Source organism: Ottowia thiooxydans (assembly GCF_040548795.1).
Classification (GTDB): Bacteria; Pseudomonadota; Gammaproteobacteria; order Burkholderiales; family Burkholderiaceae_C; genus Ottowia; species Ottowia thiooxydans_A.
The window spans coordinates 115,343-167,862 of sequence record NZ_JBEPSH010000011.1; the positions used below are offsets into that span (position 1 = coordinate 115,343).

The following is a 52,520-nucleotide window of genomic DNA, read 5'->3' on the forward strand; positions in this document are numbered from 1 at the left end:
GGCTCCGGCCTGGCCATTGCGAGTCGTGAACACCGCCTGGACACCCGCAGGCGCAGGCCAATCAGGCACGATCCAATCAGAATTTTTCGGCATCAAGCCTCGAAGTCCGGACATGCCGAAGGCTGTGCTTTCTGAAAAGCTTCCAGCTTCATGCAGGTCTGGAAAACCGCCATGGTCCGATCCAGGCCGCTGAGATCACAATCAAAACGCTGGGCATTGAAAATCTGAGGGATCAGGCAACAATCGGCCAGAGAAGGCGTTTCCCCGTGGCTGTAGGTGGAACTCGGCGCAGCGGCCAGATGCGCTTCAAACGCGTTCAGTCCGGTGCGAACCCAATGCTTGTACCAATTGTTCTTGGCGTCGTCGCTCACACCAAGGTCTTTGACGAGGTACTTGAGCACCCGCAAATTGTTGAGAGGGTGAACTTCGCAGGCGATGATCTGCGACAGAGCCCTCACACGGGCCCGGCCCAGCGAATCGGCTGGCAACAGCGGGGGCTCCGGGTGTGTCTCATCCAGGTATTCGATGATGGCCATGGACTGGGTCAAGCGCCTGCCGTGGTCCGTTTCCAGCACGGGCAACAGTTGCTCGGACGTCAGGGCGGCGAATTCTGGTGTTTTCTGCTCGCTCTTATTCAGGTGAACGGGTATGTAGTCATACGCCAAACTCTTCAAATTAAGCGCGATGCGCACGCGAAACGAGGCAGAAGAGCGAAAGTAGCTGTAGAGTTTCATGGTCCAAAGGATACAACGCCTGAAGGCATTTCATACCACCAAAAGGGAGAACTCCTTGATTCTTGAAATTGCAGATATCCGCATCAACCCAGGCCGACAGGCTGAATTCGAGCCCGAGCTTCAACGGGCCATTGCTACCGTGATCTCAAAGGCCAAAGGTTTCAAGGGTGCCACGGTCCGGCGCAGCATCGAATCGCCAGAGCGCTACGTGCTGCAAGTGCAGTGGGAAACCCTGGAAGACCACACCAAGGGCTTTCGTGAATCTCCTCTTTTCGGAGAATGGCGCGCCATCATCGGGCCGTTTTTCGCGGCGGCTCCGAACGTAGAGCACTTCCAGGAGTTTTGAATATCCCTCGGGCCTTGTGAACCTTGGCCCGGACAATGCAATCTGCGGCGTGGTCATTGACAATGCCTGCCGCTTGCATGAAGGCATACATCGTGGTCGGCCCGACAAACTTCCAGCCGAGCTTCTTCAGATCCTTGGAGAGCTGAATCGACTGTGCCGAAGTGGATATGGCCTGCGGCAGCATGGCCTCCGGCTCCGTGGACTCATAGCTCCAGAAGAACGCCGCCAGAGAACCTTCGCGGCCTATCATCTCCCGGGCACACCGGGCGTTCTGAATAACCGCTTCGATCTTGCCGCGGTGGCGAACAATACCAGCGTCTGCGAGCAGTCTTTGCACGTCGTCCTGGGTAAACGTGGCGACGCGATCAACCTCAAAGTTTTCAAAAGCCGCCCGGAAATTCTCGCGCTTGATCAAGATGGTTCGCCAGCTGAGCCCGGATTGAAATCCTTCCAGGCTTAGCTTTTCAAACAGGGTGCGATCGTCTTTGACCGGAAAACCCCACTCCTTGTCGTGATAGGGGAGAAATTCGGATGCCCCAGAACACCAATGACAACGCAACTGGCCATCCGGCCCGGCAATTGAAGTACTCATGCCGCCGTTGTAGCACGGGCAAAAAAAAGCCGCCAGGTCGGCGGCTTTTCTCAAGCTTGCAAAAATAGTCTCATGAGCCAGACTCTTGACCAGAGGGTGAAATCCTGAAAGTCAAGGAGCCAATGAGGTGATCAGTGGATAGACGTGGCCTCAACACCTGACTCAATACCTGGCCGGCGTGCCAATAGGCGTGCCCATGGGGGCGCCCATCGGCTGCTGCTGCACAGGAGCAGCGGCCACCGCGCGCTCCGCAAGGAAGATTTCCACGCGGCGGTTTTGTGCTCGGCCCGCATCCGTGCCATTGTTGGCAATCGGTTCATGGGAACCTCGCCCTTCCGTCCTTACGCGGCGTGAGTCGACTCCGCGAGCAGAGAGATAGTCACGCACGCTATTGGCGCGCTCAACAGACAGCGGGTTGTTGATGGCATCGCTGCCAGTGGAGTCCGTGTGACCAACGATGACGACCTCAGTGTTGGGCTGCGTACCGAGTCCATTGGCGAACTGATCAAGGATGGGACGAAGCGCCGGCTGGATGTCAGCACGCCCCACCGTGAACGAAATATCGTTAGGAATATTCAGCTTGAGCTGGTTGTCCTGAGTTTGAGTCACCTGAACGCCTGTACCAGCGGTAGCGCGCTGCATCTCGGCCTTTTTGTTTTCCATGTAGCGCGACCAGGCATATCCGCCAAGGGCACCCACGCCTGCGCCAATAGCCGCGCCGCCGCCATCACCGATCAGGCCGCCGGCTACAGCGCCGATACCCGCACCTATGCCGGTATTGCGCTGCGTTTCGGTCATATTCGCGCAACCAGTCGCGAACACTGCTGCCGCAGTGACCGAAAGTACCAAGGCACGACTGGAAAAAATAGTGCGTTTCATATCGTTCATCCTTTACTTTAGCTGCGGAACTAGATGATCCGCTCAGCAGTACGTTCAAGACACAGCCACAGACGACGTCTTTTTGCTGCAAGCCTTCAGCGTTCCACGCTCATTGGAACCCAAACCACGGATTCAAGGTGTAGGACGAATTCCAGATTCGATGCTTCAATGCATTCAAATGGGGGCCCGCCACAATAGACACACTCTTGATAGCTTGGAGTTCAGGCTGGCTGGCGGCCCTGGTCTCTCCAGCCGGGTTAAGCCGCAGCTACACTGCGGTTCTCATGCAGCGCAAACAGATCAAGCATTGCCGCGAATGCGGAACCGCCGTGGGCTATCGCGTTCCCGACGATGGCGACACGCGAGAGCGTGCCATTTGTCCCAATTGCGGCACCATACATTACGTCAACCCATTGCTCGTGGTGGGTACTGTCCCCTATCTCGGGGACAGGGTTTTGCTGTGCAAGCGCAACATTGAACCCAGGCTGGGCAAGTGGACATTGCCCGCGGGGTTCATGGAAATGGACGAATCGGTGGCCCAGGGAGCTGCGCGCGAGACAGCGGAAGAAGCGGGTGCCCAGATTGAGATGGGACCATTTTTCAGCACCATGAGCATCCCACGCGTCGGCCAGGTCCACGTCTTCTATCTGGCCCGGCTGCTGAGTGATCAATTTTCGCCGGGGTTTGAAACGATGGAGGCCCGACTGTTTCATGAGTCCGAAGTGCCGTGGGACGAAATCTCTTTCACTACGGTCAAGGAGACGCTCAAGTGCTTCTTCGATGACCTTCGGCGCGGGGCGTGGGGTGTCCACGACATCGACATCCATTGGCAGCCACCGCAATAAGTGAAATCTGGCCGTCACCCTCCTCTCGCACTGTTGCGCCCGGGCGAGCCTTTTCCGCCACTGGAGCAGGCTTGGCCGGAGGACTCCTCTGCTCCAGGCCTGTTGGCCATGGGAGGGGCGCTGGATGTCCGCACGCTGCTCGCGGCCTACGCTTGCACGATCTTTCCCTGGTTCAGCGAAGGCGAGCCCATCCTCTGGTGGAGTCCCGATCCACGCATGGTGCTCGATGTTTCCGCATTTCGTCTGCACCGTTCGATGCGCAAGACCCTTCAGCGATTTCGCATGAACACGAATTGCGAAATCCGCATTGACTCAGCCTTCGGTCATGTCATAACGGCCTGCGCAGGTATTGAGCGTTCAGATCAGGCGGGCACCTGGATCGTTCCTGATATGGTGCAGGCCTACAAGGCCCTTCATGCCGCAGGCCACGCACACAGCGTCGAAACCTGGGTTGAAGGCCGTTTGGTGGCAGGGCTGTATTGCGTCTCCATTGGGCGCGCCGTTTTTGGTGAGTCCATGTTCACCACTGTCAGCGACGGCTCGAAGATTGCCCTGGCGGCACTGGTGGCCTTTTGCCGGGAGCATCAGATTGATTTCATAGACTGCCAGCAAGCCACCCGTCACCTCGCATCTCTGGGAGCCAACCCAGTGCCGCGCAAGCAGTTTTCGGACCGCGTCAAGGCGCAATTGAATCAACCGGCGCCGCGCTGGCAGTTCGACCCCGTATACTGGAATACGTTGATGCCTCCCTCCCCTGCTGACCGGTGACGCACCTCAAGGACCTTCCATTTCAGACGCTGCAGTTCTATGCCACGGCTCCGTATCCGTGTAGCTACCTGCCAGCCCGCCAGGCACGCTCTCAAGTTGCCACACCAAGCCACCTGATCCACAGTGATGCCTATTCAGGTCTGGTGCTCAAGGGCTTTCGCCGCAGTGGAATGTTCACCTATCGCCCGTATTGCGACGGCTGCAATGCATGTATGCCGGTACGCATCAAAGTCGCGGACTTCCTACCGGACCGCAGCCAGCGCCGCGCGCACAACCAGCATGCAGGTTTGCAGGTGCGAATACTGAAGCTGTGTTTTGTGCCCGAGCACTATCAGCTCTATTTGCGCTACCAGACAGGCCGCCATACCGGAGGCGGCATGGATCACGACAGTGTCGACCAATACACTCAGTTTCTCCTGCAGAGCCAGGTGAACTCCAGACTGGTGGAGTTTCGTGAACCGGCCATCGATGGGAGCGACTCGCCTGGCGCCTTGCGGATGGTCTCCATCATCGACCTGCTCAATGACGGGATCTCAGCCGTTTACACTTTCTACGAACCTCTGCCCAAGACCAGCTACGGAACGTACGGTGTTCTATGGCAAATTGAGCAGGCTGCGGCACTAGGCTTACCCTACGTCTATCTCGGTTATTGGATCAAAGGCAGCCCAAAAATGGAATATAAGGCACGCTTCGGCCCTTCCGAGCGGCTGGAGGGCGACCATTGGATTGCCCATCAGAGCGCCCCCGCCGAGCCTGCTGACGATCAAAACGCCTGAACAGGCGCAAACCATTCTCCATGCCCGCCTTGACTGTCAAAACTCACCCGCTCGGCGTTGCCTACGTCGGCCGCTCAAATGCTCGCCGTAGCCCGGACTGCGTCGGCGCTTTGCGCTTTGAACTGGCGGCTTCATTTTCCTGAGGCTATCCGCGCCTAAAAAAACCAACCAACCATGCGCAAGTCCAATCCAGATGCCCACGTTACTCCCACCATTCAGGTGATTGAGCGCATGTTCGCGCTGATCGATGTTCTGGCATCACGCGAAGACGCCATGTCGCTCAAGGAAATAAGCGAGCAGACCGGGCTGCATCCATCCACTACCCACCGCATCCTCAATGATCTGGCCTCAGGGCGTTTCGTGGATCGCCCGGAAGCAGGCAGCTACCGCCTTGGCATGCGGCTGCTGGAACTGGGCAACCTCGTCAAAGGCAGACTGAACGTACGAGATGCCGCTCTGGAGCCCATGCGCGAGTTGCACAAACTTATCCAGCAACCAGTCAACCTGAGCGTTCGCCAAGGCGATGAAATCGTCTATATCGAGCGCACCTACAGCGAAAGATCAGGCATGCAAGTGGTGCGCGCGATAGGCGGTCGCGCTCCGCTGCATCTGACGTCCGTGGGCAAATTGTTCCTGGCCGCCGACGATCTCGCTCGCGTAAGAGCCTATGCCACCCGAACAGGCCTGCCAGGACACACTCGCAACAGTATCACCCAGTTGCCTCTACTGGAGCGTGAACTCGTGAAAACCCGCCAGCTCGGCATGGCTGTGGACAATGAGGAACTGGAAACCGGTGTGCGCTGCATGGCGGCCGGCATCTATGACGATCAGGGGAAACTGGTGGCCGGCTTGTCCATTTCGGCACCAGCTGACCGGCTGGAGGACAACTGGCACCCCAAGCTCAAATTGACCGCCAACCAGATTTCAGCAGCGTTGGGCAATCACGAAGCGGCGCGGTAACCCGGACTAGGGTTGGGCTTTCTCTCGGGGGAATGGCCCACTCCCCCAAAAAGTTCAGGTCAGGATCAGGTCAGCCGGCAACCGCGGCCAGATGCTGATGCTCCATCCAGCGGCGAACGCGCTCTGCGTCAGCGATTCTGCTGAACTTGCCAGCTGAATCAAGAAAGACCATGATGATCTTGCGACCGGCCACACTGGCTTGCATGACCAGGCACTGCCCGGCCTCAGAGATATAACCTGTTTTTTGCAGGCCAATCTGCCATTCCGGGTTGTGCACGAGTCGGTTGGTATTGTTGTATTGGAGAACCCGGCTTCCCACGGCCACCTCGTAGCCTGGCGAAGTGGAAAGCTGCCGCAGCAGTGGATCCTGAGAAGCGGTTGCCACCAAGGTGGCCAGATCAACCGCGCTGGAACGATTCCCGCTGGAGAGGCCGGTAGGCTCTACATAACGCGTATCTTTCATGCCGAGCATGATCGCGCGGGCGTTCATGAGAGCGACAAAGCGATTCAGCCCACCGGGGAAACTGCGCCCCAGCGCATGAGCAGCCCGATTTTCACTGGACATGAGCGCCAGGTGCATCAGTTCGCCACGTGTCAACACACTGCCGACAGCCAAGCGTGAGCGGCTGCCTTTTTCCGTGTCCACATCTTCGGCGGTGATGGTAATCATCTCGTCGAGAGGCAGATGAGCATCAGAGACGATGAGGCCGGTCATCAACTTGGTGAGCGATGCGATCGGGAGAACAGCATGATCGTTCTTGCTGAAAAGAACTTCGCGCGTGTCTTGATCAACCACCAGAGCGACGCTGGATTTCAGATCCAGAGGATCACCGACGGCGTGCAAGCCGGCCATCTGGCCGAACGACAACCTTGGAGGCACCACAGGACGCTCAGCGGCCCGTGACCGCATCGACAGCCTGGTTTCACGTGCAGCAAGCGCTTTGCCTCCATGGGCACCCTTGCCACCCAGTTTGGCAGTTACGCGCTCACTCCGGTTTTTTCCGGTTTTCTTTGAAGATTTGGTGTCAGTGGCGCGAGCCTGCGTTACCGTGGCTTTGCCTTTCGCGGCTTTTTGTACGACCGGCTTGGCCTTGGACGGTGCTGCAGCGGTTCGCTTGGTAGATTGACGCTCAGCAGCTTTCTTGGACGAGGCCTCCACCGGTGCGGACGGCGCCAACCAAATCAAACTCGTGGCGGTCGTAACCATGAGGACCCTCTTGGAAATTGATCCTAGATTGCGAAACGCAACAGTCCACATGATTTTTTCTCACCCTTAAACAACGATTGCACGCAGTGTATTCAAATGAGAAAAATCATGCAATATCAGAGAGTTATTTTATTTTGTTAACCCAATTTAATAATACTGTATAAAAACCTAGCCTTGAGCGGCCACTCGTTCAGCTTTGCTGTGTAACTTGTTGAGAGCACTCAGATAAGCCTTGGCTGAAGCTACGATGATGTCCGGATCTGCCCCCACGCCGTTCACGACTCGTCCGGAGTTCTGCAAACGCACTGTGACCTCTCCCTGGCTTTCGGTTGAACCGCTGATGGCATTAACGGAATAAAGCACCATTTCGGCTCCGCTCTGCACATGGCTCTCAATGGCTTTCAGTGAGGCATCTACCGGACCATTACCGTCTGAAGTGCCTTTCACTTCCTTGCCGCCCACAGAAAATACTACTTCTGCCTGTGGTCGTTCACCAGTTTCACTGTGCTGAGACAAGGAAATAAAACCATATTGCTCCTTTTCAGCCGTAACGCTTTCATCACTGACCAGCGCCAGAATGTCTTCGTCGAAGATTTCGCTCTTGCGGTCAGCCAAGTCCTTGAACTTGGCAAAAGCCGCCATGATCTCTCCTTCAGACTCCAGCATCACGCCGAGTTCCTGCAAACGCTGCTTGAACGCATTGCGCCCGCTCAGTTTGCCCAGCACGATCTTGTTCGCGCTCCAACCCACATCTTCGGCACGCATGATTTCGTATGTATCACGCGCTTTCAGGACACCATCCTGATGGATGCCGCTGGCGTGTGCAAAGGCGTTGGCTCCCACCACGGCCTTGTTGGGCTGAACCACAAACCCTGTTGTCTGGCTCACCATGCGGCTGGCAGCCACGATGTGCGACGCGTCGATGTCGACGTCGAGTCCAAAATAGTCCCTGCGGGTCTTCACGGCCATCACCACTTCTTCGAGCGAACAGTTGCCTGCCCGCTCACCCAGGCCGTTGATCGTGCACTCAATCTGGCGGGCTCCACCGATCTTCACTCCCGCCAGGGAGTTCGCCACCGCCATGCCGAGGTCGTTATGGCAGTGCACGCTCCAGATTGCCTTGTCACTATTGGGCACCCGCTCGCGCAGCGTCCGGATGAAATCGCCATACAACTCCGGAATGGCATAGCCCACGGTATCAGGTATGTTGACCGTGGTGGCGCCCTCCTTGATGACCGCTTCAATCACGCGGCAAAGAAAGTCCATCTCGCTGCGATAGCCATCCTCAGCACTGAACTCCACATCGTCAATCTGATTGCGAGCGAAGCGAACCGCCAACTTGGACTGCTCCAGGACCTCTTCAGGGGTCATGCGCAGCTTTTTCTCCATGTGCAGCGGGCTCGTCGCAATAAAGGTATGGATTCGACCGCGTGCCGCAGGTTTCAAGGCCTCGGCTGCACGCGCAATGTCCCGGTCATTGGCCCGTGAAAGCGAGCAGACCGTCGAATCCTTGATAGCCGCTGCGATGGCCTGCACGCACTCAAAATCGCCATTGCTGCTGGCCGCGAAGCCCGCTTCGATCACATCTACCTTGAGGCGTTCCAGCTGGCGTGCGATGCGGAGCTTTTCGTCCTTGGTCATGCTCGCGCCAGGAGATTGTTCGCCGTCACGCAGTGTGGTGTCGAAAATGATGAGCTTGTCAGTCATGTGGGTCTTTCGTATATCAAGCGGATTCGGTCTGCAGCCAGAGAATGTCTGAATGAGTCCGGCATGCCCGAAGAATAAGGCTGGGCAAAAGGGACTCGCTCACACGGTCTCAGGCGGTCGCAACCTCGTATTGTGACGTGGGCGCCAGCGCTGCACGGCCAACGCCATTGGCCAGGGCATAAAGGGCTGCAAATGTGATGTCATGGTGCATGCCCACGCCAAAAAGTGTTCGCTCTTCGTTCACGCGCAACTCCACATACGCCATGGCACGTGCGTCGGCACCGCTGCCGATGGCGTGTTCGTGGTAATCCAGGACCCGCACCTGGCAACCGGTAGCTTTGCAAAATGCCTGCGTCAAGGCATCGACCGGACCATTTCCTGTGCCGGAAACCGCTTGCCCCTTCCAGATCGCACGGACCTGCACCTCGTCGCCTGTGGCTTGGGTCTCCAGATTCTGAAGGGAATCTTGCGCCGGGTGATAGGCCCGTTCGAAAAGCGCATGAATGTCCTGTGCCGTCAGCTCCTTGCCGCCGACATCCATTTCTCGCTGGACGATCTGACTGAACTCGATCTGCAAGCGACGGGGCAACTGCAGGCCGTACTCATGCTCGAGCAAGTAGGAAATACCACCTTTGCCAGACTGGCTGTTGACCCGGATCACAGCCTCGTAACTGCGCCCCAGATCTTTGGGGTCAATCGGAAGATACGGAATATTCCACACGTCCGATTCACGACGAGCCGCGAACGCCTTTTTGATGGCATCCTGGTGGGAGCCTGAAAAGGACGTATAGACCAGATCGCCCGCGTAAGGATGGCGGGGAGAGACAGGCAATTGGTTGCAGTACTCGACCTCTGCACGCACAGCGTCAATGTCCGAGAAATCCAGGCCAGGCGCCACGCCTTGCGTATAGAGGTTCAGTGCGACGTTGACCACATCAAGGTTGCCGGTTCGCTCGCCATTCCCGAAGAGGCAACCTTCCACACGGTCAGCCCCCGCCATCAAGGCCAGTTCTGCCGCAGCGGTACCCGTTCCACGGTCATTGTGCGGATGGACAGAAATGACCACACCCGGCTGATTTTTAAAGCGCCGGCACATCCACTCGATCTGATCGGCAAAAACGTTTGGCGTGGCATTTTCCACCGTGGTGGGCAAGTTCAGAATGATGGGACGACCCTCACCCCATGCGGCAATAGCCGTTTCACATGCCAGGGCCGATACTTCGAGCTCAGCCAAGCTGAACGTCTCCGGGGAATACTGCAGAGTCCACTCGGTCTGAGGCTCTGCGTCAGTGAGACGGCGCACCTGCTCGATGCTGCCCTTGACGAGTTCCATCACTTCCGCGACGGTCATGCCGAACACCACTTCGCGCCACGCAGGGGCTACTGCGTTGTAAACGTGAACGATGGCACGAGGAGCTCCACGGAGCGATTCAATAGTGCGCGCTATCAGCTCTTCGCGCGCCGGCGTCATCACCTGAATGGTGACGTCATCTGGAATAAGCTTCTCGTCGATGAGTTTGCGCAGAAAGTCATATTCGATCTGCGAGGCAGCGGGAAACCCCACCTCAATTTCCTTGAACCCAATGCGCAGCAACATTTCGTACATGCGCATCTTGCGGCTAGCGTCCATGGGCTCGACCAGAGCCTGATTTCCGTCACGCAGATCGGTCGAGAGCCACGTAGGAGCGCGTGTCAGCACGGCGTCTGGCCATGCGCGATCAGCAAGACGAATAGGTGCAAACGGACGGTATTTGGAAGCGGGTTGCGACAACATGGAAAAGTCCTCATCAATTAACAAGGCATCCAGCAACTCCACAAAAAACAAACGGCCCGTTGCTGGTGCGAACGGGCCGAGAGTTTGGGAAAACGCCGAACTTGCGCGCTACCGCCTCCACCCGTTGGGTGTTAGTAGTAGGGCTAGGGATTTAGCGTTCATTGAATATGAATATAGCACAAGCTTTTGCAAGTGGCTACACGGAAAGACTTCGCGGATACGAAATTATTGATGCAAGCCCCTCTCCTCGGGTTCATCCGTGGAGGTGCTGACGATACTTGTCCTGTAGCCATTGGCGCGGCGCCAAGCGTAGATCACGTAGCCGGAAAGCGCATACCCCACGAACAGCACGAAGAGCAAGGTAGCAGGCTCAATGCTGATGATGGCGATAACCAGGGCAATCAGCACGAGTACCGCAAAGGGGACACTGCGCCGTCCGCCAAAATCCTTGAAGCTGTAGTACGGGATATTGGTCACCATGGTCAGTCCGGTAAACAAGGTAACGCAGAACATGATCCATGCGAAGTCCGAACGCTCAATTCTCATACCCCCGAAGAGCGACATCAGATCCCTGAAAATCGGTACTTCGTGCTGGGCCGACAACATGGTGCTGGTCAACCAGATGAAACCGGCCACCAATGCCGCGGCCGCCGGAGATGGCAGGCCCTGGAAAAATCGCTTGTCGACGACGGATGTATTGACGTTAAAGCGCGCCAGACGAAGCGCAGCGCAGGCGCAGTAAACGAATGCCGCAATCCAACCCCAGCGGCCCAATGGTCGGAGGGCCCACTCGTAAGCGATGAGCGCAGGCGCAGCGCCAAAGCTCACCATATCTGCGAGCGAATCCATCTGCTCGCCGAACGCACTTTGCGTACCCGTCATGCGAGCCACACGACCATCCAGGCTATCGAGCACCATGGCTGCAAAAATACCGGTCGTCGCCAGGTCGAAGCGCCCGTTCATCGCCATCACAACTGCATAGAACCCACCGAAGAGTCCCGCCAGCGTGAAAAGATTAGGCAGCACGTAAATGCCCTTGCGGGGTTTACGCACTGGAGGAGCTTCTTCCGCCTGAGGGAATTTCGGCTCATGGAATGCGTCTGGTTCTGTCATTGAGTAAAGGTTAGCGCCTTATCGGCATGAGGGGCAGTGTAATTCGGCTTGGCTTCGTGTCGGAAAAATCCCTGAGAACACGCTACGCCCCATTCCTGAACAGGGGGTCTGCACATGCCTTGATGGAGTAGGAAAGGCAAGTTTCTTGGCTGAAAAACATCAGGCCACATCTGTTTCAACTGGCATAAATTGAACTATAAGCCATTGTTTTATATGAATTTTTATGCGCAAAGCGACTTACAGAAAGTGATGGATGCCCACCATTGCGCTCCCGGGCACTATGGAAGTCAAAAAAATAATCTCGCAAATGCGAATCAATCTCATTTAAATGCTACACTGCATGCAGATTACTTCTTTCCTCCTTCCAAAAACTTTGCCGCCATGTCCATGAACACCTCGCTAGCCCCTTCGAACGGTCGGCGCACGTTGCGTGTATCCCGCCCGGTTGCGATGCCGCCCAGAGCGGTACCCTTGAGTCTGGAAGCGGAGCATGAAGCTCGGCCCGCTTCCACAACACAACGTTTCGATGATGCTGATTTGTCGGCGCCTCGCCTGGACAGCGCTACTTTGCTCTGCGGTCAGAAAACAGTACAGATTTCGCACAACGGCTTCGTATACAAGCTGCAAGCCACCAAGCTTGGCAAACTCATTTTGACCAAATAGGTTGAGGGCGTGTTCACACTAAATTCACCCCCCGCGCCGGAAAAACCGGCCCGAAGGGGTGAGGCACTGGCAAACCGCACTCAGCGTTGCAAACCTCGCTGGGTGTCCAACCCGGCTGCGGTTTGCGCCTTGATTGCGGCTCGCCAGTACCTCACGCGGGGGTAAATTTAGTGTGAACACGCCCTAGTTTCATCGTGGGACGACTCCGAGATCTCTGCGATCTCCCGGGGTCTTTATGCTAGCCATCGGTTTACCGACCAGCCATGCCTTTTCTTTCCCACATCAAACGCCTAGCAAGCCTCTGCAGCCTGCCGACCCGGGCGCTGGCTACAGACAGCAACCAGATGCTGACTGGGTCTAGCAGTTCGAAAATTGCCACATCACAGCCTGGAATACAGCGGTATTCCCTGGGAGCGCCAAGCTCCAGCTTGGCACTGCAGCGCTTGCAGAGACCCCGAAGATGCCAAATTGGAGCTTGGCGCTCCCAGGAGGACATCCCACTCCAGTAGTAAGCACTCCGATGCTTGCTTTAGAAGGCCAAAAAAGAAGCCACGCATTGCGTGGCTTCTTTTTTGGCTACGAGGCAAGTGCCGTGAAATTCACGGCGCTTGCTCGATGATCAGTTCCTGGCCTTGTCAACCAGTTTGTTGGCCTTGATCCATGGCATCATGGCGCGCAGCTTGTCACCCACCACTTCGATCTGGCTCTCGGCGTTCAAACGACGACGGCTTTGCAGCGTAGGTGCACCTGCGAGGTTCTCAGCAATGAAGCTCTTCGCATACTCACCTGTCTGAATGTCGCGCAGCACTTGCTTCATCGCAGCTTTGGTATCGTCGGTCACGATCCGAGGGCCGGTCACGTACTCGCCGTACTCAGCATTGTTGCTGATCGAGTAGTTCATGTTGGCGATGCCGCCTTCATAGATCAGATCGACAATCAGCTTGAGTTCGTGCAAGCATTCGAAGTAGGCCATTTCAGGCGCGTAACCGGCGTCAACCAATGTCTCGAAACCGGCTTTGATCAGTTCTACGGCACCGCCGCACAACACGGCCTGCTCGCCGAACAGGTCGGTCTCGGTTTCTTCACGGAAGTTGGTTTCAATGATGCCGGCCTTGCCGCCACCGTTGGCCATGGCGTAGCTCAGAGCCAGGTCACGGGCCTTGCCAGTTTTGTCTTGGTGCACAGCCACCAGGTGGGGCACGCCGCCGCCTTGGGTGTAGGTGTTGCGAACGGTGTGGCCAGGGGCCTTGGGAGCCACCATCCAGACGTCAAGGTCAGCGCGTGGAGCGACTTGACCGTAGTGCACGTTGAAGCCGTGTGCGAACGCAAGCGAAGCACCTTGCTTGATGTTGGGCTCGACGTCTTCGCGGTAGACCTTGGCGATCTGCTCATCAGGCAAGAGGATCATGACGACGTCAGCGGACTTCACTGCTTCGCCAACTTCAGCCACTTTCAGGCCGGCTTTTTCGACCTTGGGCCAGCTAGCGCCATTCTTGCGCAGGCCCACCACGACTTTGACGCCGCTGTCATTCAGGTTCTGCGCATGCGCGTGGCCCTGCGAACCGTAGCCGATGATGGCGACGGTCTTGCCTTTGATCAGGCTCAGGTCGCAGTCTTTGTCGTAGAACACTTTCATGGTTTTCTCCTAGGAAACAGTCAATAAATTAATCAACAAGGATCGCGCCGGGCCGCGAACTGCACGACCAATCGCAGCGCGAAAAAACGATCACACTCGCAGCAACCGCTCGCCCCGCCCGATACCGCTGGCACCGGTGCGCACAGTTTCCAGAATGGCGGATTTGTCGATAGCGCTCAGGAAAGCGTCGTTCTTGGCCTGATCGCCTGTCAACTCGATGGTGTAGCTCTTGTCCGTGACATCAATGATGTGCCCGCGGAAGATATCGGACATGCGCTTGATTTCTTCGCGCTCCTTGCCCACCGCTCGCACCTTGACCATCATGTGCTCGCGTTCGATATAGGCACCTTCAGTGAGATCGACCACCTTGACCACTTCGATCAAGCGGTTCAAGTGCTTGGTGATCTGCTCAATGACTTCGTCCGAACCGCGGGTCTGGATGGTCATGCGAGACAGGCTCTCGTCTTCAGTGGGCGCAACGATCAGGGATTCGATGTTGTAGCCACGGGCAGAAAACAGGCCCACCACACGAGACAGCGCGCCCGCCTCGTTTTCAATCAGTACGGAAATGATGTGTTTCATTATGTCGATTCCTCTTTTCGCTGCCCTCCCCTGCGCACGGTAATGCGCAGGCTCGGCAGACAATAGATTCGTCTAAGAAATTATGGATTGCGCGGCGCCCGTCACGGGCACCGGGCCTTGTCTTCACAGATCTTCAGACCCCAGCAGCATCTCAGTGATGCCTTTACCGGCCTGGACCATCGGGAACACGTTCTCGGTGGGATCCGTGCGGAAATCAATGAATACCGTGCGGTCTTTCAGCTTGCGTGCTTCGCGCAGTGCTGGCTCAACGTCTTTCGGATCTTCCACCAGGATGCCGACGTGGCCGTAAGCCTCTGCCAGTTTCACAAAGTTGGGAAGCGCATCCATGTAGCTGTGGCTGTAGCGGCCAGAGTATTCAATCTCCTGCCATTGACGAACCATGCCCAGGTAACGGTTGTTCAGCGAAAGCACCTTGATGGGGGTGTTGTACTGCAGGCAGGTAGAGAGTTCCTGGATACACATCTGCACAGAACCTTCACCGGTCACGCAAAACACTTCGCTTTCGGGCTTGGCCAGTTTGATGCCCATGGCATAGGGAATACCGACGCCCATGGTTCCCAGACCACCGGAATTGATCCAACGGCGTGGCTCATTGAATTTGTAGTACTGGGCTGCCCACATCTGGTGCTGCCCGACATCAGAGGTGATGTAGGCGTCAGCGTCCTTGGTCATTTCCCACAGGGTCTGTATGACTTTCTGCGGTTTGATGACGTCCTGGTTGTCGCTGTCATATTTCATGCAATCGCGAGCACGCCAGCCTTCAATCTGCTGCCACCAGGATTCCAGCGCAGGCTGATCGAGTTTCGCTCCGCTTTCCTTGATCATGCCCATGAGCTCGATCAGCACGTCTTTGACATCGCCCACGATAGGCACATCTACCTTGACGCGCTTGGAGATGCTCGACGGATCGATGTCGATGTGAATGATCTTGCGCTCGTTTTGCGCAAAGTGTTTGGGATTGCCGATGACGCGATCATCAAAACGCGCACCCACGGCCAGCAGGACATCGCAGTTCTGCATGGCGTTATTGGCTTCCCACGTGCCGTGCATGCCGAGCATGCCCAGGAAGCGACGGTCTGTGGCCGGAAATGCCCCAAGACCCATGAGGGTGTTGGTCACCGGAGTGTTCAACATGTCGACCAATTGACGCAGCTCACCGGAGGCGTTGGAGAGCAGGACGCCGCCACCCGTGTAGATGTAGGGGCGCTTGGCCGCCATCAAGAGCTGCATCGCCTTGCGAATCTGGCCGCCATGGCCTTTCTTCACAGGGTTGTATGAGCGCATCTCGACTTTTTCTGGATAACCTGTCCAGGTAGCCTTGGCGAAAGCGATGTCCTTGGGCACATCCACCACCACAGGACCAGGACGGCCAGTGCGAGCGATGTGAAAGGCTTTCTTCACCACGTCTGCCATTTGCCGCACATCCTTGACCAGGAAGTTGTGCTTCACGATAGGCCGCGTGATGCCCACGGTGTCACATTCCTGGAAGGCATCTTGACCAATGGCGGTGGCAGGCACCTGACCAGTGATGATGACCATGGGAATGGAATCCATGTAGGCCGTGGCAATTCCAGTGACCGCATTGGTCACGCCAGGCCCGGATGTGACCAGGGCGACGCCGACTTCGCCGGTCGCGCGGGCAAAACCGTCGGCGGCGTGAACCGCGCCCTGTTCATGGCGAACCAGAACGTGCTGGATGACGTCTTGCTTGTAGAGTGCGTCGTAAATGTGCAACGCTGCGCCACCTGGGTAACCCCAAATGTGTTTCACGCCTTCAAGCTGCAAAGCTTTGACGAGAATTTCAGCGCCACGAAGTTCGGAGGATTGGCTGCCCGCAGAGGCGGCAGCGGCCGATTTGAGTTCGGCTTTGGAGATTTCCATTTTGATAAACCTTTCGAGAATTTCTCTGACGAAATACCTTGGGTGCCCCTTGCCAGCCCTTATGAGGCCGCGTCAGGACTTGAGGCCACCAGCCATGGGCGAAAGAACCATCCGCCGTGCCGAGACCCGTTTGCCTTTTTTGACTGCAGCCGAGATTATCGCACTGCAACATGAGAGTTGTCAGAGCGCTTATGAAAAAAATCCCTCACGGATGCCATAATCGCCCGCAAAAAGTGACGTTTTTCTCGCGACGTCTCGTCCACACGCCCTCCCATCGACCGCATCAACTCCCGTCGCGAACCGTCCATTGGCCACCGAACAAGAACTCTCCGACTTTCTGAAGAGCGTCGAAAAGCGATCGTTCAAGCGCGCGCTATATCACGTCCGCGACGACGAAGCTGCCCTTGATATCGTCCAGGACAGCATGATGAAACTCGCCGAGCACTATGGTGACAAGCCCGCGGCAGAGTTGCCGATGCTCTATCAGCGCATCCTCTCCAACACCACCCTCGACTGGTTCCGAAGGCAAAAGACCCGCAAAGCCCTCTTCTCGAACATGAGCGACTTCGAGACTGCGGAAAGTGACCATGATTTTGATCTGCTGGAAACCTTTGCGGGGGTGGCAGATTCACAGCAAACTGAAAGCGCTGAAGACTTGACGCGGCGTGCACAAATTCTCCACGCCATAGAGTTACAAGTCCAAGAATTGCCCGGGCGTCAACGCGAGGCTTTTCTGATGCGTTATTGGGAAGAGATGGATGTTGCCGAAACAGCAGCTGCCATGGGTTGTTCGGAAGGCAGTGTCAAGACGCACTGCTCCCGCGCAGTTCAGGCGCTGGCAAAGGCACTCCGGGCCAAGGGAATCATGCCATGAACAGCCTTCAAACACCGCACAACCGTGCGCACGCTGAGATACTTCAAAACCGCTTCGGACTGAGAGTGGCTGCACGCCTGTCAGCCGGCAGCGCCGAGCTGCCGCATGACATTAGCGAGCGCCTGCGTGCCACAAGAGAACAAGCCATTGCACGGCGCAAACAAGCTGTTGCGGTCACGCGGCTACGTACAGCGCCCGCTTCAGCCGCACGTTACGGAAACACCGTGGCCCTGGGTGGCTTCAGCGACGATGTCCTGGGACTCTGGGGTCGCCTGGCCTCCACGGTGCTGGTGATTGCCATGGCCGTCGGCCTTGTAACTATCAACATAGTCCAGGAAGACGACCGTGCGTCAGAGGTCGCTGAAGTCGATACCGCCTTGCTGACCGACGATCTGCCGCCAGCCGCTTACTCCGATCCTGGGTTTCTTCAATTCTTGAAAACTGCTCCTGCCCAGCGCACTTCGAGCCAATAAGTCTGGTTTATTGCACATGCGCGTTAAGTTGGTAAGTGGCCTTTCTGTATTGACCATAGCGTTGGCTGCGGCGGGTGCTGTTGCTTATGCGCAACTTACCCCTCCTCCAGCCAAGCCTGCGCCATCGACCCCTCCTGCAACGCCGTTGCTGGGATCCATCAGCTGGAATACGCTCAACAGCGAGCAGAAGACAGCATTGAGCCCTTTGGCAAGCCTGTGGCCTAAACTCAGCGGCGAGCATCAGCGCAAGTGGATAGCCCTGGCTCACAATTTCAACCGCATGTCTCCAACAGAGCGCGATATGCTCCAGGAGCGGATGAACGACTGGGCCAAATTGACACCCGCGCAGCGCACGCAGGCCCGTTTGAACTTTGGGGAAGCACGCAAACTCCCGGTGGACGAGAAAAGAGCCAAGTGGGAAGAGTACCAATCTCTCTCCGCTGAGGAACGGGAGCGTCTGGCAGCAGATCGCCCCAAACCACCCAAAAGTACCGCACCGGCGCTGCGGCCAGTTCCGCCTGAGAAAATTCTACGTGCGGCACCACGTCCTGCAGAGCCCCCTGCGGGCGGGGCCCAAACGCCCTCGCCGCTGAACAGAAATACCCTGCTGCCTCGCGCGCCCGCCCCAGCAGAGCCTAAACCAGCGCCGGCAACACGCCCTTAAGGTATGCTCACCGGATCGCGCTGACGGCTTAGGCCGCATGGCGCGAAGTTTTTTCCGGTCCAATTTTCTTCATGTCGCAGGCCATGAGCTTCTAGCAAGGGCCGCTGAAGGCAGGTCCGGCTTTTGGATCCCGCCCACGTATTCTGATGATGCCTTCTTCTCCCAGCGCGCCTCCCACAGCGCTCACTGCACCCGCTCTGTGGCGTCGCATGGCCTGCTGGCTGTACGAAGGCACACTCATGTTTGCCGTTGTGTTTTTGGCTGGGTATCTGTTTAGCGCACTTACGCAGACCCGCCATGCCCTACAGAACCGGCACGGCCTGCAAGCGTTCATTTTTGTGGTCGCTGGTATCTACTTTGCCTGGTTCTGGTCCAAAGGACAGACCTTGGCGATGAAGACCTGGCATATTCGCGTAGTGGACCGAAATGGCCTGCCGCTTCCCCAGTGGCGGGCGCTTTTGCGGTATTTCTTGAGCTGGATCTGGTTTTTACCTCCACTACTGGTCATGGCGCCCTTCGGACTCTCGGGCGGTGAAATCTCGGTTCTGATGATCGGATGGGTCATTGTCTGGGCGCTGCTCAGCCGATTTCAAAAGCACGGGCAGTTCTGGCACGACGTATGGGCAGGGACTCGCCTGGTCGAAGCACCGCGATTGCCACCGAAAGTTAAGGCAAAGCCAAAAGGCTGAGAAAGAGCCGGGAAAAGGCAGAAATAAGGGCGGCAACGCTTTCATCAACAAGTTGCCATATGCCTGCGTGAAAATGTCTGCATGAGCTCCATGCCCAATCCATCGAAACCTGCCAACCCCACCAGGGACCCCAGCCAGCCAGTCAATCCGCAAAAGGCTCGGACGGGGCTGTCCCGTATCTGGCACGCCACCGGATATTCCATAGAGGGTCTGCGCGCAGGCTGGCACGAAACGGCCTTCAGGCAGGAAGCCATTGCCTCCATGGTTCTTATTCCATTGGCTTTCTGGGTGGGCAGAAGCTGGGCTGAAACTGCGCTGCTGGCTGGTTCTGTGCTGATCGTGATGATTGTGGAGTTGCTCAACACGGGGATAGAAACCGCCATCGATCGCATCGGGCCAGAATGGCACGATCTCTCCAAGCGGGCCAAGGACATGGGTAGCGCCGCTGTTCTTCTGAGCTTGTTATTGGCCACCGGCATCTGGCTGGCGGCCGTATATGTCAAATTCTTCGTTTCATGAAAACTACTGATTCCGTTTCCAATCCTGGGCAGGAGCCCGCGTTTTCTCTGTGTGTGTACTGCGGCTCGCGCAACGGAGCCACCCCGGCTTACGCTGAAGTCGCTCGTGAAGTTGGACATTGGATTGGTGAACACCAAGGCCAGCTGGTCTATGGCGGCGGTCGCAGCGGCTTGATGGGGGTAGTTGCGGACGCAGCGCTGGAAGCTGGTGCACGAGTGATCGGCGTCATCCCCCAAGCGCTGGTGGATCGCGAGCACGCCCACAGAGGCTGCACCGAATTGCTGATTGTGGACACCATGCATGAGCGCAAACGCCTCATGGCTGAACGTTCAGACGCATTTCTTGCCTTGCCGGGCGGTATAGGAACTTTTGAAGAGTTTTTCGAGACCTGGACATGGCGGCAATTGGGCTACCACAACAAACCTCTGGGCTTGCTCAATCATGGTGGCTACTACGCCAGCATGCTGGAGTTCCTGAACCATGGGGTTCAACAAGGATTCATGGACAACGGCCAAATGAGCGCGATGGAGGTAGGCGATCAACCGGTCCCACTGTTGGAAAAGCTCATACAGTCGGCGGGATTGCCAGCACCGGTGCGTCTGGAGCAAATCTAAATTTCTCGCGTGGAGGGTCGTGTCCCGTTTAATCCTCACCCATGACTGCGTAAATGGAAAAAGCCGCGCCCGAAGGGTGCGGCTTTTTCACGAGACGACCTCAAAATCTATAAATCAAAATCTACAGACCTTGGTGAGGCCGTGCGCCTGGAGTTTCAATCCCAGCGGAAATCCTTGTTTCGGGATTCCCAGTCGGACAGTTCCTTCTCAGCGACGTCTTTAGCAATACCTTGACGCTCTTGAAGCTTGCCGAGGAATTGGTCGCGCTTACCTGCGATGACGTCGAGATCGTCATCCGTCAGCTTGCCCCACTGCTCTTTGACTTTGCCTTTGAATTGCAGCCAATTGCCTTTAACGCGGTCTTCATTCATATTCAGCTCCTTGTGTCTAAAGTGGTTCACCGAGCCGGTCCTGAGGGTCAGGACACAAAGCGTCTGCGATGGGTTTACTTTAGAAAAATTTGCTGCTGAGGTCAGTCAGCGTAGGCACCTACTCGGCGTCAGTTCAGGCCTACGACGTTTTTTCGCCTCCGTCCTCGGGCAGGAATAGTTCCTGCAGATCGCTGAGGAAATCGAATCCGCGCTCGGTTGGCCGCACCCAAACACCCTCTCGTTCAATCAAACCGCTTTTCTCGGCTGTCGTCAAAGATTCCGAAATGCTGCTGGGGGGCATGCCGGTCCGGTCCGCAAAATCCTGTAGTGAGAACCCGTCTTTCAATCGGAAGGCATTCAGCATGAATTCAAAAGGCAGGTCCTTGCGCACCACCTCATGTTCCTGCGCAATCGCGTCTCCCGCCAGCGCCTTATCCATATAAAGGTCCGGCTCCCGGTAGCGAACCTGGCGAATGATTCGATGTGCAAAGCTCAGCTTGCCATGAGCGCCTGCACCCAGTCCCAGATAGTCACCGAACTGCCAATAATTGAGGTTGTGCACGCTTCGGTGGCCTGGCCGCGCATAGGCAGACACTTCATAGCGCTCCAGGCCAGCGCCGGCAGTGAGTTCTGTAATGCGGTCAAGCATGGTCCAGGCACTGTCTTCATCCGGCACCTTGGGCGGAAACTTGAAGAACACCGTGTTCGGCTCTATCGTGAGGTGATAGATTGAAATGTGAGGAGGTGACAGGGCCAAAGCAGTGTGCACATCCTGCTCCAGGCCTTTCAGGGTCTGGCCGGGCAGCGCGTACATGAGGTCGAGATTGAAGGTGTCAAAGGATCTGGCAGCTTCTTCTACCGCTGCAAGCGCCTGGGCGCCGTCATGCACACGCCCCAGAGCTTTCAGGTTGTCATCATTGAAGCTCTGCACGCCTATTGAAAGCCGGGTCACGCCCGCCCCACGAAAAGCAGCGAAGCGCTCGCGCTCGAAGGTGCCAGGATTGGCTTCCAGCGTGATCTCGCACAATGGCGCCAGCTGCACCCGCGCCCTGATGGCTGCAATCAATCGATCAATGGCCTCGGGCTCAAACAAACTGGGAGTGCCGCCCCCAATGAAGACGCTGTGGATCTGGCGGCCCCATATGAGCGGCAAACTCGCTTCAAGGTCTTGGATCAGCGCATCCACGTAACGCGTCTGCTGCGCCGCTTTATCAACACCCGCACGAGGCTCGTGTGAATTGAAGTCGCAGTAGGGGCACTTTTTCAAGCACCAGGGCAGATGCACATAAAGTGAAAGCGGCGGCAGCGCGGGCAACTGCAGCGTGCCATAGCGCATGTAGTGAGTGATGTCTTTCACAGCCAGCGTTCACGCATGAGGGCCACCATGGCCTGGGCGGCTTGGCCGCGATGGCTGTGTGCGTTCTTCACTTCCGAAGGTAGCTCCGCAAATGTTTTTCCAAACTTGGGGATAAACATCACAGGATCAAAGCCAAAACCATTCTCGCCCCTGGGCTCGCGCACAATTTCTCCCACAGCCCTGCCTACGGCAATAAGGGGCTCCGGGTCGTCTGCACTGCGCAGCGCGACCAGGGTACTGACCAGCGCGGCGCGGCGCTGGTCAACATTGCGCATTTGCTCGAGCAGGGCACGTACGTTGTTGGCGTCACTTTTTTCGTAGCCAAACTGGGTAGCGTAGTAGGCTGTGTCCACCCCAGGCATGCCACCGAAGGCGTCGACGCACAGACCGGCATCATCAGCCAAAGCCGGCAAACCGCTGGCGGCGCTGGCGTGCCGAGCCTTGGTCAAGGCGTTTTCAACAAATGTGCGGTAAGGCTCTGGGGCCTCGCCAATTCCCAGTTCAGATTGGCGCACCAGCGTCATCTGCAAGGGTGCAAACATGGCCTGCAATTCAGCCAGTTTTCCCTGATTGTTCGAAGCCAATACGATTTTCATGACCTTGTTCCTACCTGCGCACGAACAGCGTTATTGCAACAGCGCCTGCTGCTGAGCGGCAATCAATTCAGAAATGCCTTTTTCTGCCAGCGCCAGCAGTTCATTCATCTCAGCCCGGGAAAAAGCAGCCCCCTCGGCCGTTCCCTGAACTTCCACGAAGTGACCGGCCCCGGTCATGACAACGTTCATGTCGGTGTCGCAAGCAGAATCTTCGCTGTAGTCAATATCAAGCAGTGGAACACCGCCCACGATACCTACGGATATGGCCGCCACAGGTTGAACGATGGGGGACTCCGTCAAGGTGCCGCGCTGCATGAGCCAGTTCACGGCGTCCTGCGCGGCAATGAAAGCGCCGGTAATACTGGCTGTTCGTGTGCCACCATCGGCCTGGATGACATCGCAGTCAAGATGAAGCGTGCGCTCTCCGAGTTTCCTGAGGTCAAAAACCGCCCGCAAGCTGCGACCGATCAAGCGCTGGATTTCCTGAGTGCGGCCGCTCTGTTTGCCGCGCGCGGCTTCCCGATCACCCCGAGTGTGCGTGGCACGCGGCAGCATTCCATATTCTGCAGTCACCCAGCCTTCTCCGCTGCCCCGCTTGTGCGGAGGCACTTTTTCCTCAACGGAGGCATTGCACAACACGCGCGTATTGCCGAACTCAATCAGTACGGAGCCTTCGGCATGCAAGGTGTAGTGGCGGGTGATACGCACGGGGCGAAGCTCGTTGGCCGCGCGGCCAACTCGTTGCGTCACGCCAGATGTAGAAGATGCAGTCATGTAGGAGGATTGAATGAGGGGGAAGATCGCTGAGGCGGAATAACGCTGTGCGGCTGGGCACATCAGCGCAGATGCCCCATTTTCTCAGAGCCTGAGCTCCGCCGTTGCAAGAGGGCTATAAAGCAGCCAATCGAAGAGATCCGCAAGGCGCGGCCCAAGCGGATCGAAAGACCGTTAGAACGGTGCAACCCTGAGATTTGCGATCAGCGTCTGCGGCCTATCGAGCGTTGGATGGCCTGGTTGATTTCTTCAATGGAACGATCAATCGCTCGTTCATCCAGGCCCCCACCCGTGGGCTCCAGGTCGTCCGACTGAATAGTGGAAGCAAAGCCTTCGAGGCTCATGGTGTCCGTTTGAGTGAATCCATCCTTCGCAGCATCGGCTCGATGAGATGAACCTTCCCACTCAAGCGCCAACGCCGTCACGTTGTCCGCATGGGCGCCGCCATTTTTCAGTGCTTCATCCACCAACTCCGGCACTGCCTTGGCGACAGGATTTTCCGAAAGCGCAAGGACAATGCGCTTGTCTTCCACGCAGCTCCAAAGCCCGTCCGAGCAAAGCAATATCTTGTCGCCCTCGCGCAGGAGCAAGGGGCCGGAAATATCAAAAACAGGCCGAACCGCGGAACCCAGGCACGTAAATAAAACGTTGCGGTTAACTCCTTTGAGCGGCATGCCGACACGGTTTTGCGCTTCAACATAGGAGTGATCGCGCGTGCGCGCAAGCAGCTGGCCGCCGCGCATGACGTAAAGGCGCGAATCTCCGCAGTGGACCCAATACAGCTGCCCACCCTGGATCAGAGCCACCACCAAGGTGGTTCGGGGCGTGTCCAGCATAGCCCGTGCGCTCGCGTGGCGAACGATTTGCTGGTGAGCAGCCTTGACGGCGCGGCTCAGGAAAGGCGCGACTTCAGGTAGGCGTGGCTTGGCTTCACGCTGGAACCGCGAGGACATGGTCTGCAAAGCAATCTGGGCTGCCATCTCCCCTTCAGGATGTCCACCCATTCCATCGGCCAGCATGAACATGCTGGCTTCACGGGTGAAGCAGTAGCCCATGCGGTCTTCGTTCTTTTCACGGCCGCCGATGCGACTGAGCTGGAATACAGAGAATTTCATCGGATTGACGGGGTTCGTTTTTGTCCGGTGCCTAAGTGCACATGTCTTGAAAGGATCTCTGCCGAGAGCGCTTCAGCCACGCCATTCTGGGCGTCGAATTGAGCGCGTTATCTTGGACCGAATCTAGTGGCACGCATGATGTTCTTTTTTGCATCAGACATCACATTATCAAACTGCAAGCGCACTTTTTCACCTACCGAAAGCTTGGTGTATTGACGCTCGCCCTCCCGGCCCAGTTCTTTCTGTAACGCAAACACCGACTGGGGACGCGACAGAGGATCCAGCGACATGCACCACTCCACCATTTCGATCAGATTGTCCGAGTACACCCCTCTCATGCGGGTCAGCGACAAGCCCAGTCGGTCCTTGTCGAGCCGCTGCGGCGCGTCGTTGGGAGGATAGCCTTGCATGCAGGAATAGATGCATCCGCCAATGGCATAGATGTCCGTCCAGGGGCCCATGGTGGAATCGCGCCGGTACATCTCGGGTGCCGCGAATCCTGGGGTGTACATGGGGCGGGTGAAATTACCGTCCTTGTTCAGAACCTCTCGTGCCGCACCGAAATCCAGCATGACCGCTTTATTGTCATTGGTGATGAATATGTTGGCGGGTTTCAGGTCCAGATGCAGCATCTTGTGCTGATGGACAATTCGCAGGCCGCGCAGAATTTCATCAAAAAGCGAGCGAATGGTGGATTCGCGAAAGACCTTCTGCTTTTTCAGGTCGCGCGCGGTCACAATGAAATCCTGCAAGGTGGCGCCTTCCAGGTAGTTCATCACCATGTAAACGGTTTCATTTTCCCGGAAGAAATTCAGCACACTGACGACGGACGCATGCGAAATCTGAGCCAGGGAGCGCCCCTCTTCAAAGAAACTCTTGAGGCCCAGGCGATAGAGTGACAACTTCTCCGAAGCTACCTGAGGCACCAACTCTCCGGGTGCCCGAGTGGACAGCGCGGAAGGAAGATACTCCTTGATGGCGACCTGCTGTCCGTCCTTGTCGATCGCCAGGTAGACCACCCCGAAGCCGCCCGCTGAAAGCTTGCGCACAATGCGATAACCGCCGATCACCGTCTTCGGCGGCAGAGGGCTTGGCTTCGGCTTTGACATAATTTGCGGCAAGTATCCCCAGACGGTCTGTACCGGGTGATAGAAAATGGCCGCCAAGACCGTCGTACCCCGGAAAGGTTTAAATGTCAGTTTACAGTATGACCAGCTACGCAAGCGGTCAACAAGCGGCCCCAAAGCCTGAAGAAGCATCTTCAGCCGCCAAGGCGTCGCGTTTGCGCCTCGCCATTGAGTTGCGTTCTGTCAACAGCCGCTTCCTGGATCTGCAGTTTCGCCTGCCAGATGAGCTTCGGCAGCAGGAACCTGCCTTGCGCGAACTTCTGGTCAAGCGGTTGAAGCGAGGCAAGGTGGAGTTGCGCGCCTATATCGAAGGCCGCGATGGAGCGGGCCTGCAGGACCCCTCCCCTCGCGCCTTGCAGCGCCTGTCATCTGTCCAGGATCAGGTTCGCGCCTGGTTGCCGGATGCACCCGCGCTCTCTGTTGCGGACGTCTTGCGCCTGGCAGCCGGCTCTGAAGAGCAGAACTCAGCAAGTATCACGGAAGCCGTTCTGCCTCTTGCCCAGACCGTTCTGGATGATTTTGTGCAAGCCCGGGCACGGGAAGGGGCTCGCCTGGTCCAATTGCTGGAAGTGCGCTTAACGGAGCTGCGCAGACTGGCCGGCGAAGCCCAGCCCCTGATCCCGAAGGCCGTGGAAGGCCAAACGCAGCGCTTTCTCTCGCGCTGGAACGATGCCTTGGCCGGGGTGGACAACGCACCACCGGCCGCAGCAGCCCAGGAACGTGCACTCAGCGAGGCCACTGCGTTTGCGATCCGAATTGACGTATCCGAAGAATTGGGCCGACTGCTCTCCCATCTGGACGAAATCCAGGCCATCTTGAAGAAAGGTGGCGAGGTAGGCAAGCGACTGGACTTCCTGATTCAGGAGCTGCACCGTGAAGCCAATACCCTGGGGTCAAAATCAACGGTGCTGGAGCTGACCAGAATTTCCGTCGACATGAAAGTGCTGATCGAGCAGATGCGCGAGCAGGTTCAGAATATCGAATAGCCTTCAGAGGCGTCAAGAGCCAGTAGACATCTCGATCCGCAGACGTCGGGAGAGATGAGCAAGCGCCATTCTCGGGCGTTTCTGTCTCACAATGGACCATGGATCTGGACTATCTGATTTTTGACTACAGCGAAGACGAGCATGGCATCAGCAACTGGGATGCCATGGCCAGCGTGGGCCCGGACCGCGTGACCGCGATGGCGAGCGAAATCGAGCAGGTCTTGCGTTGGGCTAGTCATGAGTTCCCCAGCCGTCAGTACGCCATCGACGATGGAGGAGATTGGGACTACGACTTGCAGGCGATGGACGACGATGGCCAGCAACTTACCGCCAGCTTTGATTCTGCCAGCGGCAAACTCTTGCTGGCGTCGCCCACCGTCGGACGCACAACGGCCACACTCTCTTTAGCCGGGTCAACTCAGTTCTTTGCAGCCTTCACTCAGTGGCTATCGACCCACTGAGGTCTCACTCTATCAACTCGGCCCGGAAGGCGGGTATGAGGCTCTCGTTCACCCCTTCGTGGCCGATTGCCTTTTGTCGACAAGCATCGAGGCCACTTTCTCGCCGATCATCAGAGCAGTTAGATGCGTTCCGGCGCGGACGATGCTCGGCATCACAGACGCGTCGGCAACGCGCAATCCAGTCAAACCCCGGACACGGCATTGGGAATCCAGTACAGCCTCTGCATCTTCTTCGGTCCCCATCTTGCAGGTGCCACACGGGTGGTGAACACCGGCCGCATGCTCGCGAACCAGGCGTTCCACTTCTAAGCGGTTTCCGGCAAGAGAGGAAGGGTTCACGATGCTATCGCCCAATAGAGAGCGGCGCACAGTCGGTCCGAGTTCGAACAATCGGCTGGCAATCCAGGCCTTGCTCCAGTTCAGCGCCGAAGGTTGGTTGAGCGCATTCGCCTGGCCTCCATTGGGTATGAAAACTTCCTGGAGATGTTGCGAAAGCAAGGGCGATGCAAGCAGCCTGAGACAGAACTCGACACCTTGGACCATGCGCGCGAAATCCCGCGGATCGGATAGCAGGTTGAAATCTACACGAGGCATGATGGCCGCTTCGGGCGACACCAGTTCCACCGTCCCCTTCGAAAAAGGCTTTTGCACACAGAAGCTCAATGCACCAATTCTTCTTCCGAGCGGATGCCAGGCGGAACGGGCCACAGCGAACGCATACATATCCATGGGCGGGCAATCATCGTTGTTCGATGAGAACCGCACAAGCGCCTGACCGGCCGCTTGAACGTCGGCAGACTGTGCTGAACCTCTGGCGAGATAGGTGGCCAAATGAAAGCCTGCATGATTTTGCAGGTTCCGGCCCACACCGGGCAAATCCTCCACCGTTTCTATTCCAAGATCGCGCAGCGCCTGCGCGTCGCCAATGCCCGAGCGCATCAAAAGCGCTGGTGAGTGCACCGCACCGCAACAGAGCACTATTTCGTCGCCGCTGAAGTCCACCACTCCCGATGGTGTTTGCACCCGAACGCCTGTCGCCTTGCGCCCATCAAAAAGCACTCTTTCCGCCACGCTGTCCGCAACGATCGTCAGGTTCCCGCGCTCGCGCGCCGCGCGATCGAGAAAACCGTCTGCCGCAGAGACACGACGATCTACTGTGTTGTTCATTGCGACTGCAGAGACACCCTCTCCATGATTTGAGTGCACATCGGCGTAGTAAGGCAGACCTTGAGATTCAAGCGCGGCTACGAATCCGTGGGCAAAACCAGACCACTGATTTTCCTGCTGCCTCCTGATGGGGATAGGTCCATCCTGCCCGTGGAGCGGTCCATCGAAGTCAAGGTCGCGTTCAAAGCGAAGGTAGTGGGGCAATACTTCATCCCAGCTCCATCCATGCGCACCGGCCGCCACCCACTCGTCGAAATCCGACGGTAGCGCACGTTGCGCAAACATGCCGTTGATACTGGAGCCGCCGCCGACGATCCGACCTTGAAAGTATGGACGAGTGAAGCGCCCGCGCCCTGCCCCTCTATCAGGGCCTACGGCAGCGGTCAATCCGCGCCAGGTGTAAGACGCCACGCCGTAGGAAACGGGAAAAGGGTTCGAAACTGATCGGGGCACTGCGTGGGGCGGAATATCCTGACCAGCTTCGATGAGTAGTACCCTTCGCGCACCGTCAGCTGCAAGGCGGCCGGCCACTACTGAGCCCGACGCCCCCGCGCCGATGACGACATAATCGAAATGCTGCGGATTCATCTGTTCGACAACCTGTCAGAAGGGGTTCAGGCCCGCGAATCCAAAAAGCGAGGCCGACGTCGCGCCTCCTTCGCCGCGACCGCCATTTGATGAATCCGGCCAAACACTTCCCTGCCATCGTCCAGACTGAAGGACAAGGTCACGGTGTCGCCTGGGAGCAGATATCTCGTCAGGCTCTCGGCCTGCGCCCCTGCTAGTTGTTGCAATATGCGCTGCTCTGCGATGCAGGCAACGCCGCGGCTGGAATCACGGTTGGACACGGTACCCGCGCCGACTATGCTTCCCGCGCTCAGTCCCCGCGTGCGGGTGGCGTATTGCAGGATGTCGGCGAAACTGAAGTCTTGATCCTCCCCTGTGCGCAAATCCCCTCGGACCTCCCCGTTGACTTCTACCTTCAGTCGGCCAAAGAGACGGCCATCGCGCCAGCTATCACCCAACTCATCGGGAGTAACGGCAAACGGGCCGAACGCGCTGGCAGGCTTGCTGTGGAAAAAACCGAAGCCCTTCTGAAGTTCAGCCGGAATCAGGGCTCGCAGTGACACATCATTGACAAGCATTAAAAGCCTGACCTGTTCAAGCGCTTCTTTCGAGGTCGGCGCAGGCCCCACATCTCCAGTGATCACCGAAATTTCGCCCTCCAGGTCCGTGCCCCAGGAAGCGTCAGACGGAATATCTTCGCACCACGATAGGTTTCGGTCTGAAAGGCCTTGATAGATCACAGGCTCAATGCGAGCCGACGGCGGCATCTCAGCACCACGGGCCTTGCGCACGCGCTCCATGTGTGAAAGGTATCCACTGGCATCCACCCATTGAAATGCGCGTGGCAGCGGAGCCATGAGCGACGTCAGCTCCAGCGAAAGGCCCAAGTCCGGCTCGGCCTCAAGGCGTTTGCTGGCAACTTCAAGGTGCCCACGCACTGTTTCCCAATCATCCAATGCACTCTGCAGGGTAGGTGCGACCTCGGGTACAGCCAGGCATCGCCTGGCGTCTTTGGAGACCACCACCAGTTGGCCGTCACGGCACCCATTCTCACGCGTTGCCAGCCTCATGCCACGACCTGCCCAAGTTGATGATCTGCCCTATCCAGGTAGCCGTTCCAGGAGTCTGCATGGCTGGTGCGTTCGCAGCTCGACATGCCAGGGGCAATGTCCAGCGGATCGCGCAAGTCGATATTGATGGCAACCTCATGAAACTCAGTACGCGGGTTCGTCAAGCTGGTGCGGTAGGCTGTGGGATGCGGGCCATGGGGGAATCCAGCCGGGTGAAACGTGAACATTCCTGGCCCCATGCCGTCACGGCTGAAAAACTGACCAGAATGCAGGAACAACAGCTCGTCGTAGTCGTCATTGGAATGGAAAAAAGGCACTTTCAACGCGCCGGGGTCTGTCTCTGCTGGGCGCGGGCAGAAGGTGCAGATGGCCATACGCTGCGTTAAGAATGTCGTGTGCGCCGACGGCGGAACGTGATAGCGTGCGCTCAGCACTGGCCGGATGTCACGCCAGTTCAGCCTGACAGGAGCCAGTGTGCCCTTCCAGCCCACTGCATCCAGGGGATTGTGTGGATATACCAGGGTGGACACGCGGTGCCGAGCCTGAATGCGGACCGCCCATTCACGGCTGCTGGCGGCATTGTTTTGCTGCCCGATGAACTCGGCATCTAGTTGGGGAACATCCAGTACCGCAGGGTCAAACAGCGCATGTTCACCCAGCATCCCGCGATCGGGCAGTTGGAAACTATCACCCGTGGCTTCGATCAGCAGAAGAAACGAACTAGACGTGGGTTCGAAACGCCAGGCCGTGCCGCGTGGCAGCAAGAGGTAATCGCCATCCCGCAATAACAAGTGACCATAGTCGCAATACAAGTGCCCGCCACCCGCATGGAGGAAGATCAGTTCATCGCCGTCAGCATTGCGGGCAAGATGAGACATAGGCTCTTCAGTCTTCCAGCAACGCAATCGCATATGTTGATTGGATGCGACCAGCGGGGCATCGAGGGGGCAATTCATCAAGCCCGAAGCCGCAGTGTCCATCCGGTTCAGGTCATAGGCACGTGGTCGATGAGGGCCGTCCCAGCGCAGCCATGCTGTCGGTGCGTGGAGGTGATACATGTGGGTAGCCTGGCCGCTAAAGCCTTCCCGCCCAATTTCTCGCTCGTAGGTGCCAGGAGGCAGATCAGCATGGGCCTGTCGGGATGCTATGCCGGCCCGCATTGGGATAGTGATAGGTTTATTCATGCAAAACTCACTGAGATTTTTGAAGTTCGCGCAGGAGAAAATCAGGTGTTTGGGGTGGTGTCATCTGGATAAGGGGAGTCAGCTCAACCATCTCGAAAAGCCCCGCACAAAAGTAGGGCTCGTGGTCGATGAAGTGCTGGGCTTGCTCCCGCGCAGTGACATTGAGGGCCACAACCATACCTTTTGGCGTCCGCTCCGTCTCATCCAGCATGGCTGCACCAAACACGGTTTGAGGCAGCCACTCCAGCATGTAGCGAATGTGACTCGCTCGAACGCCAAGGCGCTCAGCAGCTCCGCCGGGGCGGTAAGTGCAACGTATAAGCCAGGCCATATTTCTCAGGACCTGGCAACATCGGCCTCGACGCCATCAATCTGTTGCTCGCGTTTGATCGCTTCGAACAGTGCCACCGCATTTCCCTCGCCAAAGGACTTGTTTCCCTTGCGCTGAATTGCTTCAAAGAAGATGGGGCCTACCATCTTGCGTGTGAAAATCTGTAGCAGCAAGCGAGCGCGCTCATCCGGGTTCTCGCCAGTGGCTGCGCCGTCCAGAAGCATTCCAAGAGACTTCATTCTCGAGACGTCTTCACCATGGCCAGGAAGACGCTCTTCCAGCAAGTCGTAGTAAGCCGCTGGCGTTGGGAGGAATTCCACGCCGCTGGCCAGAAGGCGTTCGGTACTTCCATACAAATCGTCGCTGAGCAGGGCGATGTGTTGAATGCCCTCCCCGTTGTACTCGTCCATGAACTCCTGTATCTGCGACGCACGCCCCATGGGTTCCAGGCAAGTCACACAAGCGGTGCTCTCCGGATCACGCACTGCGATGGTGTCGAATCCGTTGTTGGCATCTCCGGCCACAAACTTGAACACCTCCTCGAAGCCGAAGATGTTCTTGTAGAAGTCGACCCATTGCGCCATGTTTCCAGGTCGAACGCAATGCGTCACATGGTCTACCCTGACGAATGGAGTCAAGTCCTTATCTACTGCCTCCACCGCTGCTGGATCGAAGTCCAGTTGCGAATAGAGCTCCGCGAGGGAATTCTCGTCAGCCAAGTACAACGCGCTTCCGCCAATGCCCTCCAGGGCGCACGACGGCAGCAAGGATGAGGGCGCAGTTCCAAGAGGCTTTGCACCACGCACGCGGGCCAGTTCCATGGCAGATGCACTATCGGCAACACGGAAAGCCATGCCAGCACACGAAGGTCCGTGAACTGCGGCAAATTTCCTGCCGTGACCGGCTGGATCAGTGCTCACCAGGAAATCGACTGAGGCCTGACGCATCAGCACGCCCTGGCCTTCGCGGTGCCGGGCGACGTTGCGAAAACCCATCCGCGACAGTACATCGATCAGCGCTTGCGGTTCTGGGCTTGAAAACTCCATGAATGCCGTACCAAGCACCGAAACACGTTTTTGTTGGGCCATAGCCTGCTCCTTCATTTAGCTCTCCAGGGAAAAACCGGTCGACTTCACGACAGGGGCCCACCTTTCGAAGTCAGCGCGAACCATGGCACTCAATTCAGTTGGACCGCTTACAACGGGTTGGAAGGCGCGGGACGCGTAGGCCTCCTGCAATTCTTTAGTAGCCACCGCCGCACGGATTTGCTCGGCCAGCGCATTGACCAAGCGCGGTGGAGTTTTTGGGGGTGCCCAAGCAGCGAAGTACTCCTGTATGTCGAAATCGCGAAAACCGGCTTCTCGCATGGTCGGTACTTCAGGCAGATAGGAGGATCGGGCGGCACCTGTAGTAGCCAGCACTCTGATTCGACCCTCCTTCGCAAACGGCAGGGGCTCACTCAATACGTTGACTGAAGCGGCAATCTGCCCACCGACCACATCCTGAATCGCCGGAGCACCTCCCTTGTACGGAACATGGGTAAGTTCGATGCCAGCAGCTTTGGCGACCATGATCCCAGCAAAATGCGCCATCGTCCCCTCCCCCGGGGAGCCAAAGCTGGCTTGAGCGGGGTTTGCTTTGCACCATTGCGCAAACTGAGTGATGGTTCGAACCTCAGCGGGCACGGCTGGCCCCACACTGAAACCAAATTGAAACGTGCAGAGGGTGGAGACAGGCGTGAAATCTTTGAAAGCGTCATAAGAAAGACGCTTGTAAACGTGGGGATATATCACCATGACGGACGCGGGGGCCATCACTACGACACTACCGTCCGGCTCTGCAGCCTTGACGTAATCCATCGCGATTCGGCCACCTGCCCCCGATCGGTTCTCAACCAATACCACTGGGGCATAGCTGCCCTTTATGCGCTCAGACAGCAAGCGCGCAATGCTGTCTAGCGATCCGCCAGGAGGAAAGCCCAGTATGAAGCGTGCAGGTTTTGAGATTGTGGTCTGGGCTTGCGTCTGCGCCAATATCGCAGGCGCAGCCATCGAGCAGGCAAGAGCAGCCAGAAAATCGCGACGTTGAATCATGCTTGTCTCCTTCGATCGAGGAATATTGTTCTTCGGTGAGCAGGACGACCCACCGACAAGCGTGATGCTACATCAATTCATTTCATTTAGAAACTGTTTCTTTAAGAAATCAATTTTGGCCACACGATTTCTCTGGAGTTTTCGACGGCGCGCCTAAAAGCTCGCCTCAACAAAGAGGCTTGAACAATCTTCTAGGCCAAGAGTTCTCGCCAGTCGCGGTTGTTGTCGAGTGCAACGTTGGCACGAACGACCAGAATTTTCATGGCCGAGTGCACCGTTTCGAGCTCTTCCGGCGTGAGAGTGCTCGTCAGCTCACGTTCGATGGCTTGAGCCAATGGGACAACACGGCCGTAAGCTTCAATTCCAGATTTGGTCAGGCGCAGCACCACCTTTCGACGGTCTTTGCCATCAACACGACGCGATACCAGTTTTTTTTCTACCAGCAGATTCAATGCTCGCGTCACGCTTACCTGATCCATGGCGGTAGTTTCGGAAAGCTGCTTGGCAGACATCGGTGAAAAAGACCCAAGATTCGCTACCAGACGCCATTCGGCTACGCCAATTCCAAACTCCTCGAAATACATTCGAGCGAGCATGGAGCTCACCCGGTTCGTGATGACCGAGCACTGATAGGGAAGCCAATCATCCAGTCGAAGGATTCCGTCGGGCAAAACGTGATTGCGGGAAAGGGTCATGTCGAAACAAGTGTGGCGGATAACTTCGTGGACTGTAGCCCATTCGTCCGCAGCGACCACAACGCATGGGCGGAGTTGCCGTGTCCACTCACAGGACAGAGATTAAGCCGCGCCGCAACAGCCGTCGAGCTGTTGGCGCGTGCTGGAAATAAAGGGACTCTTTCAAGCTTGAATCCGCTGGTTCTCGGACCGTTGAGGCTCGTCTGGGTCAACGCGCCCTGCTTTCGTCAAATGCGTCTGAAGAAATTCCAGAAAAGCCTGGACCTTTCTCGAATGGCGGCGGTTAGGCAGGTACGCAGCATAGACACAGGTGTTCTGCTCCTGGGGATTGATCTCATAGCCAGCAAAGAGCCGCTTCAAGCGGCCAGCCTGTACATCCTCGCGGACCAGCCACTCCGCCAGCAAGGCTATGCCAAGTCCGTCCAGTGCGGCCTCACGAAGGATGTCGGAGCTGTTTGCGGCCAAACGCCCCTGAACTTCGACATGGCAGCTCTCCTGCTCTGGAGACAGGAAAGACCAGCGTTGTGGCCCCACCTGGTAGTTGAAGCGCAGGCACTCATGGCCCGCCAATTGCTCAGGTCGTACGGGCGTCCCATTGCGCTTCAAATACGAAGGGCTGGCCACCACGTATCGGTGATGCTCCACCAACACTCGAGCAATGAGTTGGGGCTGAGATGACGGCGTTCCGATTCGGACTGCCACGTCAATTCGCTCGGTTGCCAAATCAATGTACGCATCAGACAACACAACGTCTAGAGAGACACGCGGGTTATCTCGCAGAAAACCTGTGAAATGCTGGCTCAGTTGCAGGCGCGCAAAGGTCGCCGGCAGCGATACCCGCAAGGGCCCCACCGCTTCGGCACCGGTGTCCGACACGCTGCCGTCGGCCTCATCCAGATCAGAGAGCACCCTGCTCACCTGCTCAAGATAGGCGGCACCGGCGTCCGTCAGCGTAACGCGGCGGGTGGACCGGGTAAGCAGGGCTGTTCCAAGTGAGTCTTCCAGGCTGTCTATCAAGCGGGTAATCGATGAGGTAGCCACGCCGAGTTGCCGCGCGGCTTTGGAAAAGCCCCCAGCTTCGGCCACGCTCACCAAGGCGCGCAAGGCTTGAAGTTTGTCCATCAATACTTGGGTCTATTTTTGCGTAATTCGCAATACTACGTTGCATTTTTAATATATTCAACTAATTATTCGCAAATATTAAGCTGGCAGCATGTCAAAAACCGATACTCCACTGCTCAAGCCCGCCACCGATCCGGCCCATCTCGCCTCGGCTGCCGGACTGCCCCTGTCCCTGACCTTTCTGCTGGCCAGCGGTGCCGGCCTGGCCGTCGCAGCGATCTATTACAGCCAGCCGATGTTGGGGGTTGTGGGGGACGATATAGGCGCGTCGGCGCAGGCGGTGGGGCTCCTGCCTACGTTGACTCAGTTGGGCTATGCCCTGGGCATCTTTTTTCTCGCTCCTTTAGGTGACCGACACGATCGGCGCAAGATCATTCTGGCCAAAGCCGCCATATTGTTTGCGGCCTTGCTGCTGGCAGCGCTGTCTCCTTCCCTCCCAACACTGCTGGCAGCCAGCCTGGTGATAGGTCTGGCCGCCACGATGGCCCAGGACATAGTTCCAGCGGCCGCCACTCTGGCGCCGGAGTCGCAGCGCGGCAAAATAGTAGGAACCGTGATGACTGGCCTCTTGCTGGGCATTCTGCTTTCGCGCGTGGTGAGCGGCTTTGTCGCTGAGCATTGGGGTTGGAGAGCGATGTTTGCGGCGGCAGCGGCGAGCATCGGATTTGTAGGTTTGGCTGCGTGGCGTCGGCTGCCAGGCTTTCAGGCCACGACTCAAATGCCCTACTTCGCCCTGTTGCGCTCCCTGGGTTCGCTGTGGCAGCAACATGGAACGCTTCGCAGAGCGACCTGGGCGCAAGGTTTGTTGTCTATTGGTTTCAGCGCTTTCTGGTCCACCCTTGCGCTCATGTTGCACGGTGAGCCGTTTCACCTAGGTGCCGCCGCAGCCGGAGCTTTCGGCTTGGCAGGAGCTGCCGGCGCGTTGGCTGCCCCCGTTGCCGGGCGTATCGCAGACCGCTATGGCGCCCCGCTTGTCACACGTTTGGGCGCAGGAGTGGTGTTCGTCTTCTTCGCCGCTATGGGGCTGGCGCCACTTATGAGTTCAAACTCACAACTGTGGCTGTTGGTGGTTTGCGCCGTGGGTTTTGATATGGGGATACAAGCATCATTAATCGCCCATCAGACCATCATTTACGGCATTGACGCGAATGCACGCAGCAGACTCAATGCGGTACTTTTCACAGGAATGTTCATTGGCATGGCCATAGGGTCCGCATTGGCGGCCACTTTGTTTTCCAGGTTTGGATGGATGTCCGTGACGGGCCTCGCATCCGTGAGTGCACTGCTGGCCCTCATTGTCCGGCTGAGAACGCCACGATGAACTGAGAAGGACCGGGGACCGGCCCTGTTCAATGAACTGCAAAACAGAGTTGCGGATTCGAACATGTACTTAGGTGGCTCCATCAGTGAGTATTCGTTCGGAAATATTCAAACAGAAGGAGACAACGTGCGCCGCTTATGTTCTTTTTTTGCCGTCATGGCGTTGGCTTTGGTTCTTGTTGGTTGTGCAGCTACCAAAGCCCCCTTGGCCTCCGATCCGCTCACCATCGCCAGCCAGGGTAGTTTTTTTGTCGGCGGGCGAAACGTAAAATCGAATGATCTGGCAATGGTTGGGTTTTTCCCCCCGACAGGCACCATTACGGTAGACCAGATATACGTGCACTACCAGGTGCCGGTTGCAGCGCAACGCAAACCACTGGTACTTGTCCACGGATGCTGCCTCAGTGGAAAGACTTGGGAGTCCACACCAGATGGACGCATGGGTTGGGATGAATTCTTCGTGCGTCGAGGGTTTCCGACCTACGTGGTTGACCAAGCATCTCGAGGTCGGTCGGCGGCTGATACGTCGGCCATCGTGCAAGTCAAGAGCGGTCGTGCTGGGTCTGACAAATTGCCTGATGTCTTCGGTGCCGGCCAAGAAAGTGCCTGGCAAATCTTCAGATTCGGCCCAGAGTATCCCAAGGTCTTTCCAGGCATGCAATTTCCTCTGGAAGCTCAAGCAGAGTTCTGGAAGCAGATGGTCCCAGACTGGTCGAGGGCTTTACCCACCCCCAACCCTACGGTACCAGCACTGTCTGAACTGGCGCGCAAACTCAATGGTGCGGTACTTGTAAGCCACTCGCAGTCAGGCATTTACCCTTTCGAGGCAGCAAGCATTGACCAGCGCAGTATTGCAGGCATCGTGTCTATTGAACCCGGCGCATGTCCGAAAGCGAGCGACGATATGAGTATCTATAAAGGTATGCCGATACTCGTGCTTTGGGGAGACTATGTAGACCAACATGAACGTTGGGCAGGCCGGCTTAAGGCATGCCGCGAATTCGCGAGTGTTGCCAACCGGGCTGGCGCGAAAGCGGAAGTCGTCGTACTCAACGATGTAGGCTTGCCTGGAGCATCTCACATGCTCATGCAAGATAAACACAGCTTGAAGATCGGCGCCTGGTTGGCCGACTGGCTGGATCGCCATATTGCGAAGTAAGTGCTCAACTTGCCTTACCACGCGGCATGAAGCAGGTCCAACACCTCCTGCGAGGAAGTGACACGCCGAGGATTGCGCTGTAGAAACCAGTCGCTCAGTGCATCTTCCGCAATGGCGCCCAGAGCAGCTTGCTCGATGCCAACGTCACGCAATCGCCTGGGCAGTGGGAGTTTTTCAAGCAAAGATACAACGCGGTCTATTGCATCCTTGACATCCGGCCTTGGCTGGCTGGCCGCGCCCAGGGCGATGGCGATATGGGGTGCACCGTGACCGGTAGCCGGAGCATTGAACTGCATGGTATGGGGCAACACAATCGCATTGACCAAGCCGTTGGCCACCCCATGCTTGTGGCCTATGGCATGACCCAGTACTGAAGCCAGCCCGGCGCCGCCGAAGTCGGTGCCCTGCCCACACAGCGCTGCAGCCACCACGAGTTCGCAGCGGCCCGAAGTATGGCCACTCATGCCGGGCAACAAGTACTCGGACAGCATGCGCAGCGATTGCATGAGCAAGGCGTCAGAGAAAGGATTGGCCTGTGGGGATTCCAGCCCTTCCACTGCCATGGCCAAGGTGTTCATGCTGGAACTCAGTACGAGAGAGGCAGGCACAGAAGCCACCAGCTTGGGGTCGATGAGCACCGCTTGGGCGCGTGTTTTGGGATCGAAGAGCGCAAGACGCAAACCGCTGACGGGGTCCAGCACAGCGCTCCCCGCCTTGACACAAGCTGTGGTGGGCGTCGTCGGCACCACCAGTTGCGGCAACTTGGGCTGCGTCAACCGCGGGCTAATCCATTTGCCACCAGCGTCTTTCTGGGAGCAAAGGCGGTGGACGTCGTCCCCTTCGGCGAGCAGGATGCTCGCAGCCCGCGCTGTGACAATGGCAGAGCCTCCCCCCACGGCAATCACGGCATCGGCCTGCAGGCGCTCCAGCTCCCTGGCGATCTCAAGCACTGCAGGCACGGGGCTGTGTTCTACAGTTCCCGGTATCCAGCCTGCCAGCCTATGTCCCAGCGCATCTCGCAAGCGCTGGGAGGCGAGCTGATCACGATGCAGTGATGACCCCGAAATGATGACAGCGCGGGAGCACCCCAAGCGATCCAGCTCACGGCCCAAATTACCCAGGCTGTCGGCACCGCAAAATAGCCGCTGAGCCGCTGGCGCGTGCTGAAAAGCCAGACTGTCGCTCAAGCCTGAATCTGGTGCTGGTGCTGCTACTGGGAAAGATGAAGATTGTGCGTGCATAACGAAAACTATTTTTTCTGCCCCGACCCAGGAGCGTCTTGGGCGAAGTATTCAAACAGATCACGGTCCAGGCCGAAGCGATCGCCTCTATAGATCGTGACACCGAAATAGATCACACGACCCGAAGCGTCGCAGAGAATTCGCTCGGCTCGGGCAGCCGGCGCTGCCATTCGGTAGCCTAGCGCTGCTGCAGCATCAAAATCCATGGGCATGACGGTCACGCGCTCTTTCGCCAGGCTCACAGACTCGGCATGTTTGCGCACCAGTTGAATCAGTTTCTCTGACTCTTCAGCCGCTTTAGGAAAACGATCATAGATATCCTCAGCCACGTGCACCGAGGACAGTCCGTAAGGCGAGCCATCTATCTGATCAAGCTTTCGAACGTGTGTATAAGGACCCTCGTCTCGCCCCACTTGCCACCTGGCGGGTGGAAGCCTTTCCGAACGGCCCCGTGAGAGCAAGGCCACACCGTAGAGAGGCGATGGATGCTCCATCGAAGCGACGGACGTGAAAAGTGGCCTGCCCGCCACATCGACCTGAGCAGCCTGTGGGCTATAGATTACGAAGGTGCGACGCCCTCGCTGACTTGAGAGCAAGCCCTCATCCGCGAGTATCTGCACGGATTGCCGAACCGTTACACGGCCAACGCCATATCGATCAACCAGTTCCTGCAGGCTGGGGATTTCCTCACCATCTGCCCATTGCCCGCTGAGGATCTGGTTGCGGAGCACACTGGCCAACTGCGCGTAGAGAGCGGTTGCACCCGGTGTGAACTGGGGAGCGGCACGCACAACGGTTGGGGATGGCATGGCAGATCCAACAACGCTGTGTTGGCCTACTCGGCCTTGATCTTGTTGTCTTCTATGACCTTGCGCCAGGTCTTGGCATCATCGCGGATAAGCTGATCCAATACCTCCGGCGTACCTGGCGCGGGGGTGGCGTTCAGTGCGCGCATGCGGTCACGCACGGTAGGCTGCACCAGCGCCTCGTTCAGCGCCTTGTTGTACGCCTGCACGATGGCTGGGGGTGTCTTGGCAGGGAGCATCATCGCGTACCAGCCGTCACTGATAAAGCCCTGGTAGCCCTGCTCTGCCACCGTGGCCACATTGGGAAGTTCGGGCAAGCGGTTGGGACTGCTCACTGCCAGCGCTTTCAATCGGCCGTTCTTGACCTGCGCCTCACTGGAAGATGGCGTCAACAAACTGAAATCCACAGTGCCTCCAATCACATCCATCATGGCGCTGACGCCCTTGTAATGGATCATTCGGATGTCCACACCGGTCTGTGCTTTCAGACGTTCCATCATCAGATGTTGAGGGGTACCGAGGCCGATGGAGCCGAAGGTCAGTGAGCGGCCCTGTGTTTTGGCCAAGGCCAGGGCCTGTTTGAGATCCGCGCCCGGCAGGTTGGGATTGGCCACGATCACATAAGGCGTGGTTGCAATCATGCCGACGGCCCGGAAATCCTTGACAGGGTCGAATGACAGCTTGGAGCCCACCAAGCCGAAGGTCGGCTGAACGTTGAAGGTAATCAGCACGGTGTTGCCGTCCGGCTTGGACTTGGCAACATGGTCAGTGGCAATGGTGTAGCCCGCCCCTGGCTTGTTTTCAACAATGATGGTCCGACCCATTGATGCGGCCATGGAATCGCTGAGCACCCTGGATAGAGTGTCCACGCCGCCACCCGGTGTGCTGCCCGACACGAAGCGTGTGACCTGAGTGGATTGCGCCGATGCAGGAATTGCATACAAGGCAACTGCGGATGTGGCGGCTATAGCCAGCCATGTCTTCCAACGCATGAAGTCTCCTTTTTTTGTCTCCGGGAAAAACGAATCCATCGATCCGTGAGCAATTTGGTGATCACCTCGCGGTGCCTGTCCATGAATGACGCAGAGGCCAAAGCACAGACAAACAACACCGTTCACCGCATTGATGTTTTATTGTATCATCAAGCATCCTTCTCAAGATGAGCTGCTTTCTCATCGTTTCTCCTCATACCCTTTTTCATCACCATGAACCACAACAACGTATGTCAAATGTTGGGAATCGAGATCCCGGTATTCGGTTTTTCCCACTGCCGAAACGTGGTATCCGAGATCACGCGCGCAGGTGGAATGGGATGCCTCGGCACGGCCTACTACACGCCTGAACAATTGGAGATCGAACTCAGCTGGATAGATGAGCAGGTGGGCAGCAAGCCCTACTCCATCAACATGCTCCTGCCTCAAAAGTTCGAGACCGTGGGAGAGCCGCTCAGTTTCGACAAGCTCCCGCAGGCACACGTTGCGTGGCAGAAGAAACTGCTGGACGATGCGGGCATTCCTCACTTGCCTGAGTCGGAGCGCGATCGCCTTTTGAATGACGAGCTGGCGCAGATGCACCTGACCCCCGAGTTCGCAGATGAACTGCTGGAAGTCGTGCTGCGCCATCCCAATATCAAAATGGTGGTGAGCGCACTGGGCTCGCCACCCCGTCATATTCTTGATCGACTCCACGCCCATGGCATCAAGGTCGGGGCGATGACAGGCAAGGTGCAACACGCTCTGAAGCACAAGGAAGCAGGCCTGGACATTCTCATCGCGCAAGGCTCCGAAGCCGCAGGTCATACGGGTGTCGTCTCTTCCATGGTGTTGTGGCCGGAGGTGGTGGATGCAGTGGCCCCGATCCCAGTGCTGGCCGCCGGCGGCATTGGACGCGGAAGGCACATGGCAGCGGCATTTGCATTGGGCGCCCAGGGGATCTGGTGCGGCTCCATCTGGCACGGCACGCGCGAAAGCGACCTGACCGATGAAATGAAGCAGCTGCTCTACAAGGCCAGGTCGGAAGATGCCGTTCAAACGCGTTCAAAAACAGGCAAGCCCGGCCGAATGTTGCGCAGCAAATATACGGAAGCCTGGGTGCAGCCCGACGCGCCAGCCACCTTGCCCATGCCTTGGCAAAACGTGCTGAATGCAGAAGCGCGCCTGCGCATTGACCGTGCCCGGGCGCTGGACTACATGACTTGCCCAGTCGGGCAGATCGTGGGTACCATCAACAACGAAAGCTCGGTCCGGCAGGTTATCCAGGACATACTGGAAGAATTTGTCACTACGGTCGAGCAGATGCCTCTGGCCACCGGTTTGGAAAACGCCTGAACGAAGAGCTGGCGGCAGCTCAGGCAGCTGCACCCATGATTGGTCAAGAAAATCTGGCGAGGCCAGGAATGGCAGCCAACGCATTGCGGGTGGTTTGCGCCATGAGCTCCTGTTCGGAAATCCCTCTCAATTCGGCGATGACGGCTGCGATTTTTGGCAGTTCGCCCGGTTCGTTCCGGCCTTGGGGCTTGCCGTCGTTGCGCTCTTGCGCAGTGGCGTAGAGCCAGTGCGGCGGAATGTCCGGGGCGTCCGTCTCAAGCACAAGAGACTCAATTGGCAGGGTCGCGGCAAGTTCACGCAGTCGCGTGGCGCGTTCGTATGTCACAGCGCCGCCAAATCCGAGCTTGAAACCCATATCAATGAAAATCTGCGCCTGTTGCTGGCTGCCATTGAAGGCGTGGGCAATTCCCCCAGGCACTTCAATGCCACGCAAGCCTTTTAATACGGCATCCACCGAGCGGCGCACATGGAGAATGACAGGCAATGCATGACTACGCGCCAATTTCAACTGTTCCCGGTAGAACCGCTCCTGCTTGGCCTTGAGCGCAGGTTCATTGAGCTCGGGAACGAAGTAGTCGAGCCCGATCTCCCCCACTGCGACCAGATTAGGATCTTGCGCATGCAGGCTCAGTGATTCGTCAAGCCTTGTCAGATCATCAGGGGCAGCGCGCTCCACATACAAAGGGTGAATACCCAGCGCATAAAAATCACCAAAACGGTGCGCCACGCTGCGTGCATCTTCGAATGTGGCCACTTCTACCGCCGGAATGATGCACTTCGAGACCTTGACGGACGCGGCTTTTGCGCGCACCGAATCCAGGTCATTTCTGAACTCCGGTGCATCAAGATGGCAATGGGTATCGATCCAAGCGTACATGAGTGCCATCATGCCCCAAGAAATATCTGCAGGTGTGTGGCGACTGAACTAGCTGAAGATGCTTGCCGCGCTGCAACATGCAGTGCGCAACTGATTGAACCGTGGTACTGTGTTGCTTCAGCTTCTAGCCACGGTGCATCAATATGCGAAGGACCGCGCTTTACAGTCGTTCAACCCCCAGCCGGGCGCCTGAGCCCAGCGACGCCCTGGCCGAGAGTCATCCGGTTGATGCTCCGCCGGTAGAGCTGGCGCCATCACGGCGGCAGCGCGTGCTGCGTGCGCTCAATCACCCTCGGACATTGTGGCTAGCCATTGGCACTCTGGGTGTCATGCTGGCCTTGTCATTGAGCATGTCTCTCAGAAACGGCCCCAGGCAGTTGACGCAAGATGACATCAATGCGGCCGTGATGCATACCTTGACCACGCAAGTTCTCCCTTCGCCCGCCGCCAGCGCGGCCGCTACGGTGGCTCCCTCCATCGTCCGCGTTGAAGGCTATGTGGCCGGAAAAAAGGGCAAGCCGGATGTCGAACAGGGCGTTGGTTCTGGCGTCGTGATCATCGAAGACGGCACGATTTTGACCAATTTGCACGTCGTTCAGGGGGCGGAAACCCTCAAAGTTACCTTCGCAGACGGTTTTGAAAGCCCCGCGGTCGTGGTCAACTACCAGGCCGAAAATGACCTGGCGGTGCTGCGAGCACAGAAGATTCCGGACGATCTCCAGCCCGCGACCATGCGCTCCACCAACGACCTTCAGCCTGGCGATCAGGTGGTCGCCGTGGGCTTTCCGTTCTCTATTGGCCCTTCCGTATCAGCGGGCGTGGTCTCTGGCCTGGGCCGGGGATTCAAGTCACCGCAAGGTGGCCAGATGATGCGAAACCTTATTCAGTTCGATGCTGCGGCCAACCCGGGAAATTCCGGCGGCCCCCTGGTTACCATGGATGGTCAGGTGGTGGGCATCGTGACGGCCATCCTCAACCCTACCTCAGCGCGCACATTCATTGGCATAGGCTTTGCTGTCCCTATTGAAAACGCCGCCGCCGCCGCAGGGCAGCCTCCGTTTTAGCCGCCCGATGTCGGTGCAAGAGTCATTTTTCGTTTGATTGAAAGAGATTTTCATGGAAAGCGTACCCAGCCCCTCCGCCTTTACCCAGAGCCCTGGAACGGCAGAACTGATGGAGCAGATCCTCTACGAAGTCAAGCGCGTGGTGGTGGGGCAGGATCGCTTTCTGGAACGGGTGATGGTGGCCATGCTGGCTGGCGGGCATTTACTGGTGGAAGGCGTGCCAGGCCTGGCTAAAACGCTCACTGTCAAGACACTCGCGCAGACACTGAGCGGACAGTTCAAGCGCATACAGTTCACGCCTGACCTGGTGCCGGCCGACCTGGTAGGCACCCGCATCTATAACCAGAAAACCGGCGACTTCTCCACTTCACTAGGGCCGGTGTTCACCAACTTGCTCCTGGCTGATGAGATCAACCGCGCTCCGGCGAAAGTGCAAAGCGCGCTCTTGGAGGTGATGCAGGAAAGACAGGTCACCATCGCTGGCCAGACGCATTTCGTGCCACAGCCCTTCCTGGTGATGGCCACGCAAAACCCCATAGAGACCGAAGGCACGTATCCTCTGCCTGAGGCGCAGGTAGATCGTTTCATGATGAAGGTGTTGGTGGATTACCCGACCGACGAAGAGGAATTTGTCATTGTCCAGCGGGTCACCGGGCCTCGGGTCGAACCCACCGCTGTGGGCACCACTGATCAGCTGGCCGCTTTGCAGCGCGAATGCCGGCAGGTCTATGTAGACCCCTCACTGGTGCAATATGCGGTCAAACTGGTGTCTGCCACGCGCCGCCCGGCCAACGTCGGGCTGAAGGATCTGGCGCCCATGATTACTTTTGGTGCCAGCCCCCGGGCCACCATCAATCTGACCGAAGGCGCGCGCGCTCTGGCATTGCTGCGAGGCCGCAGTTACGCCCTGCCGGAAGACATGAGTGACCTGGTACCCGATGTACTTCGCCATCGTCTGGTGCTGTCCTATGAAGCGCTTTCCGAAGGACTTTCGGCAGACGACATCATCATCCGGGTCATGGCGAAGGTCCCTCCACCACCCAAGCCTTTGCAGCATGAAAAACTGGTGGCGTAGAGGCCCAAAGCAACCCGTACCGCATGCGGTGCCCAACCCGTCGCCCTCGAAGGGGCAGACGGGCGCGCCCGACGCGGAACATGTGCTGCGCCGTCTTGAGTGGTCCGTGATCCGCAGGCTCGATGGACTCCTTCAAGGCGACTACCGCACCTTGATGCGCGGCAGCGGTCTCGATCTGGCGGATCTTAGGGAGTACCAGCACCACGACGATGTGCGCCATATTGACTGGAATGTCACCGCACGCATGGACAGCCCCCACGTGCGGGTGTTCACCGAAGATCGAGAGATGGCCGCCTGGTTCTTGCTGGACCTGAGCCCCTCGGTGGACTTTGGCTCGGGCCTTCAGCGCAAACACCATGTGTCGGCTGAGTTCGTCACGGTTCTGGCGCGGGTGCTTACACGCCACGGAAACCGAGTAGGCGCCCTGCTATACGGTACGGGCGTCGATGCCGTGATCCCTGCCCGTGCCGGACGGCGCCACGTGCTGCACCTGCTGAATTTGATGTTGAACCGGGAAGCCGCAGCGACTCAGGAGGCGACTGTCAATGCAGGGGGCTCGACCCGCCTTGATGATCTGCTTCGAGCCGGTGCCAACGTGATCAAACGCCGGTCCACAGTTTTTGTAGTGTCGGATTTCATCAGTGAACCTGGGTGGGAAAAGCCGCTGGCGCAACTGGCCATCCGCCACGAAGTGGTCGCTGTGCGCCTTCTGGACCCTCTTGAACTCAACCTGCCGGACCTGGGCTTGCTCACCCTGCGCGATGCTGAAACGGGTGAACAGGTCCTGGTCGACACCCACAACCCCAGCTTTCGCAAGCGTTTTGCATCTATCGCCGCGCAACGCGAAGCGGATCTGCGGGCTGCGCTTGCGCGTATTGGAGTTGACACCTTGGAGCTGTCTACAGATGGGAATTTGGTAGACGCCGTTGTGCGCTTTACCGAACTACGCAAACAGCGCACCCGACTCTCTTCGGGAGCTGGATTGCCGCGCCATCTGAGCCGCGCGGCCTGAGATGAACTGACGCAAAATGCATTAACGGAACTGAACGATCATGAATCCGTCCTGGCTCACCGATTGGCGCTGGCCTGCTGGCATACCCCAGCCAAACTTCCTGTGGCCGCAGTTTCTGTGGCTGCTGCTGGTGCTGCCCCTGCTCATACTTCTTTACGTATGGCTGATGAGGCGGAAGAAAAAGATGGCAGTGCGTTACGCCAGCTTGTCCATCGTCAAGGAAGCCATGGGAAAAGGCCCTGGCTGGCGCCGCCATGTACCGCCTTTGCTCCTGTTGCTTGCACTGACTCTGATGCTGCTGGCCAGTGCGCGGCCCGTCGCCGTGGTGGCCCTGCCCTCCAACCAGCAAACCATCATCCTGGCGATGGATGTTTCAGGAAGCATGAGGGCCACGGACGTGGAGCCCAACCGGCTGGTCGCGGCTCAGAATGCAGCCAAGGCCTTTTTGACGGAATTGCCCCGCAATGTCAAAGTGGGTGTGGTGGCCTTCGCAGGTTCAGCACAGGTGGCCCAGCTGCCCACCGTGAACCGGGAGGACCTTGTCACGGCAATTGACCGTTTTCAATTGCAACGCGCCACCGCTACCGGGAACGCGATTGTCATTTCATTGGCCACATTGTTTCCCGATGCAGGCATTGAACTTCAACAACTCAGCTTTGACCGCATGCGCGGCACTGGCCGCTCTCTGGACCAGGCGCCGCCCAAGGTCAATGAATTTGTTCCTGTGGCGCCTGGCTCCTACACGTCTGCGGCCATCATCATGCTGACCGACGGACAGCGCACGACCGGGGTGGACCCTCTCGAAGCAGCCAAGATGGCCGCCGACCGGGGCGTGCGTGTATACACGGTGGGCATCGGCACGGTGGATGGTGAGACCATTGGCTTCGAAGGATGGTCCATGCGTGTGAAGCTGGATGAAGCGACCCTGAAGGGTATTGCTCAGCGCACGGCGGCAGACTATTTCTACGCCGGCACCGCAGCAGACCTGAAGAAAGTCTACGAAACCCTCAGCAGCCGCCTGACCATAGAGAAAAAGGAAACAGAAGTCTCTGCCTTGTTCGCCCTTGCCGCTGCTGTATTAGCGCTGTTGGCCGGCGGACTTTCCATGCTTTGGTTCAATCGGATTTTGTAAGGCTCCCGCGTCAGCGGCATTGGCGCCAAGCGCAGGGCAAGCAGGAGTTGCACACCTGCTTCACGGCGTAATGCCACCAAACTCCAGACCTAGCCGCCTTAGTCCGCCTTGCCACGCTCGAGGCGCACAAGCCTGTCGCACCTGGCAGCCAGGGATTCGTCGTGAGTGACCATCACAAAGGCCGTGCCGTGTTCGCGCGCCAAGCGCAGCATGAGTTCAAAAACCGTGTCAGCTGTGACTCTGTCGAGGTTGCCGGTAGGCTCATCCGCCAGAACGCAAGCAGGCTGCGTGACCAGTGCGCGTGCAATGGCCACCCGCTGTCGCTCTCCGCCTGATAGTTCGGACGGGCGATGATGGGAGCGGTCCTTGAGTCCAACCTGTACCAGCACCTGCTCAGCGATCTCTGCCGCCTGCGCTCTTGGCATGCGCCTGATCCACAGGGGCATGGCCACATTTTCAAGTGCGCTGAACTCCGGAAGCAAATGATGGAACTGGTAGATGAATCCGAGATGCCGGTTGCGCAGAGTGCCTTGCGCGGACGCAGACAAGCTACTGAAATCTTGCCCCATCAGGCGCACAGCGCCGGAGGTGGGTGCGTCCAGCCCGCCCAGCATGTGCAGCAAGGTACTTTTTCCGGAGCCGGACTGCCCCACAATGGCCAGCGTTTCACCGGCCTTGACGGAGAGATCTACCCCTTGCAATACCGTGACATCCAGCGGGCCTTCATGAAATCTCTTGGAGAGGCCTTTGGCTTCCAGGACGGCCCCGCCATGCGCGCTCAAGGTTCGAGCAGCAGATCCATTATTCATAGCGCAGCGCCTCAGCAGGGTTGACACGGCTGGCGCGCCAGCTGGGGTAGAGAGTCGCCACAAAGGACAAAATCAGGGAAATCACTGCAATGGGCAAAATGTCGCTCTGCCGCGGGTCGCTCGGCATGCTGCTGATGAGATAAATGTCCTTGGGCAGAAAGCTGGCACGGAACAGGCTTTCAAGTGCGGGCACGATCACATCGATATTGAAGGCAATTAAAAGCCCCAGCGCGAGACCGCCCAGCGTGCCAATCACACCAACCATGGCGCCCTGTACGACGAATATGCCCATGATGCTCCGGGGACTTGCACCCAAGGTTCGCAAGATGGCGATGTCCGCACGTTTGTCCTGCACAGTCATGACCAAGGTGCTGACCAGATTGAATGCAGCCACCGCAACGATCAAGGTCAGGATGATGAACATCATGCGTTTTTCAAGCTGAACGGCAGAAAACCAGGTGCGGTTCTGGCGCGTCCAGTCCAGGAGCAGCAAATTGCCGCTCACCGTGCCCGCGAGCTGATCCGTCACCTGCCTGGCCTCGTTCAGATCACGCAATTTCAAGCGGATGCCCGTAGGCCCTTCCAGCCGAAAAATGCGCTCTGCATCTTCAATGTGCAACATGGCCAGCGCCGAGTCATATTCATAGTGACCCGAGTTGAATGTCCCCACCACGGTCATCTGCTTCAGGCGTGGCACCACGCCCGCGGGAGTCACCTGGCCACTGGGCGCAATCAGCGTGACCTGATCACCTTCAGTGACCCCCAGGCTGCGCGCCAGATCGCTGCCCAGCAAGATGCCGAACTCGCCAGGCACCAATTTTTTGAGGGCGGTATCTTTCAACTGAGCCGCGATATCCGTCACCTGAGGTTCCATCTCCGGGCTCACCCCGCGAATGAGCGCACCCTTCATGGCTTCGCCTCTGGCCAGCAAGCTTTGAGCACCCACAAAAGGAGCGGCCCCGATCACCTCAGGATTGGCACGCACCTCTGAGAGCGTGCGCTGGGGGTCGGGCAGCGCCGACCCGTCCGGAGAAAACAGCTCAATATGCGAGATGACGCTCAGCATGCGGCCGGTGACTTCTTTCTGGAAACCATTCATCACCGACAGGACGATGATCAAGGCGGCCACGCCCAAGGCGATTCCCAGCATGGAGGCTGCCGAGATGAAGGAGATGAAACCGTTGCGCCGAGAAGCTCGGCCAGCGCGTGTATATCGCCAACCTAGCAGTAGTTCATAGGGCGCGCGTAAAAGCATGAGCAAACTTTGTTGAAACGTCGGGCCCCTGTTAACTTGATAAGGTCTCAAAGGCCGGTGTTGGAAAAGCGACATTGTGGCATCCCGGACAATACAACCCTATGTCTTCCCAAGAGCCGCTACGGCACCTGATCATTCCTGGCGCACTGTTCCCACTTCCGCAGGGTCATGAGCGACAGGCGATGCCGCGCCTGCCCCACCTGGATGCCCTGCTCCGCCGCCTGCGCCAGGACAGCGTCATCGAATGCGACGAAAACAACCCAAGCGATCCAGCAGAATTGGCCACAGCGCGCGCGCTGGACCTGCCTTCTGAGCCCGGCAAGATTCCATGGGCAGCGCTTGAAACAAACACCATCGGCACGCCGTGCGCGTGGTTGATCCCCTGTCACTGGCAATTGGGCATGGACCATGTCTTGCTGGCTGACAGTGCCTTGCTGGCGCTTGATGAAGAGCACTCTCGCTCCTTATTGGCGTCGGCTGAGCCTCTGTTCCGGGAAGATGGTATGGATGTCCGGTATGTCATGCCCAACGCCTGGCTGGCACAAGGTGAGATGTTTCGCGAGTTGTCCACGTGGTCCATGGCACGCGCAACGGGCCGCCGCCTGACGCCCCGCTTGTTGGCCAACACACCGGTGCCGGCCCATGCCGCCTTGTTACGGCGGCTGCAGAGCGAGCTCCAAATGTTGCTCTACACCCACCCAGTCAACGACGCTCGAGAGAGTGCAGGGCAATTGCCCATCAACGCGCTGTGGATCACCGGAGCCGGTGTCCTGTCCGAACCCCATCCCCCTCGACCAGACGTTGCCGTCGAAAACCGCTTGATCCTTGCTGAGCAGGCTCAGGCTGGCACCTTACTCAGCCAGGCCATAGCAGCCCATCATGAAGCCTGGCGTGAGCTGGATGCCGACTCGGGCCAACGGCTGCTGGCCGCCCTTGAAGCCGGCCACCAGGTACGCTTGACCCTTTGCGGTCCTGCACGGGCCCTCAGCCTTAACCCATTGCAGCCAGGCCTGGCCGCTCGAATCAACGGATATTTCAAGCGGCCGAAATTGAATTTAGACGGAGCGCTAGCCCGTCTATGGCCTTCCGACACTCCGCATCAAGACTGAACGATTGACCATATGAAGATAGAAATCCGCGACATCCCTCCACGCGCCGCCTGGGCGCTGGAGCAAGCGGGTGTACACCCGCTGCTGGCACGCCTTTTTGCGGCCCGTGGTGTAGCCCACAAGGATGAGCTGGACTCCAGCCTGGCTCGGCTTTTGCCCCCTTCTGATCTTCTGGGCACGCGCGAGGCCGCTGTCCTGCTGGCCGATGCCATTGCCGCCAAACAGAAGCTTTGCATCGTGGCCGATTACGATTGCGACGGCGCCACCGCCTGCGCTGTGGGTTTGCGTGGCCTCAGGCTATTGGGGGCTACCGACGTCGACTACCTCGTGCCCGACCGTGTGATAGACGGCTATGGCCTCACAGCCCCCATTGCCAAGCGGGTGGCTGAACGCAAGGCCGACGTGCTGATCACGGTGGACAACGGCATTGCCAGCATGGAGGGCGTCGCTGCCGCGCGTGCTGCCGGCCTGAAAGTTCTGATCACGGACCACCATCTGCCGGGTGCTGAGCTGCCCGCCGCCGACGTCATCGTCAATCCCAACCAACCTGCCTGCACCTTCGAGAGCAAATCCATCGCTGGGGTAGGCGTGATGTTCTACGTGCTGCTTGCGCTGAGGGCTGAACTCAGGGCGCGCGGCGCCTTTGATGTCCACAACCAGCCCAAGCTCGATATCCTGCTGCCCATCGTGGCTCTGGGCACCGTGGCCGATGTCGTGAAACTGGACGCCAACAATCGACGTCTGGTCGCGCAAGGGCTGCGGAGAATTCGCGCGGGTCAGTTGCCCGCAGGTCTGGACGCCTTGTTCTCTGTGGCTGGCCGCAGTACAGCCAAGGCCACTACCTTCGATTTCGGTTTTGCCCTGGGGCCGCGCATCAACGCCGCTGGCCGCCTGGCTGATATGACCTTGGGCATTGAACTGCTCATGACCGACGATGCTGGCCGCGCCGCTGAATTGGCCGCCACGCTGGACGGCATCAACCGCCAACGCAGAGAGATTGAAAGCGGCATGCGCGAGCACGCCATGCAGGTGGCTGAATCGCTTTTCGAAGTAGATGAACAATCCTCCCCCACCGCGCTGTGCGTGTTCGACCCTGACTTCCATGAGGGTGTGGTGGGCATCGTGGCCTCACGACTGAAAGACAAGCACCACCGCCCCACTTTTGTCTTTGCTGCCAGCGGAGCGCCAGGACATGAGCACGAATTGAAAGGCTCTGGCCGGTCGATACCTGGCTTTCATCTGCGCGACGCGCTAGATCTGATCGCCAAGCGCCATCCGGGCGTTTTAGTGAAGTTCGGAGGTCACGCCATGGCCGCCGGGTGCACCATCACAGAAGAGAACTTCGACATCTTCGATGAGGCGTTGCAGAAAGTAGCTGCCGAGTGGCTGGACGCCGCCACCTTGACCCGCCGCCTGGCCACCGACGGCCCGCTGGCTGCGGAATACCGCCGAGCCGATTTGATCGACACCCTGCACCGTGAAGTGTGGGGCCAAGGTTTTGCTCCGCCGGTCTTCAGTGAAGAGGTGGACGTCCTAAGCCAGCGCCTTGTGGGCGAGAAGCATCTGGCGCTGAAACTACGCCATCAAGGCCAGGCGGTTGACGGCATCTGGTTTGGACATAACACGCCCCTGCCCTCCCGCGTCATGCTGGCTTTCCGGCTTGAAACCGATGAATGGCAAGGTGTGCGGCGTGTGCGGTTTTTGGTTGAAGGCGCGGGGGACTGAATTCCCCCCCTGAGTCGCTTGCGCGCCTTCCCCCAAGGGGACGCACCCAGCGGCCTGGCAAAGCCAGCTCCGCGGGTGCACTGGAATGGCCTGCTCCGCGGCCTTCTGGTTTTGCTCCCTCTCCTGCGGACGGGCGCCCGGCCAGGCGCTTGCGCGCCTTCCCCCTGAGGGGGACGCACCTAGCGGCCTGGCAAAGCCAGCTCCGCGGGTGCACTGGAATGGCCTGCTCCGCGGCCTTCTGGTTTTGCTCCCTCTCCTGCGGACGGGCGCCCGGCC

The 52,520-nt window shown here is 57.9% G+C and carries 54 protein-coding genes (1 of these 54 cut by a window edge); 23 read left to right on the plus strand and 31 right to left on the minus strand.

Features of this window, described 5'->3' with window-relative positions:
• On the minus strand, window positions 1-93 hold the 5' end (the start) of the coding sequence (gene pgeF, locus ABIE13_RS23830; RefSeq protein WP_354448152.1) for a peptidoglycan editing factor PgeF. Its footprint begins 723 nt before the window's first position; 93 of the gene's 816 nt are visible here — the first part of the coding sequence; its start codon is at window positions 91-93; its stop codon lies off the left edge, out of view.
• Window positions 93-734, minus strand: a complete 642-nt coding sequence (gene maiA / locus ABIE13_RS23835) for a maleylacetoacetate isomerase (protein WP_354448154.1) — start codon at window positions 732-734, stop codon at window positions 93-95. The genes pgeF and maiA overlap by 1 nt, the downstream gene beginning before the upstream one ends.
• A 55-nt stretch (window positions 735-789) precedes the next feature.
• Here maiA and ABIE13_RS23840 point away from each other — a divergent pair, with 55 nt between their 5' ends.
• Window positions 790-1,080 (plus strand): antibiotic biosynthesis monooxygenase family protein, encoded by a 291-nt coding sequence (locus tag ABIE13_RS23840; RefSeq protein ID WP_354448156.1) that lies wholly within the window; start codon window positions 790-792, stop codon window positions 1,078-1,080.
• Here the strand turns inward: ABIE13_RS23840 and ABIE13_RS23845 are convergent.
• Both ABIE13_RS23845 and ABIE13_RS23850 read right to left on the minus strand, forming a co-directional pair.
• Window positions 1,025-1,672: a DNA-3-methyladenine glycosylase I gene (locus ABIE13_RS23845; RefSeq protein ID WP_354448158.1), complete on the minus strand. Its 648-nt coding sequence runs from the start codon at window positions 1,670-1,672 to the stop codon at window positions 1,025-1,027. The two genes, ABIE13_RS23840 and ABIE13_RS23845, sit on opposite strands and share 56 nt — an antisense overlap.
• 162 nt (window positions 1,673-1,834) lie before the next feature.
• Complete coding sequence (locus tag ABIE13_RS23850; protein ID WP_354448160.1) at window positions 1,835-2,551, minus strand: OmpA family protein; 717 nt, start codon at window positions 2,549-2,551, stop codon at window positions 1,835-1,837.
• Window positions 2,552-2,835: 284 nt separating this feature from the next.
• Here ABIE13_RS23850 and ABIE13_RS23855 point away from each other — a divergent pair, with 284 nt between their 5' ends.
• The 4 genes from ABIE13_RS23855 (at window position 2,836) to ABIE13_RS23870 (ending at window position 5,900) form a co-directional block, all read left to right on the plus strand.
• Window positions 2,836-3,396 carry an NUDIX hydrolase gene (locus tag ABIE13_RS23855; protein WP_354448260.1) on the plus strand — a complete coding sequence of 187 codons (561 nt, stop codon included), beginning with the start codon at window positions 2,836-2,838 and terminating at the stop codon, window positions 3,394-3,396.
• The gene (gene aat / locus ABIE13_RS23860) at window positions 3,397-4,164 is read left to right on the plus strand and encodes a leucyl/phenylalanyl-tRNA--protein transferase (protein WP_354448162.1); all 768 of its coding nucleotides are present in this window, start codon (window positions 3,397-3,399) and stop codon (window positions 4,162-4,164) included.
• Window positions 4,161-4,940: an arginyltransferase gene (locus ABIE13_RS23865; RefSeq protein WP_354448164.1), complete on the plus strand. Its 780-nt coding sequence runs from the start codon at window positions 4,161-4,163 to the stop codon at window positions 4,938-4,940. The genes aat and ABIE13_RS23865 overlap by 4 nt, the downstream gene beginning before the upstream one ends.
• Before the next feature lie 174 nt (window positions 4,941-5,114).
• Complete coding sequence (locus ABIE13_RS23870) at window positions 5,115-5,900, plus strand: IclR family transcriptional regulator (protein WP_354448166.1); 786 nt, start codon at window positions 5,115-5,117, stop codon at window positions 5,898-5,900.
• 70 nt (window positions 5,901-5,970) lie between these two features.
• Here the strand turns inward: ABIE13_RS23870 and ABIE13_RS23875 are convergent, their stop codons facing one another.
• The 4 genes from ABIE13_RS23875 to pssA all read right to left on the minus strand — a co-directional run bounded on the left by ABIE13_RS23875 (window position 5,971) and on the right by pssA (window position 11,701).
• Window positions 5,971-7,107 (minus strand): serine hydrolase, encoded by a 1,137-nt coding sequence (locus ABIE13_RS23875; RefSeq protein WP_354448168.1) that lies wholly within the window; start codon window positions 7,105-7,107, stop codon window positions 5,971-5,973.
• Window positions 7,108-7,275: 168 nt separating this feature from the next.
• Entirely contained in the window at window positions 7,276-8,814 is a 1,539-nt protein-coding gene (locus ABIE13_RS23880) for a 2-isopropylmalate synthase (RefSeq protein ID WP_354448170.1), read from the minus strand.
• 109 nt (window positions 8,815-8,923) lie between these two features.
• Window positions 8,924-10,588, minus strand: coding sequence for a 2-isopropylmalate synthase (leuA, locus tag ABIE13_RS23885; RefSeq protein ID WP_354448172.1), 1,665 nt, complete (start codon window positions 10,586-10,588; stop codon window positions 8,924-8,926).
• 225 nt (window positions 10,589-10,813) lie between these two features.
• Window positions 10,814-11,701: a CDP-diacylglycerol--serine O-phosphatidyltransferase gene (gene pssA, locus ABIE13_RS23890; RefSeq protein ID WP_354448174.1), complete on the minus strand. Its 888-nt coding sequence runs from the start codon at window positions 11,699-11,701 to the stop codon at window positions 10,814-10,816.
• Window positions 11,702-12,151: 450 nt separating this feature from the next.
• On the opposite strand from pssA, the gene hemP reads away from it, so the two are divergent.
• Window positions 12,152-12,364 carry a hemin uptake protein HemP gene (gene hemP / locus ABIE13_RS27530; RefSeq protein ID WP_436278474.1) on the plus strand — a complete coding sequence of 71 codons (213 nt, stop codon included), beginning with the start codon at window positions 12,152-12,154 and terminating at the stop codon, window positions 12,362-12,364.
• Between the two features lie 619 nt (window positions 12,365-12,983).
• Here hemP and ilvC read toward each other — a convergent pair.
• The 3 genes from ilvC to ABIE13_RS23910 form a co-directional block, all read right to left on the minus strand.
• On the minus strand, window positions 12,984-14,000 hold the full coding sequence (gene ilvC / locus ABIE13_RS23900; protein WP_354448176.1) for a ketol-acid reductoisomerase: 1,017 nt from the start codon (window positions 13,998-14,000) through the stop codon (window positions 12,984-12,986).
• A 90-nt stretch (window positions 14,001-14,090) separates the two neighbouring features.
• Window positions 14,091-14,582: an acetolactate synthase small subunit gene (gene ilvN, locus ABIE13_RS23905; RefSeq protein WP_354448178.1), complete on the minus strand. Its 492-nt coding sequence runs from the start codon at window positions 14,580-14,582 to the stop codon at window positions 14,091-14,093.
• 123 nt (window positions 14,583-14,705) lie between these two features.
• Window positions 14,706-16,484 (minus strand): acetolactate synthase 3 catalytic subunit, encoded by a 1,779-nt coding sequence (locus ABIE13_RS23910; RefSeq protein WP_354448180.1) that lies wholly within the window; start codon window positions 16,482-16,484, stop codon window positions 14,706-14,708.
• 307 nt (window positions 16,485-16,791) lie between these two features.
• Here ABIE13_RS23910 and ABIE13_RS23915 point away from each other — a divergent pair, with 307 nt between their 5' ends.
• The 6 genes from ABIE13_RS23915 to ABIE13_RS23940 all read left to right on the plus strand — a co-directional run bounded on the left by ABIE13_RS23915 (window position 16,792) and on the right by ABIE13_RS23940 (window position 20,317).
• Entirely contained in the window at window positions 16,792-17,358 is a 567-nt protein-coding gene (locus tag ABIE13_RS23915; RefSeq protein WP_354448182.1) for an RNA polymerase sigma factor, read from the plus strand.
• Entirely contained in the window at window positions 17,355-17,831 is a 477-nt protein-coding gene (locus tag ABIE13_RS23920; protein ID WP_354448184.1) for a DUF3619 family protein, read from the plus strand. Before ABIE13_RS23915 ends, ABIE13_RS23920 begins: the two co-directional genes overlap by 4 nt.
• Window positions 17,832-17,847: 16 nt before the next feature.
• Window positions 17,848-18,495, plus strand: coding sequence for a DUF3106 domain-containing protein (locus ABIE13_RS23925; protein WP_354448186.1), 648 nt, complete (start codon window positions 17,848-17,850; stop codon window positions 18,493-18,495).
• Between the two features lie 149 nt (window positions 18,496-18,644).
• Window positions 18,645-19,184 (plus strand): RDD family protein, encoded by a 540-nt coding sequence (locus ABIE13_RS23930; RefSeq protein WP_354448262.1) that lies wholly within the window; start codon window positions 18,645-18,647, stop codon window positions 19,182-19,184.
• Between the two features lie 81 nt (window positions 19,185-19,265).
• On the plus strand, window positions 19,266-19,703 hold the full coding sequence (locus ABIE13_RS23935) for a diacylglycerol kinase (protein WP_436278472.1): 438 nt from the start codon (window positions 19,266-19,268) through the stop codon (window positions 19,701-19,703).
• Window positions 19,700-20,317, plus strand: coding sequence for a TIGR00730 family Rossman fold protein (locus tag ABIE13_RS23940; RefSeq protein WP_354448188.1), 618 nt, complete (start codon window positions 19,700-19,702; stop codon window positions 20,315-20,317). The genes ABIE13_RS23935 and ABIE13_RS23940 overlap by 4 nt, the downstream gene beginning before the upstream one ends.
• 155 nt (window positions 20,318-20,472) lie before the next feature.
• On the opposite strand, the gene ABIE13_RS23945 is transcribed toward ABIE13_RS23940, so the two are convergent.
• The 6 genes from ABIE13_RS23945 to ABIE13_RS23970 all read right to left on the minus strand — a co-directional run bounded on the left by ABIE13_RS23945 (window position 20,473) and on the right by ABIE13_RS23970 (window position 25,639).
• Window positions 20,473-20,688: a CsbD family protein gene (locus ABIE13_RS23945; RefSeq protein ID WP_354448190.1), complete on the minus strand. Its 216-nt coding sequence runs from the start codon at window positions 20,686-20,688 to the stop codon at window positions 20,473-20,475.
• Window positions 20,689-20,827: 139 nt separating this feature from the next.
• Window positions 20,828-22,024, minus strand: a complete 1,197-nt coding sequence (hemW, locus tag ABIE13_RS23950; RefSeq protein WP_354448266.1) for a radical SAM family heme chaperone HemW — start codon at window positions 22,022-22,024, stop codon at window positions 20,828-20,830.
• A gap of 17 nt (window positions 22,025-22,041) precedes the next feature.
• Complete coding sequence (gene rdgB / locus ABIE13_RS23955) at window positions 22,042-22,641, minus strand: RdgB/HAM1 family non-canonical purine NTP pyrophosphatase (RefSeq protein ID WP_354448192.1); 600 nt, start codon at window positions 22,639-22,641, stop codon at window positions 22,042-22,044.
• A gap of 30 nt (window positions 22,642-22,671) precedes the next feature.
• On the minus strand, window positions 22,672-23,415 hold the full coding sequence (gene rph / locus ABIE13_RS23960) for a ribonuclease PH (RefSeq protein WP_354448194.1): 744 nt from the start codon (window positions 23,413-23,415) through the stop codon (window positions 22,672-22,674).
• 203 nt (window positions 23,416-23,618) lie between these two features.
• Entirely contained in the window at window positions 23,619-24,530 is a 912-nt protein-coding gene (locus ABIE13_RS23965; RefSeq protein ID WP_354448196.1) for a PP2C family protein-serine/threonine phosphatase, read from the minus strand.
• A 107-nt stretch (window positions 24,531-24,637) separates the two neighbouring features.
• Complete coding sequence (locus tag ABIE13_RS23970; protein WP_354448198.1) at window positions 24,638-25,639, minus strand: serine/threonine protein kinase; 1,002 nt, start codon at window positions 25,637-25,639, stop codon at window positions 24,638-24,640.
• A 98-nt stretch (window positions 25,640-25,737) separates the two neighbouring features.
• On the opposite strand from ABIE13_RS23970, the gene ABIE13_RS23975 reads away from it, so the two are divergent.
• A complete protein-coding gene (locus tag ABIE13_RS23975; RefSeq protein WP_436278475.1) occupies window positions 25,738-26,643 on the plus strand; it encodes a YicC/YloC family endoribonuclease in 906 nt (301 codons plus the stop codon).
• Between the two features lie 98 nt (window positions 26,644-26,741).
• Complete coding sequence (locus ABIE13_RS23980) at window positions 26,742-27,104, plus strand: hypothetical protein (RefSeq protein ID WP_354448202.1); 363 nt, start codon at window positions 26,742-26,744, stop codon at window positions 27,102-27,104.
• A 48-nt stretch (window positions 27,105-27,152) separates the two neighbouring features.
• Here the strand turns inward: ABIE13_RS23980 and ABIE13_RS23985 are convergent, their stop codons facing one another.
• From ABIE13_RS23985 to ABIE13_RS24020, 8 genes are all read right to left on the minus strand, one after another.
• The gene (locus ABIE13_RS23985) at window positions 27,153-28,859 is read right to left on the minus strand and encodes a GMC family oxidoreductase (protein WP_354448205.1); all 1,707 of its coding nucleotides are present in this window, start codon (window positions 28,857-28,859) and stop codon (window positions 27,153-27,155) included.
• A gap of 26 nt (window positions 28,860-28,885) precedes the next feature.
• Window positions 28,886-29,908, minus strand: coding sequence for a fumarylacetoacetate hydrolase family protein (locus ABIE13_RS23990; protein ID WP_354448207.1), 1,023 nt, complete (start codon window positions 29,906-29,908; stop codon window positions 28,886-28,888).
• Window positions 29,905-31,092: a homogentisate 1,2-dioxygenase gene (locus ABIE13_RS23995; RefSeq protein WP_354448209.1), complete on the minus strand. Its 1,188-nt coding sequence runs from the start codon at window positions 31,090-31,092 to the stop codon at window positions 29,905-29,907. Before ABIE13_RS23995 ends, ABIE13_RS23990 begins: the two co-directional genes overlap by 4 nt.
• Before the next feature lie 7 nt (window positions 31,093-31,099).
• Entirely contained in the window at window positions 31,100-31,423 is a 324-nt protein-coding gene (locus ABIE13_RS24000; protein WP_354448211.1) for a YciI family protein, read from the minus strand.
• A 5-nt stretch (window positions 31,424-31,428) separates the two neighbouring features.
• Window positions 31,429-32,511 carry a 4-hydroxyphenylpyruvate dioxygenase gene (hppD, locus tag ABIE13_RS24005; protein WP_354448213.1) on the minus strand — a complete coding sequence of 361 codons (1,083 nt, stop codon included), beginning with the start codon at window positions 32,509-32,511 and terminating at the stop codon, window positions 31,429-31,431.
• Between the two features lie 15 nt (window positions 32,512-32,526).
• Complete coding sequence (locus tag ABIE13_RS24010; protein WP_354448215.1) at window positions 32,527-33,516, minus strand: Bug family tripartite tricarboxylate transporter substrate binding protein; 990 nt, start codon at window positions 33,514-33,516, stop codon at window positions 32,527-32,529.
• Window positions 33,517-33,707: 191 nt separating this feature from the next.
• Window positions 33,708-34,211 carry a MarR family winged helix-turn-helix transcriptional regulator gene (locus tag ABIE13_RS24015; protein ID WP_354448217.1) on the minus strand — a complete coding sequence of 168 codons (504 nt, stop codon included), beginning with the start codon at window positions 34,209-34,211 and terminating at the stop codon, window positions 33,708-33,710.
• Window positions 34,212-34,373: 162 nt separating this feature from the next.
• Window positions 34,374-35,333 carry a LysR family transcriptional regulator gene (locus ABIE13_RS24020; protein WP_354448219.1) on the minus strand — a complete coding sequence of 320 codons (960 nt, stop codon included), beginning with the start codon at window positions 35,331-35,333 and terminating at the stop codon, window positions 34,374-34,376.
• 91 nt (window positions 35,334-35,424) lie between these two features.
• Between ABIE13_RS24020 and ABIE13_RS24025 the strand changes: the two genes are divergently transcribed.
• Both ABIE13_RS24025 and ABIE13_RS24030 read left to right on the plus strand, forming a co-directional pair.
• Window positions 35,425-36,654: an MFS transporter gene (locus ABIE13_RS24025; protein ID WP_354448221.1), complete on the plus strand. Its 1,230-nt coding sequence runs from the start codon at window positions 35,425-35,427 to the stop codon at window positions 36,652-36,654.
• Between the two features lie 285 nt (window positions 36,655-36,939).
• A complete protein-coding gene (locus ABIE13_RS24030) occupies window positions 36,940-37,812 on the plus strand; it encodes an esterase (protein ID WP_354448223.1) in 873 nt (290 codons plus the stop codon).
• Between the two features lie 14 nt (window positions 37,813-37,826).
• Here the strand turns inward: ABIE13_RS24030 and ABIE13_RS24035 are convergent, their stop codons facing one another.
• The 3 genes from ABIE13_RS24035 to ABIE13_RS24045 are packed head-to-tail and all read right to left on the minus strand — an operon-like array spanning window position 37,827 to window position 40,851.
• Complete coding sequence (locus ABIE13_RS24035) at window positions 37,827-39,053, minus strand: iron-containing alcohol dehydrogenase family protein (protein WP_354448225.1); 1,227 nt, start codon at window positions 39,051-39,053, stop codon at window positions 37,827-37,829.
• 8 nt (window positions 39,054-39,061) lie between these two features.
• Complete coding sequence (locus ABIE13_RS24040) at window positions 39,062-39,862, minus strand: GntR family transcriptional regulator (RefSeq protein WP_354448227.1); 801 nt, start codon at window positions 39,860-39,862, stop codon at window positions 39,062-39,064.
• Window positions 39,863-39,888: 26 nt separating this feature from the next.
• Entirely contained in the window at window positions 39,889-40,851 is a 963-nt protein-coding gene (locus ABIE13_RS24045; protein WP_354448229.1) for a Bug family tripartite tricarboxylate transporter substrate binding protein, read from the minus strand.
• Window positions 40,852-41,064: 213 nt separating this feature from the next.
• Between ABIE13_RS24045 and ABIE13_RS24050 the strand changes: the two genes are divergently transcribed.
• Window positions 41,065-42,186 carry an NAD(P)H-dependent flavin oxidoreductase gene (locus ABIE13_RS24050; protein WP_354448231.1) on the plus strand — a complete coding sequence of 374 codons (1,122 nt, stop codon included), beginning with the start codon at window positions 41,065-41,067 and terminating at the stop codon, window positions 42,184-42,186.
• 43 nt (window positions 42,187-42,229) lie between these two features.
• On the opposite strand, the gene ABIE13_RS24055 is transcribed toward ABIE13_RS24050, so the two are convergent.
• Window positions 42,230-43,063, minus strand: a complete 834-nt coding sequence (locus ABIE13_RS24055) for a TatD family hydrolase (protein ID WP_354448233.1) — start codon at window positions 43,061-43,063, stop codon at window positions 42,230-42,232.
• 143 nt (window positions 43,064-43,206) lie between these two features.
• Here ABIE13_RS24055 and ABIE13_RS24060 point away from each other — a divergent pair, with 143 nt between their 5' ends.
• Genes ABIE13_RS24060 through ABIE13_RS24075 form a run of 4 tightly spaced genes read left to right on the plus strand, consistent with a single transcriptional unit; the run spans window position 43,207 to window position 47,346 of the window.
• A complete protein-coding gene (locus tag ABIE13_RS24060; protein WP_354448235.1) occupies window positions 43,207-44,127 on the plus strand; it encodes a S1C family serine protease in 921 nt (306 codons plus the stop codon).
• 52 nt (window positions 44,128-44,179) lie between these two features.
• Window positions 44,180-45,202 carry an AAA family ATPase gene (locus ABIE13_RS24065; RefSeq protein WP_354448237.1) on the plus strand — a complete coding sequence of 341 codons (1,023 nt, stop codon included), beginning with the start codon at window positions 44,180-44,182 and terminating at the stop codon, window positions 45,200-45,202.
• A complete protein-coding gene (locus ABIE13_RS24070; protein ID WP_354448239.1) occupies window positions 45,183-46,214 on the plus strand; it encodes a DUF58 domain-containing protein in 1,032 nt (343 codons plus the stop codon). Before ABIE13_RS24065 ends, ABIE13_RS24070 begins: the two co-directional genes overlap by 20 nt.
• 40 nt (window positions 46,215-46,254) lie before the next feature.
• Window positions 46,255-47,346, plus strand: a complete 1,092-nt coding sequence (locus tag ABIE13_RS24075) for a VWA domain-containing protein (RefSeq protein WP_354448241.1) — start codon at window positions 46,255-46,257, stop codon at window positions 47,344-47,346.
• 98 nt (window positions 47,347-47,444) lie between these two features.
• On the opposite strand, the gene lolD is transcribed toward ABIE13_RS24075, so the two are convergent.
• Together lolD and ABIE13_RS24085 are read right to left on the minus strand one after the other, a co-directional pair.
• Window positions 47,445-48,155, minus strand: a complete 711-nt coding sequence (lolD, locus tag ABIE13_RS24080) for a lipoprotein-releasing ABC transporter ATP-binding protein LolD (RefSeq protein ID WP_354448243.1) — start codon at window positions 48,153-48,155, stop codon at window positions 47,445-47,447.
• On the minus strand, window positions 48,148-49,410 hold the full coding sequence (locus ABIE13_RS24085) for a lipoprotein-releasing ABC transporter permease subunit (RefSeq protein WP_354448245.1): 1,263 nt from the start codon (window positions 49,408-49,410) through the stop codon (window positions 48,148-48,150). Before ABIE13_RS24085 ends, lolD begins: the two co-directional genes overlap by 8 nt.
• 101 nt (window positions 49,411-49,511) lie before the next feature.
• Between ABIE13_RS24085 and ABIE13_RS24090 the strand changes: the two genes are divergently transcribed.
• Complete coding sequence (locus tag ABIE13_RS24090) at window positions 49,512-50,519, plus strand: phosphoglycerate mutase (protein WP_354448247.1); 1,008 nt, start codon at window positions 49,512-49,514, stop codon at window positions 50,517-50,519.
• Between the two features lie 12 nt (window positions 50,520-50,531).
• Window positions 50,532-52,244 carry a single-stranded-DNA-specific exonuclease RecJ gene (recJ, locus tag ABIE13_RS24095; RefSeq protein WP_354448249.1) on the plus strand — a complete coding sequence of 571 codons (1,713 nt, stop codon included), beginning with the start codon at window positions 50,532-50,534 and terminating at the stop codon, window positions 52,242-52,244.
• Window positions 52,245-52,520 lie beyond the last annotated feature (276 nt).

Excerpts from the sequence above, each read along its gene's own strand:
- maiA (WP_354448154.1), bottom strand. The coding sequence starts at position 734 with ATGAAACTCTACAGCTACTTTCGCTCTTCTGCCTCGTTTCGCGTGCGC.
- ABIE13_RS23845 (WP_354448158.1), bottom strand. The coding sequence starts at position 1,672 with ATGAGTACTTCAATTGCCGGGCCGGATGGCCAGTTGCGTTGTCATTGG.
- ABIE13_RS23850 (WP_354448160.1), bottom strand. The coding sequence starts at position 2,551 with ATGAAACGCACTATTTTTTCCAGTCGTGCCTTGGTACTTTCGGTCACT.
- ABIE13_RS23855 (WP_354448260.1), top strand. The coding sequence starts at position 2,836 with ATGCAGCGCAAACAGATCAAGCATTGCCGCGAATGCGGAACCGCCGTG.
- ABIE13_RS23870 (WP_354448166.1), top strand. The coding sequence starts at position 5,115 with ATGCGCAAGTCCAATCCAGATGCCCACGTTACTCCCACCATTCAGGTG.
- ABIE13_RS23875 (WP_354448168.1), bottom strand. The coding sequence starts at position 7,107 with ATGGTTACGACCGCCACGAGTTTGATTTGGTTGGCGCCGTCCGCACCG.
- ABIE13_RS23880 (WP_354448170.1), bottom strand. The coding sequence starts at position 8,814 with ATGACTGACAAGCTCATCATTTTCGACACCACACTGCGTGACGGCGAA.
- leuA (WP_354448172.1), bottom strand. The coding sequence starts at position 10,588 with ATGTTGTCGCAACCCGCTTCCAAATACCGTCCGTTTGCACCTATTCGT.
- pssA (WP_354448174.1), bottom strand. The coding sequence starts at position 11,701 with ATGACAGAACCAGACGCATTCCATGAGCCGAAATTCCCTCAGGCGGAA.
- hemP (WP_436278474.1), top strand. The coding sequence starts at position 12,152 with ATGCCGCCCAGAGCGGTACCCTTGAGTCTGGAAGCGGAGCATGAAGCT.
- ilvC (WP_354448176.1), bottom strand. The coding sequence starts at position 14,000 with ATGAAAGTGTTCTACGACAAAGACTGCGACCTGAGCCTGATCAAAGGC.
- ilvN (WP_354448178.1), bottom strand. The coding sequence starts at position 14,582 with ATGAAACACATCATTTCCGTACTGATTGAAAACGAGGCGGGCGCGCTG.
- ABIE13_RS23910 (WP_354448180.1), bottom strand. The coding sequence starts at position 16,484 with ATGGAAATCTCCAAAGCCGAACTCAAATCGGCCGCTGCCGCCTCTGCG.
- ABIE13_RS23920 (WP_354448184.1), top strand. The coding sequence starts at position 17,355 with ATGAACAGCCTTCAAACACCGCACAACCGTGCGCACGCTGAGATACTT.
- ABIE13_RS23925 (WP_354448186.1), top strand. The coding sequence starts at position 17,848 with ATGCGCGTTAAGTTGGTAAGTGGCCTTTCTGTATTGACCATAGCGTTG.
- ABIE13_RS23930 (WP_354448262.1), top strand. The coding sequence starts at position 18,645 with ATGCCTTCTTCTCCCAGCGCGCCTCCCACAGCGCTCACTGCACCCGCT.
- ABIE13_RS23935 (WP_436278472.1), top strand. The coding sequence starts at position 19,266 with ATGAGCTCCATGCCCAATCCATCGAAACCTGCCAACCCCACCAGGGAC.
- ABIE13_RS23940 (WP_354448188.1), top strand. The coding sequence starts at position 19,700 with ATGAAAACTACTGATTCCGTTTCCAATCCTGGGCAGGAGCCCGCGTTT.
- ABIE13_RS23945 (WP_354448190.1), bottom strand. The coding sequence starts at position 20,688 with ATGAATGAAGACCGCGTTAAAGGCAATTGGCTGCAATTCAAAGGCAAA.
- hemW (WP_354448266.1), bottom strand. The coding sequence starts at position 22,024 with ATGCGCTATGGCACGCTGCAGTTGCCCGCGCTGCCGCCGCTTTCACTT.
- rdgB (WP_354448192.1), bottom strand. The coding sequence starts at position 22,641 with ATGAAAATCGTATTGGCTTCGAACAATCAGGGAAAACTGGCTGAATTG.
- rph (WP_354448194.1), bottom strand. The coding sequence starts at position 23,415 with ATGACTGCATCTTCTACATCTGGCGTGACGCAACGAGTTGGCCGCGCG.
- ABIE13_RS23965 (WP_354448196.1), bottom strand. The coding sequence starts at position 24,530 with ATGAAATTCTCTGTATTCCAGCTCAGTCGCATCGGCGGCCGTGAAAAG.
- ABIE13_RS23970 (WP_354448198.1), bottom strand. The coding sequence starts at position 25,639 with ATGTCAAAGCCGAAGCCAAGCCCTCTGCCGCCGAAGACGGTGATCGGC.
- ABIE13_RS23975 (WP_436278475.1), top strand. The coding sequence starts at position 25,738 with ATGACCAGCTACGCAAGCGGTCAACAAGCGGCCCCAAAGCCTGAAGAA.
- ABIE13_RS23980 (WP_354448202.1), top strand. The coding sequence starts at position 26,742 with ATGGATCTGGACTATCTGATTTTTGACTACAGCGAAGACGAGCATGGC.
- ABIE13_RS23985 (WP_354448205.1), bottom strand. The coding sequence starts at position 28,859 with ATGAATCCGCAGCATTTCGATTATGTCGTCATCGGCGCGGGGGCGTCG.
- ABIE13_RS23990 (WP_354448207.1), bottom strand. The coding sequence starts at position 29,908 with ATGAGGCTGGCAACGCGTGAGAATGGGTGCCGTGACGGCCAACTGGTG.
- ABIE13_RS23995 (WP_354448209.1), bottom strand. The coding sequence starts at position 31,092 with ATGAATAAACCTATCACTATCCCAATGCGGGCCGGCATAGCATCCCGA.
- ABIE13_RS24000 (WP_354448211.1), bottom strand. The coding sequence starts at position 31,423 with ATGGCCTGGCTTATACGTTGCACTTACCGCCCCGGCGGAGCTGCTGAG.
- hppD (WP_354448213.1), bottom strand. The coding sequence starts at position 32,511 with ATGGCCCAACAAAAACGTGTTTCGGTGCTTGGTACGGCATTCATGGAG.
- ABIE13_RS24010 (WP_354448215.1), bottom strand. The coding sequence starts at position 33,516 with ATGATTCAACGTCGCGATTTTCTGGCTGCTCTTGCCTGCTCGATGGCT.
- ABIE13_RS24015 (WP_354448217.1), bottom strand. The coding sequence starts at position 34,211 with ATGACCCTTTCCCGCAATCACGTTTTGCCCGACGGAATCCTTCGACTG.
- ABIE13_RS24020 (WP_354448219.1), bottom strand. The coding sequence starts at position 35,333 with ATGGACAAACTTCAAGCCTTGCGCGCCTTGGTGAGCGTGGCCGAAGCT.
- ABIE13_RS24025 (WP_354448221.1), top strand. The coding sequence starts at position 35,425 with ATGTCAAAAACCGATACTCCACTGCTCAAGCCCGCCACCGATCCGGCC.
- ABIE13_RS24030 (WP_354448223.1), top strand. The coding sequence starts at position 36,940 with ATGGTTGGGTTTTTCCCCCCGACAGGCACCATTACGGTAGACCAGATA.
- ABIE13_RS24035 (WP_354448225.1), bottom strand. The coding sequence starts at position 39,053 with ATGCACGCACAATCTTCATCTTTCCCAGTAGCAGCACCAGCACCAGAT.
- ABIE13_RS24040 (WP_354448227.1), bottom strand. The coding sequence starts at position 39,862 with ATGCCATCCCCAACCGTTGTGCGTGCCGCTCCCCAGTTCACACCGGGT.
- ABIE13_RS24045 (WP_354448229.1), bottom strand. The coding sequence starts at position 40,851 with ATGCGTTGGAAGACATGGCTGGCTATAGCCGCCACATCCGCAGTTGCC.
- ABIE13_RS24050 (WP_354448231.1), top strand. The coding sequence starts at position 41,065 with ATGAACCACAACAACGTATGTCAAATGTTGGGAATCGAGATCCCGGTA.
- ABIE13_RS24055 (WP_354448233.1), bottom strand. The coding sequence starts at position 43,063 with ATGTACGCTTGGATCGATACCCATTGCCATCTTGATGCACCGGAGTTC.
- ABIE13_RS24060 (WP_354448235.1), top strand. The coding sequence starts at position 43,207 with ATGCGAAGGACCGCGCTTTACAGTCGTTCAACCCCCAGCCGGGCGCCT.
- ABIE13_RS24065 (WP_354448237.1), top strand. The coding sequence starts at position 44,180 with ATGGAAAGCGTACCCAGCCCCTCCGCCTTTACCCAGAGCCCTGGAACG.
- ABIE13_RS24070 (WP_354448239.1), top strand. The coding sequence starts at position 45,183 with ATGAAAAACTGGTGGCGTAGAGGCCCAAAGCAACCCGTACCGCATGCG.
- ABIE13_RS24075 (WP_354448241.1), top strand. The coding sequence starts at position 46,255 with ATGAATCCGTCCTGGCTCACCGATTGGCGCTGGCCTGCTGGCATACCC.
- lolD (WP_354448243.1), bottom strand. The coding sequence starts at position 48,155 with ATGAATAATGGATCTGCTGCTCGAACCTTGAGCGCGCATGGCGGGGCC.
- ABIE13_RS24085 (WP_354448245.1), bottom strand. The coding sequence starts at position 49,410 with ATGCTTTTACGCGCGCCCTATGAACTACTGCTAGGTTGGCGATATACA.
- ABIE13_RS24090 (WP_354448247.1), top strand. The coding sequence starts at position 49,512 with ATGTCTTCCCAAGAGCCGCTACGGCACCTGATCATTCCTGGCGCACTG.
- recJ (WP_354448249.1), top strand. The coding sequence starts at position 50,532 with ATGAAGATAGAAATCCGCGACATCCCTCCACGCGCCGCCTGGGCGCTG.